This is a genomic window from Adhaeribacter pallidiroseus (assembly GCF_003340495.1).
Lineage (GTDB): Bacteria > Bacteroidota > Bacteroidia > Cytophagales > Hymenobacteraceae > Adhaeribacter > Adhaeribacter pallidiroseus.
In genome coordinates, this window is sequence record NZ_QASA01000001.1 from 3,573,585 (window position 1) to 3,631,255 (window position 57,671).

At 43.9% G+C, this 57,671-nt stretch carries 50 protein-coding genes and 1 pseudogene (2 of these 51 cut by a window edge); 18 read left to right on the forward strand and 33 right to left on the reverse strand.

Features of this window, described 5'->3' with window-relative positions; translation table 11 throughout:
• The 3 genes from AHMF7616_RS14230 to AHMF7616_RS14240 all read left to right on the forward strand — a co-directional run.
• A protein-coding gene (locus tag AHMF7616_RS14230) for a hypothetical protein (protein WP_147275687.1) crosses the window boundary here: on the forward strand, positions 1-165 show its final stretch. The gene continues 477 nt to the left of window position 1, outside the view; 165 of the gene's 642 nt are visible here — the last part of the coding sequence; the start codon falls outside the window, past its left edge; the stop codon is at positions 163-165.
• A gap of 104 nt (positions 166-269) precedes the next feature.
• Entirely contained in the window at positions 270-1,346 is a 1,077-nt protein-coding gene (locus AHMF7616_RS14235) for a winged helix DNA-binding domain-containing protein (protein WP_115373495.1), read from the forward strand.
• A gap of 211 nt (positions 1,347-1,557) precedes the next feature.
• On the forward strand, positions 1,558-1,962 hold the full coding sequence (locus AHMF7616_RS14240) for a hypothetical protein (RefSeq protein ID WP_115373496.1): 405 nt from the start codon (positions 1,558-1,560) through the stop codon (positions 1,960-1,962).
• A 591-nt stretch (positions 1,963-2,553) separates the two neighbouring features.
• On the opposite strand, the gene AHMF7616_RS14245 is transcribed toward AHMF7616_RS14240, so the two are convergent.
• The 3 genes and pseudogenes from AHMF7616_RS14245 to AHMF7616_RS14255 all read right to left on the reverse strand — a co-directional run bounded on the left by AHMF7616_RS14245 (position 2,554) and on the right by AHMF7616_RS14255 (position 6,582).
• Complete coding sequence (locus tag AHMF7616_RS14245; RefSeq protein ID WP_115373497.1) at positions 2,554-3,567, reverse strand: ScyD/ScyE family protein; 1,014 nt, start codon at positions 3,565-3,567, stop codon at positions 2,554-2,556.
• 447 nt (positions 3,568-4,014) lie between these two features.
• Positions 4,015-5,204: pseudogene (kbl, locus tag AHMF7616_RS14250) on the reverse strand (glycine C-acetyltransferase).
• Positions 5,205-5,247: 43 nt separating this feature from the next.
• The gene (locus AHMF7616_RS14255; protein WP_115373498.1) at positions 5,248-6,582 is read right to left on the reverse strand and encodes a hypothetical protein; all 1,335 of its coding nucleotides are present in this window, start codon (positions 6,580-6,582) and stop codon (positions 5,248-5,250) included.
• 206 nt (positions 6,583-6,788) lie between these two features.
• On the opposite strand from AHMF7616_RS14255, the gene AHMF7616_RS14260 reads away from it, so the two are divergent.
• Positions 6,789-7,757 carry an NAD-dependent epimerase/dehydratase family protein gene (locus AHMF7616_RS14260; protein ID WP_115373499.1) on the forward strand — a complete coding sequence of 323 codons (969 nt, stop codon included), beginning with the start codon at positions 6,789-6,791 and terminating at the stop codon, positions 7,755-7,757.
• Between the two features lie 16 nt (positions 7,758-7,773).
• Here the strand turns inward: AHMF7616_RS14260 and AHMF7616_RS26435 are convergent, their stop codons facing one another.
• From AHMF7616_RS26435 to AHMF7616_RS14275, 4 genes are all read right to left on the reverse strand, one after another.
• Positions 7,774-7,923 (reverse strand): hypothetical protein, encoded by a 150-nt coding sequence (locus tag AHMF7616_RS26435; protein ID WP_158546172.1) that lies wholly within the window; start codon positions 7,921-7,923, stop codon positions 7,774-7,776.
• 385 nt (positions 7,924-8,308) lie between these two features.
• Complete coding sequence (locus tag AHMF7616_RS14265; RefSeq protein WP_115373500.1) at positions 8,309-11,464, reverse strand: VCBS repeat-containing protein; 3,156 nt, start codon at positions 11,462-11,464, stop codon at positions 8,309-8,311.
• 298 nt (positions 11,465-11,762) lie between these two features.
• Positions 11,763-13,646, reverse strand: coding sequence for a RagB/SusD family nutrient uptake outer membrane protein (locus AHMF7616_RS14270; RefSeq protein WP_115373501.1), 1,884 nt, complete (start codon positions 13,644-13,646; stop codon positions 11,763-11,765).
• Between the two features lie 10 nt (positions 13,647-13,656).
• Positions 13,657-16,806: a SusC/RagA family TonB-linked outer membrane protein gene (locus tag AHMF7616_RS14275; RefSeq protein ID WP_233507560.1), complete on the reverse strand. Its 3,150-nt coding sequence runs from the start codon at positions 16,804-16,806 to the stop codon at positions 13,657-13,659.
• A 585-nt stretch (positions 16,807-17,391) separates the two neighbouring features.
• Between AHMF7616_RS14275 and AHMF7616_RS14280 the strand changes: the two genes are divergently transcribed.
• Positions 17,392-18,117, forward strand: a complete 726-nt coding sequence (locus tag AHMF7616_RS14280) for a DUF3891 family protein (protein WP_115373503.1) — start codon at positions 17,392-17,394, stop codon at positions 18,115-18,117.
• Positions 18,118-18,400: 283 nt separating this feature from the next.
• Positions 18,401-19,855, forward strand: a complete 1,455-nt coding sequence (locus AHMF7616_RS14285; RefSeq protein ID WP_233507563.1) for a DUF4403 family protein — start codon at positions 18,401-18,403, stop codon at positions 19,853-19,855.
• A gap of 98 nt (positions 19,856-19,953) precedes the next feature.
• On the opposite strand, the gene AHMF7616_RS14290 is transcribed toward AHMF7616_RS14285, so the two are convergent.
• The gene (locus AHMF7616_RS14290; protein WP_115373504.1) at positions 19,954-21,021 is read right to left on the reverse strand and encodes an acyltransferase family protein; all 1,068 of its coding nucleotides are present in this window, start codon (positions 21,019-21,021) and stop codon (positions 19,954-19,956) included.
• A gap of 384 nt (positions 21,022-21,405) precedes the next feature.
• On the opposite strand from AHMF7616_RS14290, the gene AHMF7616_RS14295 reads away from it, so the two are divergent.
• From AHMF7616_RS14295 to AHMF7616_RS14310, 4 genes are all read left to right on the forward strand, one after another.
• Entirely contained in the window at positions 21,406-21,642 is a 237-nt protein-coding gene (locus AHMF7616_RS14295) for a heavy-metal-associated domain-containing protein (RefSeq protein WP_115373505.1), read from the forward strand.
• Positions 21,643-21,680: 38 nt separating this feature from the next.
• Positions 21,681-23,015, forward strand: a complete 1,335-nt coding sequence (locus AHMF7616_RS14300) for an MBL fold metallo-hydrolase (protein WP_115373506.1) — start codon at positions 21,681-21,683, stop codon at positions 23,013-23,015.
• A gap of 172 nt (positions 23,016-23,187) precedes the next feature.
• Positions 23,188-24,312, forward strand: a complete 1,125-nt coding sequence (locus tag AHMF7616_RS14305) for a sensor histidine kinase (protein WP_115373507.1) — start codon at positions 23,188-23,190, stop codon at positions 24,310-24,312.
• 38 nt (positions 24,313-24,350) lie between these two features.
• Complete coding sequence (locus AHMF7616_RS14310; protein WP_115375619.1) at positions 24,351-25,064, forward strand: LytR/AlgR family response regulator transcription factor; 714 nt, start codon at positions 24,351-24,353, stop codon at positions 25,062-25,064.
• A 72-nt stretch (positions 25,065-25,136) separates the two neighbouring features.
• On the opposite strand, the gene AHMF7616_RS14315 is transcribed toward AHMF7616_RS14310, so the two are convergent.
• The 18 genes from AHMF7616_RS14315 to AHMF7616_RS14390 form a co-directional block, all read right to left on the reverse strand.
• A complete protein-coding gene (locus tag AHMF7616_RS14315; protein ID WP_115373508.1) occupies positions 25,137-25,859 on the reverse strand; it encodes a pirin family protein in 723 nt (240 codons plus the stop codon).
• Positions 25,860-25,863: 4 nt separating this feature from the next.
• Complete coding sequence (locus AHMF7616_RS14320) at positions 25,864-26,370, reverse strand: hypothetical protein (RefSeq protein WP_115375620.1); 507 nt, start codon at positions 26,368-26,370, stop codon at positions 25,864-25,866.
• Positions 26,371-26,429: 59 nt separating this feature from the next.
• Positions 26,430-27,167 (reverse strand): dioxygenase family protein, encoded by a 738-nt coding sequence (locus tag AHMF7616_RS14325; protein WP_115373509.1) that lies wholly within the window; start codon positions 27,165-27,167, stop codon positions 26,430-26,432.
• Between the two features lie 404 nt (positions 27,168-27,571).
• Positions 27,572-27,850 (reverse strand): hypothetical protein, encoded by a 279-nt coding sequence (locus tag AHMF7616_RS14330; RefSeq protein WP_115373510.1) that lies wholly within the window; start codon positions 27,848-27,850, stop codon positions 27,572-27,574.
• 424 nt (positions 27,851-28,274) lie between these two features.
• Complete coding sequence (locus AHMF7616_RS14335; RefSeq protein WP_115373511.1) at positions 28,275-28,526, reverse strand: hypothetical protein; 252 nt, start codon at positions 28,524-28,526, stop codon at positions 28,275-28,277.
• A 42-nt stretch (positions 28,527-28,568) separates the two neighbouring features.
• The gene (locus AHMF7616_RS14340; RefSeq protein ID WP_115373512.1) at positions 28,569-28,784 is read right to left on the reverse strand and encodes a hypothetical protein; all 216 of its coding nucleotides are present in this window, start codon (positions 28,782-28,784) and stop codon (positions 28,569-28,571) included.
• A gap of 304 nt (positions 28,785-29,088) precedes the next feature.
• Positions 29,089-30,249: a mannonate dehydratase gene (locus tag AHMF7616_RS14345; RefSeq protein WP_115373513.1), complete on the reverse strand. Its 1,161-nt coding sequence runs from the start codon at positions 30,247-30,249 to the stop codon at positions 29,089-29,091.
• Positions 30,250-30,437: 188 nt separating this feature from the next.
• The gene (locus tag AHMF7616_RS14350) at positions 30,438-31,625 is read right to left on the reverse strand and encodes a mannonate dehydratase (protein WP_199474240.1); all 1,188 of its coding nucleotides are present in this window, start codon (positions 31,623-31,625) and stop codon (positions 30,438-30,440) included.
• Positions 31,626-31,864: 239 nt separating this feature from the next.
• Positions 31,865-33,004, reverse strand: a complete 1,140-nt coding sequence (locus tag AHMF7616_RS14355) for a mannonate dehydratase (protein ID WP_115373514.1) — start codon at positions 33,002-33,004, stop codon at positions 31,865-31,867.
• Positions 33,005-33,686: 682 nt separating this feature from the next.
• Positions 33,687-35,291 carry a SusD/RagB family nutrient-binding outer membrane lipoprotein gene (locus AHMF7616_RS14360; protein ID WP_115373515.1) on the reverse strand — a complete coding sequence of 535 codons (1,605 nt, stop codon included), beginning with the start codon at positions 35,289-35,291 and terminating at the stop codon, positions 33,687-33,689.
• A gap of 46 nt (positions 35,292-35,337) precedes the next feature.
• A complete protein-coding gene (locus tag AHMF7616_RS27175) occupies positions 35,338-35,706 on the reverse strand; it encodes a hypothetical protein (RefSeq protein ID WP_233507565.1) in 369 nt (122 codons plus the stop codon).
• Between the two features lie 23 nt (positions 35,707-35,729).
• Positions 35,730-37,271 (reverse strand): SusC/RagA family TonB-linked outer membrane protein, encoded by a 1,542-nt coding sequence (locus tag AHMF7616_RS27180; protein WP_233507567.1) that lies wholly within the window; start codon positions 37,269-37,271, stop codon positions 35,730-35,732.
• On the reverse strand, positions 37,232-38,794 hold the full coding sequence (locus AHMF7616_RS27185) for a TonB-dependent receptor plug domain-containing protein (protein ID WP_233507568.1): 1,563 nt from the start codon (positions 38,792-38,794) through the stop codon (positions 37,232-37,234). Before AHMF7616_RS27185 ends, AHMF7616_RS27180 begins: the two co-directional genes overlap by 40 nt.
• Before the next feature lie 185 nt (positions 38,795-38,979).
• On the reverse strand, positions 38,980-40,029 hold the full coding sequence (locus tag AHMF7616_RS14370; RefSeq protein WP_115373516.1) for a FecR family protein: 1,050 nt from the start codon (positions 40,027-40,029) through the stop codon (positions 38,980-38,982).
• Between the two features lie 110 nt (positions 40,030-40,139).
• A complete protein-coding gene (locus tag AHMF7616_RS14375; RefSeq protein ID WP_115373517.1) occupies positions 40,140-40,718 on the reverse strand; it encodes an RNA polymerase sigma-70 factor in 579 nt (192 codons plus the stop codon).
• 436 nt (positions 40,719-41,154) lie between these two features.
• Positions 41,155-41,670 carry a DUF4274 domain-containing protein gene (locus AHMF7616_RS14380; RefSeq protein WP_115373518.1) on the reverse strand — a complete coding sequence of 172 codons (516 nt, stop codon included), beginning with the start codon at positions 41,668-41,670 and terminating at the stop codon, positions 41,155-41,157.
• Positions 41,671-41,707: 37 nt separating this feature from the next.
• Positions 41,708-43,909, reverse strand: a complete 2,202-nt coding sequence (locus AHMF7616_RS14385; protein WP_115373519.1) for an outer membrane protein assembly factor BamB family protein — start codon at positions 43,907-43,909, stop codon at positions 41,708-41,710.
• Between the two features lie 436 nt (positions 43,910-44,345).
• Positions 44,346-46,253 carry a tetratricopeptide repeat-containing sensor histidine kinase gene (locus tag AHMF7616_RS14390; protein WP_158546173.1) on the reverse strand — a complete coding sequence of 636 codons (1,908 nt, stop codon included), beginning with the start codon at positions 46,251-46,253 and terminating at the stop codon, positions 44,346-44,348.
• A gap of 498 nt (positions 46,254-46,751) precedes the next feature.
• Here AHMF7616_RS14390 and AHMF7616_RS14395 point away from each other — a divergent pair, with 498 nt between their 5' ends.
• Positions 46,752-47,309, forward strand: a complete 558-nt coding sequence (locus AHMF7616_RS14395) for a pyridoxamine 5'-phosphate oxidase family protein (protein ID WP_115373521.1) — start codon at positions 46,752-46,754, stop codon at positions 47,307-47,309.
• Positions 47,310-47,473: 164 nt separating this feature from the next.
• Here the strand turns inward: AHMF7616_RS14395 and AHMF7616_RS14400 are convergent, their stop codons facing one another.
• From AHMF7616_RS14400 to AHMF7616_RS14410, 3 genes are all read right to left on the reverse strand, one after another.
• Positions 47,474-48,589, reverse strand: coding sequence for a hypothetical protein (locus AHMF7616_RS14400; protein WP_115373522.1), 1,116 nt, complete (start codon positions 48,587-48,589; stop codon positions 47,474-47,476).
• Between the two features lie 209 nt (positions 48,590-48,798).
• A complete protein-coding gene (locus AHMF7616_RS14405) occupies positions 48,799-49,806 on the reverse strand; it encodes an SDR family oxidoreductase (protein ID WP_115373523.1) in 1,008 nt (335 codons plus the stop codon).
• 326 nt (positions 49,807-50,132) lie between these two features.
• Entirely contained in the window at positions 50,133-50,810 is a 678-nt protein-coding gene (locus AHMF7616_RS14410; protein ID WP_115373524.1) for an outer membrane beta-barrel protein, read from the reverse strand.
• A gap of 316 nt (positions 50,811-51,126) precedes the next feature.
• On the opposite strand from AHMF7616_RS14410, the gene trxA reads away from it, so the two are divergent.
• The 5 genes from trxA (at position 51,127) to AHMF7616_RS14435 (ending at position 54,452) form a co-directional block, all read left to right on the forward strand.
• Complete coding sequence (gene trxA, locus AHMF7616_RS14415) at positions 51,127-51,453, forward strand: thioredoxin (RefSeq protein ID WP_106925492.1); 327 nt, start codon at positions 51,127-51,129, stop codon at positions 51,451-51,453.
• 211 nt (positions 51,454-51,664) lie between these two features.
• Positions 51,665-52,072, forward strand: a complete 408-nt coding sequence (locus AHMF7616_RS14420; protein WP_115373525.1) for a 6-pyruvoyl trahydropterin synthase family protein — start codon at positions 51,665-51,667, stop codon at positions 52,070-52,072.
• The gene (gene folE, locus AHMF7616_RS14425) at positions 52,065-52,742 is read left to right on the forward strand and encodes a GTP cyclohydrolase I FolE (protein WP_115373526.1); all 678 of its coding nucleotides are present in this window, start codon (positions 52,065-52,067) and stop codon (positions 52,740-52,742) included. Before AHMF7616_RS14420 ends, folE begins: the two co-directional genes overlap by 8 nt.
• A gap of 160 nt (positions 52,743-52,902) precedes the next feature.
• A complete protein-coding gene (locus AHMF7616_RS14430) occupies positions 52,903-53,820 on the forward strand; it encodes a TIGR01777 family oxidoreductase (protein WP_115373527.1) in 918 nt (305 codons plus the stop codon).
• A gap of 170 nt (positions 53,821-53,990) precedes the next feature.
• The gene (locus tag AHMF7616_RS14435) at positions 53,991-54,452 is read left to right on the forward strand and encodes a DUF4268 domain-containing protein (RefSeq protein WP_115373528.1); all 462 of its coding nucleotides are present in this window, start codon (positions 53,991-53,993) and stop codon (positions 54,450-54,452) included.
• Positions 54,453-54,533: 81 nt separating this feature from the next.
• On the opposite strand, the gene AHMF7616_RS14440 is transcribed toward AHMF7616_RS14435, so the two are convergent.
• The 3 genes from AHMF7616_RS14440 to AHMF7616_RS14450 form a co-directional block, all read right to left on the reverse strand.
• Positions 54,534-54,914, reverse strand: a complete 381-nt coding sequence (locus AHMF7616_RS14440; RefSeq protein ID WP_115373529.1) for a DUF4406 domain-containing protein — start codon at positions 54,912-54,914, stop codon at positions 54,534-54,536.
• Positions 54,911-55,492 (reverse strand): GDP-mannose pyrophosphatase NudK, encoded by a 582-nt coding sequence (gene nudK, locus AHMF7616_RS14445; protein WP_115373530.1) that lies wholly within the window; start codon positions 55,490-55,492, stop codon positions 54,911-54,913. Before nudK ends, AHMF7616_RS14440 begins: the two co-directional genes overlap by 4 nt.
• Positions 55,493-55,719: 227 nt before the next feature.
• Positions 55,720-56,076, reverse strand: coding sequence for a CZB domain-containing protein (locus AHMF7616_RS14450; protein WP_115373531.1), 357 nt, complete (start codon positions 56,074-56,076; stop codon positions 55,720-55,722).
• Positions 56,077-56,326: 250 nt separating this feature from the next.
• On the opposite strand from AHMF7616_RS14450, the gene AHMF7616_RS14455 reads away from it, so the two are divergent.
• Both AHMF7616_RS14455 and AHMF7616_RS14460 read left to right on the forward strand, forming a co-directional pair.
• The gene (locus AHMF7616_RS14455) at positions 56,327-56,773 is read left to right on the forward strand and encodes a GNAT family N-acetyltransferase (protein ID WP_115373532.1); all 447 of its coding nucleotides are present in this window, start codon (positions 56,327-56,329) and stop codon (positions 56,771-56,773) included.
• A 109-nt stretch (positions 56,774-56,882) separates the two neighbouring features.
• Positions 56,883-57,125, forward strand: a complete 243-nt coding sequence (locus tag AHMF7616_RS14460; RefSeq protein ID WP_115373533.1) for a DUF3820 family protein — start codon at positions 56,883-56,885, stop codon at positions 57,123-57,125.
• Between the two features lie 329 nt (positions 57,126-57,454).
• Here AHMF7616_RS14460 and AHMF7616_RS14465 read toward each other — a convergent pair whose 3' ends face one another.
• Positions 57,455-57,671 carry the 3' portion of a type II toxin-antitoxin system RelE/ParE family toxin gene (locus tag AHMF7616_RS14465; RefSeq protein WP_115373534.1) on the reverse strand. Its footprint extends 74 nt past the window's final position, so 217 of the gene's 291 nt are visible here — the last part of the coding sequence; the start codon falls outside the window, past its right edge — the gene reads right to left on this strand; it ends in the stop codon at positions 57,455-57,457.

The window sequence follows — 57,671 nt, forward strand, 5'->3', positions numbered from 1 at the left end:
TATATAATCCTTGAAGATACTCCTTGCGGAGCTGCTTCTAATCTTTATTGTATTGACAGTGTAGGTATAAGGAACAAAGAACTTTATCTAAAGTGGACAACTGCAAATCTAGCTAAAGATTCAAGCAGGATATATGAAGAAAAAAGATTCCAAATAAAAATATAATTACATCGCCTAATAAGGTATATATAAAACCCTTGCTGCGCTTCGAGCTTTGCATATACTAACCGTTACAATCAGTAATCTATAGTGCTTTATAAACGTATTGCATGCACCTACCGGATATTGCCCACAATCGGCTCACTAACCAGCAAATTGCCGGCACCAATTGTACTACTCCGCCGGAAATAGTGCAGTGGTTGGGAGCGATACAGGCGCAGGATTATGGCATGGCCAAATGGGCGGTTGGGGTGCGGCTCCCCGGCAGCACCCACCAACACATAGAAGCCGCGCTGGATAATGGCCAAATAATCCGGATGCATATTTTGCGGCCTACCTGGCATTTCGTAGCGGCCCGCGATATCCGGTGGATGCTGGAACTCACGGCACCGCATTTAAAAAGAATGGCGGCTTCTATGAACCGGAAATTAGAGCTGGAAACTGGTGTATTTTTTAAAATTTTTGCTTTGTTAACCCAGGCTCTGGCGGGAGGCCAGCAACTTACCCGCCCGGAAATAATGGCTATTTTGAATCAGGCGGGTATTCGCACGGATGATTTCCGAAGTTCGCATATTATGTTTCAGGCGGAGTTAGAAGGTTTGGTATGTAACGGTGCCCGGCGCGAAAAGCAATTGACGTATGCTTTACTAGACGAAAAAGTACCAACAAGCACCCACTCTTTTACCCGACCTGAAGCTTTAGCCGAACTGGCCAGTCGCTATTTTACCAGTCACGGACCAGCCACTCTGCCGGATTTTGCCTGGTGGAGCGGTTTAAACTTAACGGATGCCCGGTTGGGTTTAGAAGCCATAAAAGCGCAACTCATGTCCGAAACTATAGCGGATCAAACGTATTGGTTTACAGATGCCGCTATTAACCAAAACCCCGCACGGGAGAGCCTTTATTTACTACCCGCATTCGACGAATTTATGGTGAGTTATAAAGACCGGAGTGCTTCCCTGGATTATACTTACGCGAAAGCAGCCATAACGGGTAACGGCATTTTTAAGCCTATTGTGGTGGTAGATGGCAAAGTAGTGGGCACCTGGAAACCCATAATTAAAAAACAGCAGGTATCTTTTGCCTTCCAGTTGTTCAATCCCAGCGATATACTAAACCCAGAACTAGTGCGGCACGCTCAGCAAAAGTTTTTAACTTTCCTGGAATGTGATTCCGTTAAAATTTAAGTATTTAATCAGGTAAAATTTAAAAAATAATCTATCAATGTGTGTTTCGAACTTCCGGGGTCTTTATGGCTCTTTTATTTTTTAACTCCAATGCATTAACAGCACCATGTTTTCCGAAGCCGGACTAACAGACGAACAATTTTAAAAACAGAAGAAATAAACTCGCGTTAGTTTACGCGAAATACCAACTTTTAACCAGCTTTAAAACCAGATGACTTTTCGGCCAACTACCTTTAGTACGTTCATGCTCACTCAGCTATGGATTGCCCTGGCTTTTTTAGGGAGTGTACTTACTTTTTCGGGAGAGGCTACGGTTTCCACTGTTATTCCGGTATCTGGTCCACTTTCCGGGTTAGTAGTTCCGGAATACATTAGCAGCAAAAAAGCCATTTCTTACCGGCAAGCCGTTTTTTTAACAAGTTATCAGGCAGTATTTTCTTACTGCTTTTGCCAATACCAACCAGCCCAAACGGTATTCCGGCATCTTCAATTAAGCTTAATTAAATTAAAATTGGTTACGCGGCTTTACCACCAACTCAAAGCCCAAAATCAGTGTATTTTTTTAAATTTTTCTCTTTCCTATCCCGAAGAGGAAGTACTCGCCCGATTGGCTTAGTACTCCTGTAGGTTAGTTCATCTGGTCGGGGATTCGTAATTCTGCCCGCGTCCGTAACCGGCATTAAGCTCACTCACCCCAAAGAGTACGGCTTGCTCCTGTCAAGTTCAGGGTTTTTATTTCTTGTAGTCCTGGTAGGGTTGCTTCTGGTGCTACTTACCCCTACGGAAGCAATTCTCTTATTTCTAAACCATGAAAAATTAAAAAAAACGATAAAATATTTGGTATTAAGTAAAAGGACCAATTGAAAGCTACATTCCAATATTGAAAATACAAGGTTAAATTACTGCTATTTAATTTATTATATTTTATTTTGTCTTGATACTGGTGTCTTACTACTTGTGTCCATTTACTTATTTGCCTGATTTTTCTAGCCTCTCTGGGTGTTGGTCTCGGAGGGGCCGCTCCTATTTTACCAAAGAATAGATTCCGGTTTATAGATACCATTGCCAAAATTGAGTTAGTGGAAGTACAAACAGCTACCCCAGAAGATCAAGGAGAATTTAAAAACTAACATGATAGCTGGTAAACTAAAAAGCCGTTCCTTAGAAGAAACGGCTTTTTAGTTTTGAATGAAATTTAGCCGGATTTTTAAAAATTAACTTTCTCAATGGTACCGTCGAAAGTTTCGGCAATGAAAAATGTTTTTAAACCACTTTTCTCAATGGAGTTCGGGAAGTTTAAATTATTAACTAAGGCTACATTTTTGTTGGGAGTAGATAAAACCATGCGGCCCGTGTTCGGGATAAATGTTTCGCCGGTCCAGGTTCCGTATTCCAACACTACGGGCTTCCCATCCACTCCTAACTCCATGTCGGTTAAAATAGATAAGCCGGTTTGGTAAACCGACGTTTTCCCGGTTAAGTCAATCTGATAAATCGTTGCTTTTTTAGCCGGGTAAGGATAGCCGGTAAACGTACAAACCAGGAATTTTTCGCCGTCGAAGGTAATGCCGGTAGGTACGGCTTCTACTTGCGCGGGTTCACCTCCCGGATTATTAATTGGGGGAATGGTGGCAAACACACTTAACTTCTTGGTTTTACTATCCCGGCGAATAATGGCGTTAGCGGCCGCATCGGCAATAAATATGTCACCTTCCGGACCAACGGTTAAATTAAAAATATCGGTTTCCTCGGTTTTTAAATGTTTCTTTACCCAAGATCCCACATCTTCATACGCCAGATCGGCGGCTTGCAAGGGTTTATCACCCGGCTGGTAATTCGTAATATCCAGTTTATACAGCCTGCCTTCCACCCCATGCAGCATATACAAAATATTATCTTTCAGGAGCAAGTGATTTAACCCAAAAATAGCGCCTTCGGGGCTCGCCAACGAAGAAAAGCCTTGTACCACGGGGTACACAACGCCCTGTGCGTTAATAAAAACAAGTTCACCGTCGTTTTTGGTGCCGGTACCCGCCTCGGTAACCCACAGTTGCTCCAAAGCGTCGCTTTCTACACCCAATGGAGCCGTTAATCCGGTAACAAAAACATTAGACTTAGGCGACCGCGGCTTAATTTCTTCCACAATGTCGTAAAACTCTTCGCAAGCCGTAGTGCCTAATAACAGAAGTAATACAAATAGGTAAGTAATTTTACTGTGCATAGCTATATTTATTTAAGTGAGAGATTAACTCGAAACAGGAAAATGCTACCGAAAAAATGTAAGTACAACTGGCCGTAAGCAAAGCTTAACTGGTCTTAGCCAAGAAAGTCAGTTTACAAGCCGACTTTTTTAAATTTTAAGATGGGTATAATAAGAATCGCTAAAATTTTCTTCTTTTCACCAGAAGTATGGCACCGCTAAATTAAGTCCGGTACTAAATGGAAGAATGTGGGAACAAATTAAACGTTTATTCCAAGATACTTTAATTTTGCAGGTTAAATTATTCTATGATTCTGAGACAAGCAGGCTCAGGATTTAAAAAACACTAATTTTATTCAAAAATAATAGCTTGGTGGTACCAGAATCCAGGTTTAGGAAGTAGGAAATAACCAAACAAAAAGCCGTTTTGGTAGAAAATCGGCTTTTTGTTTAGTTTATAGAGAAATCTTATTTCAATACGCCTAATTCTTTACCTACTTCGGTAAAAGCCAGAATAGCTTTATCTAGGTGCTCTTGGGTGTGCGCGGCCGATAATTGTACCCGGATGCGGGACTTGCCTTGTGGTACTACCGGGTAGTAAAAGCCAATGACGTAAATGCCTTTATCCAGCAAGCGGGCCGCAAACTCCTGCGCTAGTTTGGCTTCGTACAACATAATGGGTACAATGGGGTGTTCGCCGGGGCGAATATCAAAACCAGCCGCCGTCATGTTTTCGCGGAAGTATCTGGTATTCCATTCCAGTTTATCGCGCAGTTCAGTGGTTTGCGAAAGCATATCCAGCACCGCGATGGAAGCGCCTACAATAGCCGGTGTCAGCGAGTTAGAGAATAAATACGGCCGTGAGCGCTGCCGCAGCATTTGAATAATTTCTTTCCGGCCCGAAGTAAAACCGCCCATCGCACCACCCAACGCTTTGCCCAGCGTACCGGTAATAATATCAATGCGGCCTATTACGTTGCGGTATTCGTGCGTGCCCCGGCCGGTTTTGCCAATAAACCCCGACGAATGACATTCATCCACCATTACCAAAGCTTTATACTGGTCAGCGAGATCACAGATTTTATCCAGTTGGGCAATCGTACCATCCATGGAAAAAGAACCATCGGTTACAATAATGCGGTGTTTGGCCCCTTGGGCTGCCTGCAGCTTTAATTCCAGGTCGACCATATCGTTGTGGTTATAGCGGAAGCGTTGCGCTTTGCACAACCGCACCCCATCGATAATAGAAGCATGGTTTAAAGCATCCGAAATGATAGCGGAATCTTCGCCAAAAAGAGGCTCAAAAACGCCCCCGTTGGCATCAAAAGCAGCCGCGTACAGAATGGTATCTTCGGTGCCTAAAAACTCGGCCAGTTTTTGTTCCAGTTCCTTATGAATATCCTGGGTACCGCAAATAAACCGTACCGATGATAAACCGTAACCGTGCGTTTCAATGGCGCGTTTAGCCGCTTCAATCACTACCGGGTGCGACGATAAACCCAGGTAATTATTCGCGCAAAAATTTAAAACTTCTTTGCCTTCGGTGGTGGCTATGGCAGCCCCTTGCGGGGTAGTTATAATGCGTTCTTTTTATATAAACCGGCTTCTTCTATTTCGGCCAGTTGTTTTTCCAGGTCAGGTTTTAAGGTATCGTACATAGCAGACTCTTGTTCTAAATAGGTAATAAAGATTGGTAATCAACTATTCGGCAGCGGGTTTGTTTTCGGGTGATTCCGTATTTGGCTCCGGTTTTGCCGGTTTTTTAAAAATTGGTCGTGGCCGGGGCGTTTTGGGCACCAAAAGCTCCGCCTTTATTTCCGTTGAACCTGGTGTTCTCTCCGCGGCAGGTAGCGTTACATTTAACGGTTGCTCCTGATTCTTATTTTCCAAATCAACGCTTGCCGGAGCAGCATTTTCATTTGTTGGTGAATTTACAATTGGGGTTTCCAATGCTTGAGATTCGGTGTTAGCAACCGGACGTTTTATCACCGGGCGAGGCCGGGGAAACTTAGGTGTTTCGGCAGCTGGCGCGGGTTCCGGGGCATTTTCCGGTTGTATTTCTTCTGGTTTTTTCTCCGGTTCTGGCGCTGCACTGGCGGTAGCTGGGCGTTTAAAAATAGGCCTCGGTCGCGGAGGTTTAACAGCATCCACAGCACCTTCTGCTTCTTCTGGTTTTTCTGCCACAGTTGCGGGCTGGCTAATGATACCAGCTGAATTTTCCGGAGTTGCTACCGATTTTTCAGGTTCCGGAGCTGTAGTTGCGGGCCGCTTAAATACTGGTCTGGGCCGGGGTGGTTTAGGTGCTTCGGTTGCCGCCGGATCGGGATTACTATGATCTGGTAAGGCGGTAGGTTCTGCTTCGTCCGGAATACTTTTAATTTCCTCTCCTGCTGCGTTAGTTATCGGGGTGTTTGGTTTCCGGAATACCGGCCGCGGCCGGGCTGGTTTAGGCGGCTCTGCCGAAGTATTTGTGGTATCGGGAGTTACCGGGGCATTGGTCTCTTTTTCCTCTTTACTTTCCGGCGAAGCATTAGCCTCCGCTTCTGCAATTGGTCGGCGAAATACGGGTCGGGCGCGCCCTGGTTTGGAAGCTTCCGGATTAGTAGATTCATTTGCTGCGCCAAGTGCTGGTTCTTGGGTTATATCTTTTTCTGCTGGCGTTTCTGCATTAGCAGCAGGGGCTGGTCGGCGAATAACAGCTCTTCCACGCGGCGCTGAGGCTGGTTCTGGGGTACGATCTACCGAAGGCGATGGTTCATCGGGAATTGCCGAAGCAGTACTGGGTACAGGAGCCGGGGCCCGCCGAATCACTGGTTTGGCCGTAGCCGGAGCTGTTGCCACGGCCGCTTGCTTGGGTGCTTCGGATAACCAAAACCGCCGCCGCACATCGTTAATAACCATTTTCACCGCTGTGTAAAAAGCATTCGGATGCACCTGTTGGTACAAAGATCGCCAGGCGGCATATCTTTCCGGATCGTCGGCAGCAAAAGCCGTTACATCAATGCGGCGTTTAGTCAGATCTTCCTCGAACGTCATACGTGGCAGAATTACAGAATTTTAAAAAAACGGTACTATAAAGGTGGTAGTTACTTAACCGTAAGCAAATTCGCCAGCTAAAGCTAGCGCAAACTTTTTATACCAGCCGAGTTTACTTTTTGCAAAGATACAAATCGCGCCTAACTTTGAATCGTGTTTCGGCTACCAGTTTTCCGGAGTGGAGGCATGATGATCTAAAAATAGGCATGAACACTATAAACGAAAAAATACTGGTTATTGGTGCCTGCGGCCAGTTAGGTACGGAACTTACCCTGGAACTACGTAAGTTATATGGCAACGCCCAGGTAATTGCCGCGGATATTGCTATTTCGCAACATACCGCGTTAGCAGAATCGGGCCCTTTTGAAATTCTGGATGTGCTCGACCGGCATCACCTGGCTGATTTAGCGTACAAGTACGAATTTACCCAGATTTACCACTTAGCGGCGGTTTTATCGGCTACCGGCGAAAAGCGTCCGAAGTTTACCTGGAAAATAAATATGAAGGGTCTGGAGAACATTCTGGATTTAACTCTGGAAAAAGGCATTGCTAAAGTTTACTGGCCCAGTTCTATTGCGGTTTTCGGCCCGAATACGCCCCGCCACTACACGCCGCAGCATACAATTATGGACCCGAATACCGTATACGGCATTAGCAAACTAACCGGCGAACGCTTTTGCGAATACTACGCCAACCGGTATAAACTAGATATTCGCAGTTTGCGGTATCCGGGCTTAATTGGTTATAAAGCTTTGCCCGGCGGGGGCACCACCGATTATGCCGTAGATATTTTCCATAAAGCGGTAGAAGGCCAGCCTTACGAGTGCTACCTCGCCGAAAACACCTACTTACCGATGATGTACATGCCCGATGCCTTAAAAGCAACGCTGGACCTGATGCACGCGCCCGCCGAAAAGATAAAAATTCGGTCGTCGTATAATGTAACGGCCATGAGTTTTTCGCCGGCCGAAGTGGCGGCTTCTATCCGGAGCAGTATTCCAAATTTTGAAATAACTTATAAACCAGATTATCGGCAACAAATAGCGGCATCCTGGCCCGAATCTATTAACGACTCCGTAGCGCAACAAGATTGGAACTGGCAACCGGATTATGATTTACCCCGCATGACGCAGGATATGTTGGAAAACTTACAGAAACAGAAAGCGGGCCTGTAAGCCCGCTTTTTTAAATTTATTGCTGTGTTCCGACGTTGTCGGTTGGAGTTGAGTGCCACGACACTTGTTTGCTATCCGGCAAGGCTTCGGCTTTAATGTAGCGGGCCGTAAAAGCCGCCGTAATCATTAGTAATACCACAAATAGAATATTTAACAACCACCGCATGTTCTTCTCATCATTAATTTGAATACTTTTTTCTAAGACCTCTCCTCCGCGTAAATGGTTGCATCACTCATGCAAAGCAAAACCACTTACGCGTCTTTCTCCACTTTACTGACTGTAAAAGAACGAATTAGGTTACTAAAAATTTTACTTCCCGTACTAATTACCTGATAGCGCGGAAGACAAAAAAGGAAAAACCGTATTTGCTGTAACTGCTTACGGTAAATTAGCATTTGATAAGAATATAGTTTGAATAATTGGCAGTTGTAGATAATAGTCTGTTATATATTATAGTACGCCATATATTGTCTACTATTCGGTATATTAATATCATAAGAAAAGCAACTACTGCATTTCTGCTTAGTAATTAAGTTAGATAGCGCTTACTTTATCTGGCCCCATTTATTTTATACGCCAGCACCGATTGTTGATTGCGGCCAAAAAGCAACACTTGCTTTAAACTTAAAATACTTCGAACATCGCCTTTCACTTGCAATCCCGATTGGGTTTGCGGTACATACGTAAAGGTTCCTTTGCCGTTTCCTTGCAGCAAGGTACCGTAATTCGCATCGGACTTACCAAAACGCAGGCGAGCCTGGTTGTTGTTTCCGGCTAAGAGTAAATCCAGGTGGCCGTCGTGGTTATAATCCAGGGAAGTAACGGCATAGACGGGAGCAAACTGCGCTTCTATAGGCAAGGCTTTCTCTACAAATTTACCCGTGGCATTCATCTCAAAAAAAGCGGTGGCCAGGTAATTGGCCGATAAGTGTTTGGCGCCTTGCATCTCTTCCGGGGTAAAAATATCTTGTAAGGTAGCATCGGCGTAGCTTTTGTAATCCGGAAAACGGGTGCGCATCATACTTATCTGGTCGAGTAGTTCGTCGCGGCTTACATAGGGGTAGCTTTTGCCTTGCATGTAAAAACACAGAATAGGGTCTACGGAGCCGTTATCGTCAAAGTCTTTGTAAATTAAGTCGGCGGGTTGTTTGTCAGTAGCTTTGCACTGAGAGTTCAGGCCGGTATTACCAATTACTACATCCGGCTTGGTGTCGTGGTTAAAATCATCGACCCAGATTTTATTCCACCAACCCCGGTAATTTTTTGTAAAGTAAGTAGCCGTAGCTTCTTGTAATTTGCCCTTGTTAATTTTAAACACAGTTACCGGCATCCACTCGCCTACCACCAACAGCTCAGGAATTTTATCCTGATTTAAATCGTGCCAGGCAGCATCGGTAACCATGCCTATTTGCTGCAAAGCAGGTGCTACCGTGGCAGTTTGGTCGGTAAATTTGCCTGTTCCGTCGTTTAGCAACACGTAACTGCGGGGAGTTTCGGGATAGCGGCCCGGCACTACCCGACCACCTACAAATAAATCTAAAAACCCGTCCTGGTTAATATCCGTGGCCCGCACGCAACTGGTACTGGTAAGCATCTTTGGCAAAGCAGCGGTATTTTTTAAAAAATTACCTTTGCCGTCGCCCAAATAAAGCCGGTCCTGGAGCAAAGAGTCTTCGGGCATAAAATTGCCGTAACCGCCGCTGCATACGTATAAATCTGGTTTGTTGTCTTGGTTCGCATCAAAAAACAGCGCGTCTACATCTTCACTCTTTTTATCAGCGGTAAAAGCAGTATTTTCTTTTTGCATAAACCTACCGCCTGGTTGCTGCAGGTATAACTTACCCGCTTGGCCCGCACTGCCCCCGGCGTACACATCTTCCAGACCATCCTGATTTACATCGCCTTTAATTAAGCATGGCCCGGCAAACGACTGTGGATTTACGAGTAAAGGCTGCCGTTTAAAGTCGTTGTGGTTTTGTTTTTGGTGGGCGAAGGTTACCGGTGTTTTTATCTCGGCAAAAGCGGGAGCGGCTCTTTTTACCGGTTTTTTTAAATTTTCGGCATCCTGCTCCTTTAAAGTTATCATTTGATTGGCTTTTACCTGACGTAGTACCTGCTGCTTGCCACCTGGCCAGCGAATTTGCACAGAGTCAACTACCATAGCCGTACCTAAACCAAAATGTAAGACCGGTAACACACTCGATTGAAAACCCCGCGTGGGCATTTGTTCCAGGTACTGCTGTTGGCCCTGGTTGTAAAGCGTAACTTTAGCTCCCAAGCCTTGCGTGTTTTTGCCATCGCCTTGCAGTTTAACCTGTAAAAATTGGTTTTTTAACTGCTGCTTCGCTTGGTTTTGGTAAATAGAAGCCGGTTGGTTAATATTATTGACGATTAAGTCCAGATCGCCATCGTTATCTAAATCGGCGTAAGCGGCGCCATTACTGTTAGAAACATGTTTTAAGCCCCAGTTGGCACTTTCATCCCGAAAAACCGCATTGCCGGTGTTCTTAAAAGCATAATTAGTAACGTTAGACGAAGGCATCTGGTGCACTAATTTTAACACATCATCGCGCATTAAATGGCCTTCGCGTTGCTTCATATAATCGCCCATGTATTTCATAAAATCCAGGTTGGTAAAGTCGCGCACGTAGCCATTCGTCACGTACAAATCTTTCCAGCCGTCGTTATCGTAATCGGCAAACAAAGGCGCCCAGCTCCAATCGGTGTTAGAAATACCAGCCAGTTGCCCTACTTCGCTAAAAGTACCGTCGCCATTATTTAGCTGCAACATGTTGCGCATGTATTGGTAGTAAAAACCGGAGCGCAGGTTTAAATCAAATTTCTCGTAATTATCCGGGGCAAACAAAAGTTTCTGCCGACGGTTATCTTCCGGCAACATATCCAGGGTTAAAATATCCGGCAGGGCATCGTTGTTAATATCGGCTACTTCGTTCCCCATCGAAAACTGAGACGTGTGTCCTACACTAGTTGGTAATTTATTCGTAAAAGTACCGTTGTGATTATTGATGTACAGAAAATCCGGAATAGCGTAATCGTTAGAAATATACAAATCCGGCCAGCCATCCGTATTTACATCCGAAATAGCTATCCCTAAACCATAGGTTAATACCGAGCTATGCAAACCGGTCTGTTGGGTTACATCTTTAAAAAAGTTTTTATCGTTCCGGAATAGTCGTACGCCACTCTGGGTATCTTCTTTTTTTAACATGTCGGCGGTTAAGGCTTCGTCCAGCGCCGGTAATTGGGTGGGACTGTGATTGAGTAAAAACAGATCCAGGTCGCCGTCGCGGTCATAATCAAAAAAACTAGCGTTGGTGCTATAAGCTGGCTGCGTTAATCCGTATTGGGCTGCCTGATCACGGAATCGGGGTACTCCATTGCTATCGGGACCTTGATTAATAAATAGCTGGGGCAAGCGTTTCTCGGGGCGCACATTCCCGGAATAGCAAACTAGAATATCAAGAAGTTTGTCGCCGTTCACATCGGCCATGGTAACACCCGTTTTCCAGGGGCCTTCGCGGCCGGTAACGCCGGCGGCATCAGTAATATCGGTAAACTGCAGATTGCCTTTATTCAAGTAAAGGCGGTTAGTGGCCATGTTCGCGGTAAAATAAATATCCGGCAGGCCATCCTGGTTCACATCGCCAACAGCTACCCCACCCCCATTATAAAAGTACTCGTACATTAACACGTTGGTATTCAGTCCTTCATTTAAAGCATTGGCAAAAGTTACCCCGGTTTGTTCGGGGGTAATAACCGAAAGAGGGTCTCGGCTGGTGGTGCCAAGGAGGTATTTTCTACTTCAGGAGAAGCTTTCTGCTGGCAAGCGGAAAAAGTTACAGCTAATGATAGTAAGCGAATGAGGTACTTAATTCTGGTTGGTAACAAGGTGGTAATCCGATTTAGATTTTATTAAAAATAAAAAAATCTATGCCGGTAAAAAAATAACCAGCATAGATTTTTAACGGCAGATAAGCTTTATCTTATTGGTAACCGGGGTTTTGAACTAATTTGTTATTTCGATTTATTTCGTCGCGATGAATCGGCATAAAGTAAAGTTTGTCGTCCCACTTCCGATTTTCCACTCCTGGGTCAATTTCTTGCACCGTGTAGGTATAATTATAATCGTCTTTGCTGTAGCGGTAAACCGGTACAGTTTTACCCGGTTTTAAGGTTGCGGTTACTTTCATAATCCGCACTTTTTCACCTTGGTTTTGCGGTGCTGTCATCCAGCGGCGGGTATCATAGAAGCGTTGTTCTTCAAACAACATTTCGATATTACGTTCATTATGGTAACGTTCTACTAGTGCCTGATTAGATTCATTGATAGCCGGCATCCCGGAGCGAAAACGAATTTTGTTTAACCAAGCAAGAGCTTCTGCTTCCTGCCCTAAAGCCAAACTAGCCTCTATGTAATTAAATACCACTTCAGTAAATTTGATTTGCGGTGATGGAACTTCCTGACGAGTCACCTGGTCTTCAATCGCTGGGTTTGGATCAATAAATTTTCGGATTGCATAACCTGTACGGGTTCCGTTCCAGTTTTCAATGGAACTGTTGCGGGTATCTAATCCGAAATAAGTAGTAGGGCTGCTAGCATTCCCTATCTGGTATTGTCCCATTTGAATCTGGCTAAAAGGATCTGTACCAGCCGCATCAGCAGTACGAGGTTTCCAGGGAGCGCCATCGTATAAAATAGAGGCGTAGAAACGCGGATCGCGATTATCATACGGAGCAGCTTTATGTTCCGCATTATTCCAATCGAATTTAGTACCATCCATCATTTCGTAATCATCCACTAGATTCTGAGTAGGTTCGCTGGAAGTCCAGCCATGATAACCGTTAGGCCCATTATTACGCGGATACCAGGCGCCCCATTCATCTTTGGCATTGATAAACTGACGCATGAAAATGGCATCTTTTTCTCCACCGTTTCGGGATAAGTACAAGTTAACATAATTATTTTTACCTTCTTCCGGAGTTACCGGGGCCGATAAATCGAGGTTATAACCATAGAAACCTAAATCTATCACGGCTCTGGCTGCGTCTTGAGCTGCCTTCCACCGCGCTGTCCGATCGCCAGCCGGATAGCCCAGTAGTGCTACATTTTCTGGCTTAGAAAAAAATAAATCACCCGCAATATTCCGATTAGTGCTCTTTTGTAAATTATTTATATAAGTTGGCATGTGGTGTAGGTCACTGGCAGCATACAGCAGTACCCGCGATTTTAAAGCCAGAGCTGCTCCCTGAGTGGCCCGGCCTAACGTCAAGGATTTACCATTTAAAAGTAAAGCAGCCGAATCCAAATCGCTAACTATAAAATTTACGCATTCTTCGTACGTATTCCGGGCAATGGTAAAATCAGTACTGGTTAACTCATAAGGTGATTTAATGATAGGAACACCACCATAGTACCGCACCATCTGGTTATAAAAATAAGCTCGCATAAAATAAGTTTCGCCCTTTAACCGCTCCACAATACCATTAGTATTTTCAAATTCAGGTGCAGCTAATTTCTTCAAAGCAATGTTGGCCGCCCGGATTCTCCGGTACATTTCGCCCCATTCGTAGGTATGGTGTACCCAGCCCGTATTAGACGGACTTATGTTGGCTTCCATAATATCCTGCTTTCCGAAGTTGTACAAGGCATTGTCAGTAATGCAGTCCATATTTTCCTGGTTTAACATGCCTTCAAATAAACCGTTATACAGTTCCGTTACGGCAGATTCGGCCAGTGCCGCATCACTCCAAACCAGTTCTCCCGGTGCTTTATCTAAAGGCTGCGTATCTAAAAAATCTTCTTTACACGCCGAAAGCAGTATTCCAGAAATTACAAAAATTGAAATATATTTAAATGTTCTCTTCATGTTAATCCTATTAAAAAGTTACACTTACACCAGTATTAATGATTCTGGCTTGTGGATAATATTGGGCATTACCGCCAGTTGCTTCTGGATCAAAAATATCGGTTTTATCCCAGGTGATTAGATTTAACCCGTTAACATATACCCGTAAATTACTCATGCCAATGCGTTGACCTAAATTAACGGGCAGGTTGTAACCAATTTCAAAATTTTTAAGACGGAGGTAATCTGTATTTCTCAGCCAGTAAGTATTAGCATTTGAAAAATACTGGTTGCTGCGGTCTACGGTGCGGGGATGCTCTGTACTCGGATTATCAACCGTCCAGCGGTTTTCATAGCTCCAGGCCAGGAAATTACCAATAGTACCAGATTCGGTCTGCACAAAGACTTCACCACCAGTAGCGCCCTGGAATAAGATGGCTAAATCAAACCCTTTGTACTTGGCTCCGATATTAAGACCACCCTGGAAAGTAGGCTGATTCGTTTTATCTCTTCTTACCCGATCATCACCATTAAGCTTACCATCATTGTTTACATCCTTGAATTTCATATCGCCGGGCCGTAAAGTACTAGCACCTACACCACTGTAATCCAAAGAATTAGCATCGATATCAGCTTGCGTAGTAAAAATACCATCGTAAATATAGAACGTATTGGTGTTCATGGGGTGACCAGTTGATTTCTGCCAATCCGGAGCCCCCGGTGTTTCATCCCAAAACTCAATTTTGTTCTTGGCAAAACCACCGTTTACACTCACATTAAAGCTAACATCACCAAAATTGTTATTGTGACCTACCTTAAATTCCCACCCCTTGTTAATAACTATACCAATATTCTCGGGTGGTAAAATCATACCTGTGGTTTGGGGTATAGAAGCACTTCTCCGCCATAGTATATTCGAACGTTTGTTACGGAAAACATCAAATTCGAAGAAGATTTTACCTTGTAATAATTGTCCTTCTAATCCAATATCAGCATTGTTAGCCACTTCCCAAGTCATGTTCTTATTAGGAACCTCATCTGCTCTTAACGTTTGCGCTAGTTGTCCGGCTAATGGATAAGTGTCATAAGTATACAATTCAAAGTATTTGTATTCTTGCAAATCCAAAGTTCCATCATTATTCGTATCATAATAGACTTGATCGTTACCCATTTGTCCCCAAGAGCCCCGTATTTTAAGGTCATTTACAAATGGCAAGGCTTTCTTAAAGAATCCTTCTTCAGAGACACGATAGCCTACCATTACGCCCGGGAAAAAGCCCCAACGCGTATCAGTAGGAAACATGTAAGAAGCATCGTACCGGCCTAAAAATTCAGCCAGGTATTTTTCTTTATAATTATAAGCCAAACGGCCAAAATAGCTCATACGAGCGCGTTCCCAGGCGCTGCCACGGTTATCTTTTTCGCGGCTGCCGCCCGCAAACATTTGGTCTATAGCGGTAGAACTAAAATACCGGCGGTTGGCACCAAAACTACTCTGATTAGAAGTTTCTTTTGTTATCCCAACAAGGGCCGTAATAGCGTGTCCTGCAAAGGTTTGATCATACGATAAGATTCCAGAAAGCAATACATTTAGTTGATCCTCGGAACCCTGATTAAGAGTGGACTGATCAGGCCCACGTTTTACTTTCTGCAATTTAGGTGTGGTACCATCGGCTTCAAAAGAAGTATTATCCCAAGAATACACATACCAAGGGGTTTGCCAGACTTTTGTTTGCTTTAAGAACTTATCAACTGCGGCGCTACCAGTTAGCTTTAAACCTTTTATCCAAGGTTGGGTAATTTCAATCTTGCCGTTGGATTGTAAATAATAGCGGGTATCCCGGTCGTAACCGGTGTTATTAGTAGTTATAACAACTGGTTGTTCCCCATTTTCAATATCCGGGCCTGGTAAGCCGTTTGGCCAGTAAGCCGGACGGTACGGATAACCGCGCATCAGCATCCGAAAAATAGCACCTGCTGATTTTGTAGGGAAAAACCTATTCTCCTGCCGGCCAGTTACACCCAAAGAAGTAGTAACGTATTTATTAACATTAGCATCTAGGTTTAAGCGCAAGTCATATTGCTTATAACCAGTGGCCGCGTTACGATAGTAGGCATCCTGATTTTGATAACCTATTGAAGCCAAATATCTCAAATTTTCAGAACCACCGCTTAGTTGCAAATTGTGGCGTGATTGTGGGGACCACGGTTTCAAAGCTGCATCAAACCAATCCGTATTCGGGTGGCCCCAGGGGTCAGATCCATCCCGTAATTTCTGCATGTCTTCCGGTTTAAACGTGGCGTTTGTAACAGCACCGTTATCCGGACGGGTAAAGCTGCCGGTAGTTTTAAAAGCATCTGAAGCTGCTTTCCAATACTGAGCTGGTAAATTATACACATCAATTTCGTTAACCATTTCGGCATACTGGGCAGCAGTAGCCATTTTGGGCACAACAGTAGGCTGAGACCAACCTTGGTTATAAGAATAGGACAGTTCAGGTTTACCATTTTTACCCCGTTTAGTTGTAATTAAAATAACACCATTAGCGGCACGGGAACCATAAATAGCAGCTGAGGCATCTTTTAGTACGGAAATATTCTCAATATCAGCTGGGTTTAAACGTTCAAAACCACCCGCCCGTGCTGGTACACCATCAATTACAATCAGCGCGTCGTTATTTCCTAAGGTATTAGAACCCCGAATCCGGATAGTAGAACCGTCATACCCAGGCTCACCGCTACCGTTAGTAGCAATAACACCGGGCATACGACCAGCAATGGAATTAGAAAGGTTTACAGCCGGCGATTTTTGCAGTTCAGCTCCTTTAACGGTAGCAACAGAACCAGTTACTGTCTCTTTTTTCTGGGTACCATAACCCACTACTACCACTTCTTCCAGGGCTTTTGTATCCGGAGCTAGCGCTAAATCAATGGAATTTCGGTTATTAACCGATACTTCTTGGGTTTGATAGCCGATAAAAGATACAACGAGGGTACCACTTCCATTCGGTAAATTCAAGGAATAATTACCATTCGGATCAGTCGTTGCGCCGGTAGAGGTGCCTTTTAACAAAACGGTTACGCCAGGCAATCCTTCGCCGGTCTCACCTTTTATTCGACCCTTCACCGCAAATCCTTGCGCCCAAGAATCAGTAAAAGTGAAAACTAAGAGTTGAAGCATTAGAAAATACTTCCAATTTTTAAGTAATACTTGCTGCATAATTTAAGTAGTTAAAGTGACGGTAAAAACAGATAAATGGTATGCAATAAAAAATTACCAACCTGAAAGGCAGGGAATGGAAAGAATAAACCTACTCTTATTTTGCAAGACAAGCAACATAGCTTTCAAAAAATAGTATAATTTCAATATTAACTTTAGATCATTTTAATATATTTAATAAGTGTCGAAAATACTTATATCATTTTCAACAACTTTGTTACTCAGTAGGCGTACATATTAGTTGCTTTAACCTTTAAGCACGCTACAATATCCGGAATTTAGCCCGATTAGTATTAGTTTAAGTACATTTAGTATTATATATTTGGTTTTATCAAATGAATAACTTACTCAAAGTTTCTTTATAATTCTCCTTCAGATCTCATCAGTAATATCCCTTTTTCCATCATCTTTCTATAATAAAATACAAGCTCTAACTTTAGCGCGTAAATAAAATTAGTGTATTCCTAAAAATTAAACAGGTAAGCGGCTAAACCTTCCGATCTCCAGTTAAGTTAAACAATCCAGACTTATACTTACTACTGGATTATGATTGTGAACTTGGTGCAGGAAGGCTGGGAAATTATTTACCAACAAGCCCACGCTTTACTAGCGGCGCAGATTGCTTTTGCGTGGCGCGAAGCTGACCGCCCCACGCGCTGGGTAGATACCCTAGCGGCCATTGCGCAGCACGATGATGGCCAACGCTACTGGGCTGGTAAGCATGGTTTAACTACCGCAGGGGCACCCGCTAATTTTACCATGTTACCTTTTTCGCTGGATCAGGCGCACCAGGTTATGGAAGAGGCTCGTTTTCAGGGACAATGGCGTTCTTTGCTGACTTCCATGCACCTTTCTTTTTTGTACGAAGAGTTGCGCGGTAAAGACCGGAGTACCGATAATTTCCTGGATGAACAAATTCAAAGCCAGGCAAACTGGCGTAAATTTTTAAAAATTACAAAAAAAGAAGCGCAAAAAGCCTACGATTTAATGCAATGGTGCGACCGCTTATCGCTGATTTTGTGCCGTCGGGAATTGCCCGAAGCCGAGCGGGCCTTGGAGATAAGCATTGGGCCGGATGGGAGCCGCTACGATGTGTGGCAGTTAAATAGCGGTGTTATTCAAGTAGCGCCTTGGCCTTTTGAGTTCCATAATTTCTCTGTTTCCATAGAAGCTTCGTACCTCGCGCAACTGCAGTTTGCATCAGAAGAGGAATTAACAGCGGCCTTACGCCAGGCACCCATTCACACGAAGCACTGGGAACTGTCTAAATAACACTTATAATTTTTTAAAATTCCAATTTAGTTGTACTAAACTCAGAAAACAGCTAAATTTTAATACTTTGCTAAAGATCTCACCAACACGTGTAAATTTTAATAATTGTATTTTAACCGTAATTTTTAGAGCTAAATACCCGCCAGATTTAAAAAAAACGAAGCTTGATTCCTAGGTTCTAACGAGTAAAACTAAACTATCCCTATTCCCCACGCGTTACAGCCTTGATCTAGAAGTTAATTGTCCGAAAGAATTTTAACTTTGCTGCGTTTTTTTAAATTTTATGATGCTTTCTCTTTTTAATACTTATAACCGGTTAATCTTTTTTTTAAACTGCGTTTTATTCTTGTCGGCTTGCCAGGAAACGGCTACTATTAAAGCCACGGCTCCTAGCTTGCCGGTAACCGCAGCGCCTGCTTTTAAACGCAAGCTGTCTACGGTTACCGTTCCGGTTTCTTTTCAAACGGCCAGCCTCGAGAACAAACTCAACCAAGAACTAAACGGCATATTATACAAAGACGATAATCTGGAAGGTGATAATCTGGCGGTTACCGTAAGTAAAACCGGTCGGTTAGGCATAAGGGCAGAACAAAACAGAATTTATTTTACGGTACCTTTACACATTTTTGCGAAAGGCCGGTGGCAATGGGAACCCTGTAAAATATGCCCCAAAATAGATAAAAGCGAAAGCACCGAGTTTGACGTAGTGGTAAAAACCGAAAGCTTGCTCTCGTTTACCGAAGATTATAAGGTAAAAACCGTTACTACCGGCGATTTTGACTGGGGCGCCACCAAACCTACTCTAACCATTGGTCCGTTGCAAATTGGATTAGCCCGATTTGTAGAACCTGCCATGCAGAACCAGATGGCCCGTTTGTCGGGTATGCTGGACCAGGAAATTCAAAACCGCCTTAATATTAAACAGTATGTGCAAGAAGCTTGGTTAAAGTTACAACAACCTATTCAGCTGGACAAAACATATAATGCCTGGCTAACGGTTACGCCTCAGGATATTCGTATTTCGCCGTTACAAGCCGCGAATGGGCAATTAAACCTGCGCATTGGGTTTAACTCTTTTATTGAAACCGTTACTAACGGCAAACCCCAGGCAAAAGTAAATCCTAATCTTCCTAAACTAATAACCGACAATCGTTTAACGGATAACGTGCAAATAGGCTTAATTGGCGAGGTACCTTACGCTCACGCTACCCAGCTTTTAAAAGAACAAGTAACCGGTAAAACGTATCATTTCGAAAATGGAAAGCAACAAATTACGGTAAATAACGCCGAAATAAGTGGCAGTGGGGATAAACTGGTGGTAATGCTGGATGTAAACGGCCAGGCCAAAACCGGTTTGTTTACCAAGAAAATTGTAGGTAAAGTGTTTTTAAAAGCTATCCCGTACTACGATGCCGCCACCAGCAGTATCCGGGTCCGTGACGTGGATTACGATTTAAAAACCAAAGACCAATTGCTAAAAACGGCTAGCTGGCTGGCCAAAGGCCGGTTTATTCATAACCTACAAGAACAAATTAATTTTCCGGTAAAAACGCAATTAGAGCAGGCCCGCAGTATGCTGCAAAAATCCCTGGATCAATCGGCCCGCATCAACGACAATGTATTACTAAAAGGTACTATCCGCTCCTTTACGCCCGATAATATCTATCTTACGCCTACTTCTATTAAAGCGGTAGTAAACGCCCAAGGCAATTTAATGGTGCAGATTGTAAAAATTTAAAAATTAATGGCCTGAGAAGCATAACTGGGTAGTGCGGACAACTGCGGGTACAAAGGGTAGCTGGGTGACTTACGTTTTATAGGTGGTTTTCAGTTGTTTTAAATGTTACTGGCGTGGGGCATAGGCGTTCCCGCCGGCAGAATTGCTTTATCTTCGTAAGACTGCCTTAATTCTTTGATTTGTTGATGGCTATACGTTACGAGTAAGGCACCTGCCATTATGAAAAAGAACCGTCCGCTGCTGGTAGTTGCCAGGTAAGAGGGCAACGAGGCCCCAAACAACCGGATGTAATAAACAAAAATAATATGCCAGAAATAAACCCAGGCGGAGTTTCTGGAAAGAAATATAATGAGCTGGCTGTTGCCAAATTTTTTAAAAAAAGTATAATCCAGCAACCGGTAAAGCAGAAAACTCACAAACAACCCGTACGACAGGTAATACAATTGGGGCGGATACTTGAACGCCTGAACTGTTGAAAAATCATTTTGATAACTCAGGAACAGAAAAAGGCCTAAAAACCCCAGGCAAGCGCCGGTAACTTCCCGCTGACTTAGTTTGGTAAGCCGGATCCCTAACGCTACAATAAAACTATAACTTACGCCGTAGATAATAACTTCGGCATACAGGGTTCGGGCCACGCCGTCCAGGTAATGGTTTATATTATCTAAGGCCTTGTACACCACCGGCAAAGCATCGTGTACATACAATAACAGGGCGTAACCCGCATAGCTGCCCGCGATTAACAAATAATAAAGCAAATTGCTCTTTACCCGCTTACTTATTTTTAAAATAAACGGGCTTAACAAGGCCACCAAAAAAGATATTTTAATAATCCAAACGTAGCCAATACCATTGGTTAGAGCGTACGATTGCATTATTTTAGCCCCACTGAAGTAATACTTTTGGCCGGTAGCCACCGCAACGAAGTAAAAAAGAATAAAAAATAAAGTCAGGAAGGTCCAGGCCGGCACTACCAACCGCTGAAACCGCTTTTTTACGTATTGGGGGTAAGAGATATTTTTTTCAGCGCTACTTAAGTAAAAAGAATGACCTAGTAAGAGCATCATCAAAACCACGTTAAAATTACGTATTTCAAAGATTCCACTATGGGGTTTACTATGGCCTAAAATAATACATGTAATGGCGATGGCCCGTAATAGGTCTATTTTAGGGTCTCTTTTTTTATATTTGTTTTCAAATTACCTCCAGATTTGAAGTACAAATTTATAAACAATTATTTATATTATTTATAAAATATATATTAAAATTTATATATAATATTAACTTGTTCCTCCTGGTTTAAGTTTTCCGTCGTTTTGGCTTTGAATAAAGAAATGTTACCAAGCGATGTCTTAGGTATTACCAACCCAAAAGTACCCTTTGAATATTAATTAAGGAATTAAAAGCTTTCTATTTAAAAAGCCCGATGTGCATGTGCCTGTAATAAGGGTACCTGGTGGGTGATTGAAATTTTACACAATTCTGTAAAAACCTTGTAACTGGTAACAGCTAGCTACTCCTTATTTTTGCCGGATAAAAATTTAAAAATCATGAAAACTTTAAAATTTAAAACCAATATTAACTGCGCCAATTGTGTGGCAACCGCTAAACCCTACCTGGATGCTTTACCCGCTCCAACTACTTGGGAAGTAGATACCGCCAATCCCGAGAAAATATTAACCGTGCAAGGAGAAGCTGTTTCGGTGCCCGATGTTATTGAAAAAGTAAAGCAGGCCGGCTTTAAAATAGAAGAACAAAAAAGCTTATTCGGCAAATTATTTTCGTAAATCGTTAACTTGCGGCCCTTACTTTAATTAGATATGGTATGCGCATAGAGCAGTTCGAAGATAAAGGCTTGGCCCATTTCTCTTATGTAATCAGCAGCGAAGGGCAAATGGCGGTAATAGATCCGGCCCGTAATCCGCAGCCTTACTACGATTACGCCAACCTGCACGATTTGTGTTTAATAGCCGTGATTGAAACCCACCCGCACGCGGATTTTGTGAGCAGCCACCAGGAAATTGCCCATACCAAAGAAGCAACCATTTACGCCAGCAAACTTACCGGTGCGGCCTATGCGCATAAAACCTTCGACGAAGGCGACAGCCTCCAAATTGGCGAGATTACCCTGCACGCCCTAAATACCCCGGGGCACTCGCCGGATAGCATTTCGGTGCTGGTGAAAGACGAAAACAACCAGGCAGTGGCGCTTTTCTCCGGCGACACCTTGTTTATCGGCGATGTAGGCCGCCCTGACTTACGGGAAAACACTGGTAGCATTACTGCCAAACGCGAAGAACTGGCCCGGCAAATGTATTATTCTATTCGCGAAAAAATTATGGCATTGCCTGATACTGTTACCGTATACCCCGCCCACGGGGCAGGCTCTTTGTGCGGCAAAGGCATGAGTGAAGCCAAACAAAGCTCCATTGGAGCCGAAAAAAAAAGCAATCCGGCGTTGCAACCCATGTCGGAAACCGATTTTTTAAAATATTTACTCGCCGACCAGCCTTTTGTACCCAAATATTTTCCGTTTGCCGTGGACCTGAACAAACACGGCGCGCCATCTTACCGGCAAAGCCTGGCGCAGGTACCTTATTTACCGCCGCACAGTGCGTTTGATAAAAACACGCTACTCATCGATACCCGACCGCAGCAATTATTTAAGCAAGGGCATATACCCGGGGCCATTAATTTGCAGGATGGTTTAAAGTTTGAAACTTGGCTAGGGTCGGTTGTTGGGCCCCAGGAAAAATTTTACGTAATCGCGGAATCAGAAGAAGCTTTAGAAACCATAATTGCCAAAACAGCTAAAATCGGGTACGAACGCCAAATAAAAGGCGGTTTGATAAATCCGGCTAACCAAACCGAGAAATCAGCCTTAGTTGATGTGGATGTATTTAAAAACAATCCGGATGCCTATACCATTATTGACATCCGAAACCACAACGAAGTAAAAGAAGGTAAGTTTTTCCCTACTGCCCTAGTTATTCCTTTACCGGAATTGCGCGAAGCCGTAAACGCTATTCCCACCAACAAACCAATTCTGGTGCATTGCGCCGGTGGTTATCGTTCGGCCGCTGGGGCCTCTATCATCGCCCGTAAAATTAAAGATCAACCGGTGTACGATTTAAGCGAAGCTGTTAAAGATTTTTCCTAAGGTAGTTTCGGGAAAACGAAAAAAGAAAACAATTAAGGCGCAGCATTTTTAAGCAGAGCCGGTAGCAGAAGCATGGCTGGTCTGGCTTTTATTTTTTCCTCGTTCGTCGATACATTTTGCTTTTTTACCGATACTTAAAAGCGGCTTATCCTGCAATTCTGTTCTTTTACTTATGTTTCGTTCGAAGGCGTTTACGCTGTTTACCCATGCTTTATGTTGGCTGCTTTTTTTTAGCCTGCCTTTACTTTTTTTAAATCAGCGGTCCGAAACGGAGCAGTTTACCGCTATTATTCAAACACTGGCTTACTGGCTGTTTTACGGGTGTTATATTGGGCTTTTTTACCTACACGGCTACGTGCTCCTGCCCCGTTTTTTCCTGCAAAAAAAATATTTTGCCTACGCAGGCTTGCTGCTATTACTTTTTACCGCGGTGTACTTTCTCCGGCCTTTCGATAATTTAATCTCACATGTATCGCGAATCGCCCCCGCGAAGCCCGTGACCGGTCCTTTTTCGGACAAACGACCCGTTCCTCCGTTAAACCAACCACCGCCCCCACCTTTTCATAATCCGGACCGCCCTAACCCACCCCGTAACGGAGCACCGGTACGATTAGATATTGTGAGTATCTTTTTGTTTATCATGATTGTAACTTTAAGCATGGCCGTAGAAATAACCCAACAATGGCGCACTACGCAACAACGAGCCTTGCTGGCCGAAACCGATAAAGCCAAGGCCGAGCTATCGTTTTTAAAAGCGCAGATTAATCCGCATTTTTTATTTAATATTTTAAATAATATTTATTCCTTAGCCATTACCCAGAACGAAAACACCGCCGAGGCGATTCTGAAACTATCGAATTTGATGCGGTATTTAACGGATGAAGTAACCGCCGATTTTGTAGATTTAAAAGCCGAAGTAGCTTGCATGCAGGATTATATTGCTTTGCAACAGCTGCGTTTAAGCAAAAAAGTAAAGGTCAACTTTACAGTAACGGGTAATCTGGCCGAAAAAAAAATTGCGCCGCTGGTGCTTATTCCTTTTATCGAAAACGTTTTTAAATACGGGGTTAGTAACCGCGAAGAATCAAACATAGCTATTAGCTTACGAGCCGAAGAGCAAACAATTACTTTTTACTGCCAAAACCCGATTTTTCTGCACCAAACCAATCGGGAACGAACCGGCATTGGCCTGGCAAACACCCGCGAACGCCTGCAGCACTTATACCCGGATAATTACCAGTTAACCATTACCAGCGAAAACCAGCTTTTTACCGTAAGCCTTATTTTACCGGTTTAGCTTACCCACTCTTGCTTAAAAAAAATTTAAAAATAGCCTTGAAAAGTGCACCCGTAAGATGTGTCGCGGTAGACGATGAACCATTAGCCTTAGATATTATAACGGCTTACGTGGCCCGCTTGCCCGCGATTACCTTAATTCAAACGTTTGATGATGCCCTGGCGGCTTCGGAATTTTTACGAACGACAGAGATTGATTTGTTATTTGTGGATATTAACATGCCGGATATATCCGGGATTGATCTGGTGCGATCCCTGGCAATTAAACCATTAATTATTTTTACCACCGCTTATAAAAACTTTGCCTACGAAGGTTTTCAATTGGAAGCAGTAGATTATTTATTAAAGCCAATTGCCTTTGAACCATTCGTGAAAGCCGTAAACAAAGCCATTGATTTTCTGGAATTAAAAAATAAACCCAAGTCGGAGCCCGAAGAAAGCTTGTACGTGCATTCGGAATACCGGCTGCTAAAAATAAATTTGCGCGACATAGAATACATCGAAAGCCTGGAAGATTACATAAAAATTCATGTAACCGGCGCCCGTCCTATTCTGACTTTGCTTTCCATGAAAAAGGTTCTGGAAAAGCTACCCGACGCAAAATTTAAAAGAATTCACCGCAGTTTTATTGTGCCTATGGCCCAGGTTACCGCTATTCAAAACCGAAAAGCTATTTTGCTATCGGGTAAAGAATTGCCCATCAGCGATTCCTACACCGGCTTTATCCAGGATTGGCACCAAACAATTTTATAAGATGCAGTTATTTTTAAAATTACCAGAGCTTATTGTTATCCATAAGATTAGGCTTAACCTTATTTTTTAAATTTAATTTTCGGCACGTGGCCACTCCAGTATTAAAATAATGGCGTTATTACTTAAAGCTTCCAGTTCTACTTGGGGGGTATCCCACAGGGATAACCCGTCTTTTTCGTGCAATAACCGGCCTTCGGCTTCAAAAGCGCCAGCCAGTACAAAAGCAAAGAAAAACTGCTGATTATCCTCTAAAGGGTAAGTAATTTCTTGTCGCCCGGCAAACCGCCCCAAGCTTAACCTGAATTTATAATCAGGAACATTAGGTACGGAGTTGCCGGGTATTATTTCGGTAAGGGGGTTGCCGGGATCGTCGAGCGTGAAAGGTATCAGGTTCGTAAAAACTTCTGCAATCCCATTTTTCGCGCGTAGCCGAACTTGTAAGAAACAGATATTATCCTGGGCATACGGATTTACCAGCTGAAAGGAATAAGGCGCCGGTGCGGTTAGGATTAGTACCTGACCAACTTCTACGGGCATCAGGGCATTGGCGGGAGTACTTAGATTTACAGCCCCGGTTACCGGAATAATCAGGATGTGCGAGGCCTGGTCCAGGTGATAGGTTAAATTTTGGGATCCAGCCAAGGTTTCTTCGTTTACCAGGTACAAATCTCCGTAAGGTTGTTTATGTTCCTGATAAAAATCTTGGTAGTTAAATGTGCTAAACCGTTGCAGGTGGGGCGTTTGCCAGTGGCCACGTTGGTCAGCGAGGTAAATTTTACCGGGTATTTGCTTCATAATTTTAGGCTGTTTCGGTTTGAAGCGAGTAAATGGTTAAATAAGGTTGCAGCGCCAATAAATGCGTCAGGGTTATTTGCCCGATTGCCCGCTTATCCGAAACCAACAAATACTGGTGAACGGTATCGTGCCAAACCAAAGGTTCGGAATAAAAGTTAATGGCTACCTGGTGCTTGCTTTTATCCTGAATATCCGAGTTAATGATCTCAAATTGAAAATGATCAAATTGCAGGAAATGCTTGCCGAGGGTATTCAGGATATCCGGAACTATCTGGTTTAGCTGCTGCACGTACCCGATAATGGCCGCGCTCACTAAAAAATGCAGTTGTTCGGCACCTGGGGCATGTTGCATTAATTCGGCAAAAGAGCGGTATTTCTTTTCTGGGTTATACAGCTGAGCCTGCATTTTAAATTCGGCGTAACTATCTTCAAAAACCAGCTTTTCCCAAGGCTTTACTGCGGTCGACTGGATGATTTTCCGGTAACACAGCGTAATAATTCTATTGGCCATAACCATAAAAAAGAAAGCGTTAAAGCCGATCTTTTAACGCTTTTTTAAAATTTTTAAATTTAAGCAGCCACGTTTAGTTTAATGGCCAGTTTAAAGCCATTGGTGGTATCGCCGGTAACGGTGGCTATTTCCACGCCCGCACTATCGTCGCTAAACACATTATCTTTAGCATTGTAGGTATAGCCATTGAGCCCTTTTTTATAACCATTTACCGCCGCAACGGCACTGTTACTACCTTCCGGAAAAGCAATTTGCGTTACTTTTAAGGAGGTACCGCTGGCATTGTAGATATGCACGTGCATGTGAGTGGCCCGGCCGTTGTACCATCCCGGAAAAATAGTGGTAAAAGTAACCAGCCCGTTGGCGTCGGTAACCTGCCGGCCGCGTAAAAAATGGACCGCTTGCAGATTAGTAGATTGCATTCCTGAACCACCGTATTCCGAATAATTGCCGTCGGCATCGCAGTGCCAAATGTCCACGATGGCGTTCGCCAACCCCGCGCAGCTATTATTTATATTGCCAATCGTAATTTTCGCCGTTAGTTTATAACCAGTGCGGCCATCGGTAATATCGCTGCGCACGTAAGAAGCCGGACTTTTGGTCGGGAAAGGGCCTTCTGTTTCGGAGGGAGCTACCGTGCAAGTGCCGGAATCAGTACCGGTAGTAGTGTCGGCTCCGGTTCCGGAAGTGTTGGTAGTGGGAGTAACGGTATCGGCCTCTTTATCGCAGGCCGATAAAACTACCGGAGTAGCAATGGTGCCGAGGAGCAAACTCTTTAAAAAGCTTTTTCTTTCCATGATACAATTTTGTTATTGCGTTTGTTAATTAGTTAAGCAAATTTGCATCACCGGAGCGCTGGTAACAATAAAGTATCGGCCAACAGCACTTTTGTATCGACGAAAGCTTTTGTTTTGCTATCCGGAATAAACGATAAGTACAAAACGCTACAAATTTATTGTACCCTCATTTTAAATCACTAGAACATAACTTATTTAAAAATCAAGGTCTTAGCATCGCCACTCTATCTGCTCCCCCTTATGGTTAATTTCTAATCCAGCTTAATCATAAGTAAATTTGTATCGGAGTATTAGCCTTAACAAAGATGGCCTGGCACCGGAAAAGACGGGAGTTTAAACAAACAAAAAGGCGGAGGAGCAATATAACAATTGCTCCCCCGCCTTTTATTATTTTATAATTAAAACTAAGCGTTAATCGTCTCTGGTTTAAAAATTACGTAATGTTTGTTTTCATGGTAAGCCCGGTAGGTAATGCCATTCTGGTTGCAGAAATAGCTTAATTTATCTTCGGTGCTGCGTTTCAAGGGTTGGTGCCCGATTAACCCGAAAGCCAATAACCGGCTGGTGTCCGTGGAAGGATCGGGGGGAAATAAATCTTGTAAATAATCGCCGCTCACATATACCGGTGATTGATGAGCAGATTTTGCTAGTTCTCTGGTTTGTTGAAAAGTAAATGAAAACATTTTTTTACCCCTTTCTATTTTTAGTAATCTGGTTGGTTTAATTGATTAATGCAATTTTAGTTAAAGTTTCAAATAAGGCGATACACTATTTTACAAAAGGATAGTTCCCCCATTTATGAATAAACAATATTCAATCTTTATCTAAAATAAACAATACTTTTTACCCATTTTAAAGGTATATATTCTTGATTATTTTCAAATTTACCAACCATTTTATATATTTGAATTTTTAGATATTTACTAAAAAAGTTTCTGCCTAAGCGGATTGCCAAACCAAGCGAACTGTGCAGTTTATATACAAAATATCCTATATTAAAATATTTACCGATACCCCAGTACAGGCTGGGTTTAGCAGATAAAAATTTAAAAATTATCTTACTCCGACAAAGCTACACGACGCTTACGAACTACTTTAACCTGGTATTTATTTGATGGTAGATTCTATGACCTGGGCAATGGCTTGCAGCAAACCAATATCTATTTTTGAACTATTGTTTAATTGCGATTCGTCCAGAATGGCGCGGTAATTTTGATCTTCGTCGGGTTCAAAGGAAATCAGGTGGCCATCTACTTCTACCTCCAGTTTGTGGGTATATCCGCTCATTAAAAGCCGGGAAGTAAAGTCACGCTCCTCGCCTTGGTAGGTAACGGGTATGGCAAAATATTCATCGTCCATGCGGATTTGAGTTGATAAGGTTGGTATGAGGTTTAAATAAAGTTATTCAATTTCGCGGGCGTGCTCGTAGTCCTGAAAATCATCCAGGTTCCGGTAATTAGGCAAGTTTCTATCTTTCGGCATAATCGCCCAACCTTCCGCCTGATCCGGCGCTGATTGAATGGTATTACTTTCCAGCCATTGCGCCTGCTGATCAGCCGGAACATCCCGCAGGGCATAGGCCATATACTCTTCGTAAGTTAATTTATTATCCGGCATAAAGAAGGCTTTTAAATAATCCTTACGTGTAAATTTTAGATTTGATTTACCTTCACACAAGCTTTAACAAAACAACTTCTCTGGCAAACCTGGCAAATAAAATTTTTGCGGTTCAACAAGCTAGATGAGTTAGGCTCATGCAGCTGCATTTAACATTTTTAGTTAACCGCAGAGATAGAAATTAAAAAAACAGCCCCTGTAGCTTCACAGCTAAAAGCCGTTTGTACCACTAAGGCTGTTTTTTTAATTTTTACTGTTTTTATCCGGGTACCTTCGCATAAAGTTACAAAACCCAGACTCGCTTTTAAGATTTCCGGGCACCTTTGGCTACCGACTCCATTAAACCACGCATGTAGCCAATCGCGAATAAATTACCCAAAGTCATATAGCCCGGGCGGGTGTTCTCTTCGCCGGCCATGGTGGGCACGTGGTCCGGGCGAATAGCGCCTTTAAAGCCGATTTCGTAGTAAGCTTTCATAGATTCGTACATATCAATCTGGCCTTCGTCGTGGAAAGTTTCGGTGAACTTGGTGCTGGGCAGTTTGCCGCTTAAATCCTGTACGTTCCGGAAATGCACAAAATGAATTTTACCGGCTTTGCCCCAGCGCCGCACCAGCGACGGAATATCGGTACCCATTAAAGCAAAATTGCCCTGGCACAAGGTTACGCCGTTAAAATCGCTCGGCATAATTTTCAACATCCGGTCGAAGCTTTCGACGGTGTTCATAATCCGGGAAATACCTTGGATGCTATGCACCTGCGGATCATCGGGGTGCAAAGCCAGCTTCATTTCAATCTTTTCGGCTTCGGGTACTACGGCTTTCAGGAAGTACTCCAGGTTCTTCCACATGGTTTCTTTGGTTACTTCGCCGTATTTGGTGAGTGGTTTATTCTTGATGTCGTCGTAATCAAAAGCGGTTACCAGCGCGCCACCCCGGGCGGGCCGGTCCATTTGCGTACGGGCCCAGCTAATTACCGGCATCCAGTTGTAGCAAATTACGTTGACACCCGCTTTTTTTAAATTTTTCATGAACGTAATGAAGTTGGCAATTTCTTCATCGCGCCCATCTAAACCCAACTTGGTTTTTTCGCCCAAGGACGGTGGACCTTCTACTACCGTGTAATTTAAACCTACTTTTTTCCAGGCTTCTTTTACGCCGGCAATAGCTTGATATTCCCAAGGTTTTACGTTCGTTAAGCCGGTTAAACGGGTATCTATGCCGGCTACCGCCCCTAAAGCATCCATTTGCTTCGCCAGTTCTATTAATTGCTTGTTGGCCTCAATACCCGCAAAATAAGCGGTACTCATTTCCATGCCGGCGTCTTTAGCCATGGATTGTAAAGCCCCATTCGCTTTGGCATTTTCCGTTACCGAATGAGCTACAGCAGTGCTAATGCCGCCTACCGAAAGTGCGGCAGCCAGCGAAGCACTTTTTTTAATAAAATCCCTACGATTTTCTTTCATGATGTTTATTCAACTAGTATTTACTTGCTTTTGAGATGGTTATTCTTGGTAGAAAATTTAAAAATGCCATTTGCTTTGCAGAGGAATCAGATTTCAACAGTTTACTTTAAAAAAGACACCTCGCATCCTTTAAAGCATGCATTTTACGAAATTATCCGTATTTAAGCAATTATAAATTAATCTAATAATCAAGCACTTACTGCGGCATCTTTTAACGAAACCACCGCTTGCATCATGGCTTTGGTATAGGCTACGTTATAGGCTTGCGCCGCATAACCGCCGCCACCCGGATATTGGTTTTTAATCCCCCCGGCGTGTTCTTTGTCATAACTAATTTCGCGGGGATGTTCGGGATAAATGCCGAACTTATAATTTAAACCAAAAATTTCCTGCATAACGGCGAACATGTTTACCTGGCCTTCGTCGAAGAAAACTTCGGAGTATTTTACATAAGGTTTTTCCACGGTTACATTGCGGTAGTGGATATGGTTGATGCGGTCACGGGAACCCAGGTAACGGAGCACTTCCAAAGGATCTTCGCCGGTTTCGCGGGTTACCCCGCAGTCGTAGGTCATACCATTGGCGGGGCTGTCCACAATCTGAATTAAGCGTTGCCAATCTTTAAAGGTAGCCATAATCTGGGCATGGCCGTGGCTCACCGGAATCGGCGGATCGTTGGGGTGCAACGCCATCCGGACGCCGGCTTTTTCGGCTACCGGAATAACAGCTTTTAAGAAATACGTTAAATTTGCCCAGAGCATTTCGGCGGTTTGCGGGGTACCCAATTTGGGATCGGTAGGCAGATTCCTGCCTTTTTCGTAATCAAAACTGGTGTTGCCAGCCCCACCCCGCGTATCTTCGCGGTAGTAGCCTTCCATGAGCCGGTGCGCGTAAAAATTATACTCTACTACTGGTAAACCAACCGTGCCGGCAGCTCGCAAAGAGTCCTGAATCTGTTTAATTTCTTCGTCGCGTCCTTTCCGCCCGTAAATAGTATGCGGGTGGCCGCCAATCATCATGTTAATCACGGTTAAGCCTTCGGCCTTAAACCGGTTTATAATTTTCCGAAGGCTTTCCTCCGTCCAGGGAATAGGTGGGCCACCCATTAAAACATAATCTACCCCTATTTGCTTCAGTTGCCGCATTTCGGCTACCGAGGCATCATTACTTACGCCTACCGTTAACCGGGGCATATTTTCGCCTATCTTTATGGGCCACTCCGCTATTTTCGTCTTACTATTGACGCCGGCGGTTCTAACGGCAGTGCTGTTTTCTGTTTCCTGATTGCCCGTTTTGGAACAGGCATTTAAGCCTACAACCGAAAGAGCAGCCAAAGTGGTACTTTTTTTTAAAAATTCGCGGCGGTTATCATTCATGTTTTTCAAATTTAAGGTGGGTAGATGAAAGAATGCATTCATGGAAAAAGAAAGTAGCCGTTGAAAGCCGGACGAACCAGGATGGAAAGTTTATTACCCCAGAAGAGTAGTTAAGCCCTGGTGCCATAAGAAGCATAAAATTAAATGCTCCTTATGGCACCAGAACTTAACTACTGCTTTTTATTCAGAGCATTAGTAAATATTTAAAATTTCGGATACGGCACATTACTTATAAACGACTAAGCTTTGGCGCTGGCTTTTGCCACCGACTCGGCCAGGCCGCGCATGTAGCCGATAGCATACAAGGTACCCAGTGTCATGTAGCCCGGGCGGGTGTTTTCTTCGCCGTGCATGGTAGGCACGTGGTCGGGCCGGATGGTGCCTTTAAAGCCAATGTCGTAGTACGCCTGCATGGCCGCGTGCATATCAATCTGGCCTTCGTCGTGGAAGGTTTCGGTAAACTTGGTGCTGGGCAGTTTGCCGCTTAAATCCTGTACGTTCCGGAAATGCACGAAATTTATTTTACCGGCCTTGCCCCAGCGCCGGATTAGAGCCGGAATGTCGGCGCCCATCAACGAGAAATTACCCTGGCACATGGTTAAGCCGCTGTACTTACTGGGTACCAGTTTTAGCATGCGGTCGAAATTCTCCACGGTATTCATAATCCGGGAAATACCCTGGATGCTGTGTACCTGCGGATCATCGGGATGCAACGATAAGTTCATACCTATTTTTTCGGCTTCGGGCACTACGGCTTTTAAAAAATATTCTAAGTTCTTCCACATGGCTTCTTTCGAAACCTCGCCGTACTGCGTTAGCGGTTTGTTTTTAATATCGTCGTAATCAAAAGAAGTAACCAGAGCCCCTCCCCTCCCCGGCCGGTCCATGGTAGTGCGGGCCCAGCTAATTACCGGCATCCAGTTGTAACAGATCACATCCACGCCGCCGTATTGTTTCAGGTTTTTCATGAACGTGATAAAATTGGCGATTTCTTCGTCGCGGCCAGCTAAAGCCAGTTTGGTTTGTTCGCCCAAGGAAGGCGGCCCTTCTACCACGGTCCATTTCATGCCTTCTTTTTCCCAGGCGGCTTTGGTGGCTTTTATCGCTTCCGGATCCCAGGGTTTTAAGTTTGGATTTTTCACGATTCCCGAAACGGCATGCATGACATCTATTTGCTTAGCAAAAGGAACGCGCGGTGAATCGGGCCCCATGGCTAAGGCGAACTTCATGCCGCCATCCTTTTCAAATGCCTTTGGTGCTTTAGGTTTTTCTTTGGAAACTAGCGGCGGAGTAGCCATTCCGGTACTTACTCCGCCTATCGATAAGGCAGCAGCCATAGAAGCACTTTTTTTAATAAAATTGCGGCGATTGTCTTTCATGATTCCTGTTTTTTTAATTTTCTTTAAAATATTTTGGTGAATGCGTAATGGTTATATCCGGCAAATAGTTAATCCCTTTTAAACACTTTTCCAGCGTTGTTCTGTGGAGCCGGGAACCGGCTCCAGGTGTTGGTGCTATCTAATTTGATCAGTAACCAGTTTGCCTCCTGGCCGGCGGGGCCCGTTTGGCTCTTCCGGGCTGGTCTAAGCTTGTTTTGTTCGTGCCTCCCAATGCTTCGTTCCTCAGCACCACAACCAAAGGTTCGCAGAACCCAGAAGGCCCTCCTGAGCCAAACTGATGTCGTTTATGCTTAGCGGCCGCTTTTTTAGCTTTTTAAATAAAGCTTAACTAGTAGGTTGACCAATTTTGAAAGCGATATCGTTTCAATAACTTATCATTTAGGAGGAGCCTTTTTTGATACGTAGCTAACTAGTTTCCTCCTGAATGGCAGCTTCTTATATTTTTTTAAATTTTGATTGCTATGCAATAAATAGCTTGGGCCAGGTGCAAGATTTGACGCTAAACTGTTCTGTTGTTCCGCGCGTTTTTAGCGTCTTGATTTTCGATGGTTCTTTTTGTATCAAGACAAAAAGAACAAATACCTCAGCAATAAACCAACTTCACTCCGAAACCAAAGCAACTCCGCCAGCTATGCGAACGAGAATCTACTTAGCTACCAGTCTACTCTTTATCCCACCACACCCGGGTAGTATATAAATCCGGACCCTGGTTTTTAATGGCGTTTTCCACACTAGCCGCATTCAACGATTTTTCCTCGAAGGAATACATTAAGCGCCTTACCGGAGCGCCCCCGGTAGCGTTTAACGGGTAATTGATGGGCTGCAAGGCCGGCACTCCGGTCCGCCGCCAGTTCGACCAGGCTTCGAAAAAATCCAGGTACATGTAGTGGGCCAGGTAAAACTGGGTATGGATTTGTTGCATTTGCTCTTGCTGGCTGCCGGTTAAGGTGTGCGCGGCCAGGTAAGTATCTATTTCTTCGGGCGTAATGGCCACGTTAGCCACGCTGCTGTTCGGGTACAACGTAGCGGATTCCATATTGGCCCGGATGGCTTTCTGGTAGTGTTCCTGGGCATCACCGGTTTCCCAGCCCCGCAGGGCAGCTTCGGCCCGCAAAAATTCTACTTCGGAGTAACTCAAAATAATGGTAGGCGCCGAAAAGTTGGCGATGGTGGCGGTATTAGGTTCAGAGTAATCGCGTAGTAATTCGTTCTTCCAGCCCGGGATAGCGGTAGCAATGGTGTTGGGATCGTAGCCATTGGGTAAGGCTTTTTGCTTATCGGCGGCGGTAGTGGTGGAGATTATCTGGCCTTGCTTGGCATCAATATTTCCTTCCCACAAGGTCATGTAAAAGGGTATGCGCGGGTCCTGGTTGGCTTGCAGTAAATCCAGAAAAGTTTTACCCATTTTCACCAAACCTAAACCTTGGTTTCCTTCCGGTAAGCTTTCTCTTTTTAACTCCCGAGCATCCCAGTTCCAAGTATTTTCGTTGGCCGAAATATGCGCCAGTTTCGCAATATCGGCGTTACTTTGCATTACGCCGCCCGCAATGGCTTTTTGTACCCAGGTTTGGGCCAAAGTAGGATCCACCTTGGTAAGGCGCATGCCTAAGCGCAGCATTAAAGAATAACCAAACGCTTTCCACTTCGGTACGCTGCCGGCGTAAATTACATCGGCGGCGCCAAAAGAAGCTTTAGCGGCATCCATCTGGTTTAAAGCCGTTTCTAAATCCTGCAGCATCATGGGATAAATTTCCGATTGTTTGTCGTAAGCGGGTTTGTAAATGCCTTCGGGGGCGCCGCTTGCTTCGCGGTAAGGTACATCGCCGTAAGCATCGGTAACCCGGTGCAGCGCATACACTTTCCAGATTTTAGCAATGGCATTCTGGTTGATTAAATCCGGATTGCCTTCGGTTTCCTTAATCACAATCATTAACTCCCGCAAATGCGAGGTATACACCGTTTCGAAAAAGTTACCGGTTTGGGAGTTTACAATGCCTTTTTCGCCGTACCAGAAGTTTTGCAGCGTGGCGTGGTACTGCATAATGCCCGACGCGTATTTAATATTAGTCCGGTTGCGGTCGGTGGTGCCGGTACCCACGGTGCGAATGATGCTGTTAGTGAACAAAGGCTCAATGGCCGGCTCCGTGAACGAGTTTGGGTTCACGTTCATTTCCTCAAAATCCTTATCGCAGGCCGTTAAGAAGCAGGCTGCAGCCAGGCAGGTTTTTACGGCAAAAGCAGAAAATTTATATCTTATAGAAGTCATGATTTTTCAAAAATTTAAAAAATGGAAGAAAATTACCGATCCGGTGTTACAACCGCACACTTAAGTTAATGCCGTAGGTGCGGGTAGCAGGCAAACCAAAGTTTTCCAGGCCTTGGGCATTGCCGCTGCTGTAATTCGATTCCGGATCAATGTTTTTGGTAGTGCGGTACAAGATCAGCAGGTTCCGGCCCACGAAGGAGATATTCGCCGATTGGAAAGGGGTTTTCGCCAGCAACGTGGAAGGCAGCGTGTAGCCAATGTTAATGGAACGCAGTTTAATAAAATCGGCTTTCTCCACAAATTCGCTGGTAATGGTGTTCCAGAGGCCTTTGTAGTAGGTTTCGGCGGGTACTACTTTCGTAAACGCTTCTCCTTTTTCGTTCACGCCGTTTACCGTTACGCCGGTTTCGCGCACGTTATTTTCGACGGTGCGTTTATCTAAACCAAACTGGGTACCGTATGCGCTGGTAGCGGAGTAAATACTACCCCCCAGCGGCTATCGAGCAAGAAACCGGCGGTAAAATTTTTAAAAGTAAAATCGTTGTTTAAGCCTACGGCCAAGGGCGGCACGCCTTTCCCTAAAGGAACCACGGGGCCGGCAATGGGTAAACCGTTCGAGCTGTTGTAAATAATCTGGCCGCTGGCATTCCGGGAATACGTGCTGCCGGCAATCTGGCCGAAAGGCTGGCCCTGGTAATGCGTGATCCAGCCGTTTTCGGTGCGGGTAGTAGCGCCGGGCAAACGCAAGCTGGTTAAACCTAACTCGGGAGCAATGCTGATTACTTCGTTTTTATTGTAAGCCGTATTTAAGGTTACGTTCCACGACAACCCGTTTTCGGAAGTTACCGGCGAGCCGGTTAACATTAATTCTATGCCCCGGTTTTTCATTTTACCCACGTTTAATGCCACCGCCGTGTACCCACTGGATTGCGGTAAAGTCGCGTTTACAATGTCGTTGGTGGTGGTGCGATCGTACAGCGTAATATCTACCCCCAGCCGATTATTGAAAATTTTAGTTTCTAAACCTAGTTCCGTAGTGGTGGAAGTATAAGGGGTAAGCAGTGTGGGTAAAGTAGGGCTGGTTACGTTCATTAAGGTTTGGCCTAAATGCTGCTGCGACTGCGCCGAAAACGTTTGGGTAATGGCGTAAGCCGTAGGAGCGCCGCCCCCTACCTGGGCCCACGAAGTTCTTACTTTGGCGTAATCGAGCCAGGCGGGTTTAGAAGCCCAAGCATCGGAAGCCACAAAACTTAACCCAACCGATGGGTAAAACAAGCTGTTGTTCTTAGGATCTAAAGTGGAGAACCAATCGTTGCGGCCGGTTAAAGTCAGGTACAAATAATTATTAAAATCAATATCCGCGGAAGCAAACAAAGAGTTGATGCCTACCTGGCTGTAATTAATGCCAAAATTCTGGCTGCGGCCGTTGGCGATAAAATATTGGAAAGGCCGGTTAAACTGTCCGCTGGACAGGTTAATGCCGTCGAACGTATTGCGCATTTGGTTGCCCCCGGCAAACACGTTTACCGAAAAGGCCCCAACGTCTTTCCGGAATCCGATGGTTCCTTCCAGGTTGGTTTCGGATTGCAGGCTTTGGTCGGTGGTCATGGAGCCGGGCTGGTTAAACGCTAAACCGGTGGGCTGAATGGCAAAACCGTCGAAGTTCACTTGGTCGATGCCGAAGCGGGCGCGGGCGTAAAACGCGTCGGTAATGTTATAAGTAGTACTGAACGAACCAATAAACCGTTTTTTGGTATCGCCGTTCCGGACTTTGTTGATGGCAAAATACGGATTGGTTGCATACTCATAATCGCTCCATTTAAACTCGTTGCCGTTCGGTAAATAACCCGGCGATAAGGTTTCGATGGGAATGTTGGAAGCCAGCAGTTGCGCTCCGGTGTTCGGGTTTAATTGAAAATCCGCGAGGTACGTACGGTTTTTTACGTCTTCGATGTTATACTGGGCATTGCCTTCGAACACAATTTTTTTGCCAGCGTCGCACTGGCACTCAGGTTAAACGTTTTAATGTTCATATCGTTGTGCGGTACAATGGCCTTGTTATCGAGGTTAGAGGCCGAAAAGCGGAACCGGGCAATTTCGTTGCCGCCGCTAAGGGCCAGCGTATTCACGAAGTTGGTACCGGTTTGGTAGAAATTTTTAAAATTATTCTTCTGCGCCGAATAAGGCCGGGTCTGACCATCGGGCTGAATAATGGGCGAACCATCTAACCGGGCTCCCCAGGACATGCGACCGTTCGAAATGGCCTGGGCCTGGGTTGTGGGCGCTGCACCTAGTGAACCGGAGCCGTATTGGTATTGCCAATCGGTTAAGTTAATGGCTTGCTGAAAGGTAAAGTTAGTGTTATACTCTACACCTAATCCTTTTTGCGCTTTTCCGGATTTTGTGGTGATTAAAATAACGCCGTTGGCGGCCCGGGCCCCGTACAAAGCCGCCGCCGTACCGCCTTTTAAAACCGAAATACTTTCAATATCGTCGGGATTAATACTGGCTAAACCATCGCCCCGGTCGATGCCGCCAAAGGTACCCGCGGCGCCTTGGTTATTGTTGGTAATCGGCATGCCGTTAACCACGTACAACGGCTGGTTTTCGCCGTTTAAAGAACCGTTCCCCCGGATAACAATACGGCTGGAGCCACCTGGTCCACCTGATGTACCAGATGCCGTAACGCCCGCAACCCGGCCGGCCAAAGCATTTCCCACGTTTATTTCGCGGGCCTGGGTCAGTTTTTCGCCGCCTACTTCCGATACCGCATAGGTTAAGGCTTTCTTCTCTCTTTTAATACCTAAGGCCGTTACCACTACTTCGTCCAGGGTTTGGGTATTGTCGAGTAACGTCACATCAATGGTGGCGCTGCCGCTAAAAGCTACTTCTTTGGTAGTATAGCCAATAAAGGAAAAAACGAGAGTACCATTATCCGCAGGAGCATTGATGGTGTAAGAGCCATCTGCCCCGGAAGCAGTACCGGTAGTAGTGCCTTTTACCAAAACGGTAACCCCGGGAAGGCCTTCGCCGGTAGCAGCAGTTACTTTACCCGTAATAGTGGCGGCAGCTGCGGGCTTCTTGGCAATGACCAACCTGGAACCAATCTGCTCGGGAGCAGGAGCAAAACTACTGGCTTTTAATTTTTTAAGTACCACTTCCCCGCCAACCGGTTCAAAATCAATGCGAAGCGGTGTGAGTAAATCAGTGAGTACGTGCGCTAATTTTTTGTTCGAAGCTATTACCGTTACTTTGCGGCCCGCATCAATAATTTGAGTACTGTAAATAAAATGAATCCCACTACGATCTTCGATTTCCCTTAAGATTACGTTTAACTCCGTATTTTCCATTTGAATAGAAATCTCCCGGTTAAGCATTTCTTTCGCTTTATTTTCTTCGGCGAAGGTTATTTGCGGTTGTAGTAAAAAAAAGGCTACTACAACAATTAAAGCTGTTCGGCAACACAACAGCCATAGTCTTGGTTTGGTAAGTAGAATTTCCATAGTGGACACGTTTGGTTAAGATTATATTGGTTTAAGGTGAGGCAAACTAACAGCAGATTCGGCAGGATAAAATGCATCGGGGACCAAGAAAAATTTAAAAAAACAAACGCCTTAGCCGTAGCTTTTGGCCTATTTACGAGTAAGTTTTAACGCATAAGCATCTTCTTTCTCATTTATAATTTGCTTTACTCTTTACATCCTTCTCCCAAGATCAGGTATTTATCTTCTTCAGCGTGGTAAGTGGCCCCGATGGACTTACAAATCATATCGAGCTTCACGGGCAAGGGCTGGCCATGAAAGTAAGCCGTTAAGCTGCAATTTTTTAATCGGGAATTTTCTAATTTTATAGATACCCGGTGCTGATCTTCCAGGGTCCGGATAACTTCGGCTAAGGAGTTGTCCGTAAAAATCAGGGGCGCTTCCGGCAATTGTTTTTCCCAGTACTCCTTGTTTATTTTTTGCTTGAGGGCGGTGTGATGCGCCGCATTAAAACTAACTTTTTCGTTTAATTGTAACCGGACGGTTTTTTTAGCAGATTTTATAAAAGGCAAATAGTCCGTTACACTTTTATCGGTAGAAGTAACCGCTACTTTTCCGGTACGCACTAAAACTTCGGCTACTTGCTCCGTTTTTTTAAAATTAACGCCAAAACTGGTTCCTAATACTTTTACTTCCACGGCACCCCCATACACCCGGAAAGGGTGTTGTTTATCGCGCGCAACCGAGAAAAAAGCTTTACCGTTTAAGAATACATCCCGACTGGCCCCGGTAAACTTTGCCGGGTATTGAATTCGGGAACCAGGTTCTAACCAAACAATGGAGCCATCGCTAAACGAAATTCTTTCAACTTTTTTTAAATTATTCTGTTTTTCCAGCAGCGCTACGGGTGCTTCCCGCCACAACCGGCCAGGGTATAACGCAATGCCAATCAGCAACAAAATAGAAGCGGCTACTCCGAGCCAGCGCGTTTGGTGCCGGCCTATGGTAAACCTCTTTAAATTTATTTCCAGTTCTGTTAATTGCGGCTGGCTTACCTGCTGCAATTTAGTGTTTATGGCTTCCCAGTTTTCACGTTTTTGGCTTTCCAGCGCTGGTAAAGGAGCTTGGCTGGCAGGCAATTGGTCGGGTAAGTTATCGTACCATTCCGCCACATAGGCTTCTTCTTCCGGAGATAACTCGCCCGTTAAGTATTTTTTTAAAAGCCGTTGCAGCTTTTCCTGTTCGTTGTTGTTCATGTAACCGCCTAACCTTAATGCCTTAGCTGGTCGTTATTATGTACAAAGCCAAGTAAGCCAGTCGGAACCCTAAAAAATAAATAAAATATTTAAAAAACGAGGGGAGCCGCCTAATAACCGGGGATGATGAGCAGCAGCGGAACAACAAAATCTTTGAGAAAGATTTTTAAATGCTTTAACGTTTTGGTGATATGAAATTCCACGGCCTTATCGGTAAGTTGCAGATCGTGGGCTATTTCTTTATTCGAGAGATTTTGAAACCGGCTTTTTTCAAATACCTGCCGGGTTTTGGCCGATAATAAAGCCAGCGCGTTTTTTAAAGTAAGGTTTAACTCACTAGTTAAAACACTTTCTTCGGTGTAGTTAGCGGCAACCACGGAACGGTCGGCGCGGGACTGATATTTGTTCCGGACTAATTGCGCGTGGTAATAATTGATGATGGCGTATTTAACAGCCGTAAAAAGATAGGCTTCCAGGCTGCTGGTAATGGTAAGGGTTGTACGCTTCAGCCATAAATTTAAAAATATTTCCTGTACCAATTCTTCGGCTACTTCTTTTTCGCCGGTTTTACGATATGCAACCTGGTATAATTTAGCCCAATACTTCTCGTAAATTACCTGAAATGCATCGGCCGATTCATTCCGTAAACCATCTAAAAGTCTGTTATCTCTTAAACTGTTCTGGTTCAATGGTTCTGATTTTGGTACTAGTCAAATATAATTTATAATCATATCAAAAAAAAGAGAATTACTTTTGAACAATTTTAAATTTTTAAATTTATTAATGTACTACACTATTTAAAATAAAAATATGACAAGACAAAGCTATTTGTTAATCAGAATTGTTTAAGCAGGTTAAAAAAATAGAAATTTTAATTTTATCTTCTTCAACTTTAATCTTTTTGTACCGGATAGCTGGATTATCTTTGGAGTCGCTCTTTTTTAAATTTATTTTGGTACTTATGAGTTAGCGAAGCACTCTAAGTACTTTTGTGCAGCCAATCTCTGATTGATGATTAACAAAGTACTTCATTACGCCAATCAGAGATTGGCTGTCCGAAAATGGGTAGAGACCGCTGGCACGAACTCTACCCACAACTGCACCCTATATTTAATCACTGATTAATCACTCTTCAAATTCTTCTCCTTCAGAAGCAATTTTCAATATGCTCGGAATTTTAGAATCTTCTCTGCTTTCCCAGGAAGCTATGGAAGAAGGGATGAACTTAATTTTAGAAGTTTTAAAATCATTACTTAAGAGTCGTTGTTCCAAACTGTTTAATAGGTTGTAATCCTCTCTTACATAATTTGGAGCTTCTTCAATGGAGTTATACTTCGTGTAAAAACTAGGATCTAATTGCCAGTATACCATTAAAGCTGTTCCTTTGTCACAGAGCGGGTGTTCCACAACTTGCTGCGGGATATGGTTTCCTTCATCCCAATTCCAATGTAGCATAAAATAATGAAGTTCTTCTGGTGTTTCTAATCTTTGAAAGTTCTTCCGGTATAGTTCCGCCATTATTACTTCTTCTTGTTCTTCATTTTCCTCAATGAGTTGCCATTGTTTTTCTGAAAGAGATTCATAAATATCAATAACCTTGTCATTTATAAACTTTTTCCTTTTGGCAGAAAGTGTAATCATTCTTTTCAGTTAGTTAGTACTACATAATACAGCAAAACTAAGGCAGCGCAAAAGCCACGTAATTACCGCCTCCTTTTAAGCCGCGGGCGCCGCCCGCCGCAATTACCACGTATTGTTTACCGTCTACCATATAGGTAATGGGTGTAGCAAAACCACCAGCTGGTAATTGGTATTCCCAAACCACCTGACCAGTTTTACGATCAAAGGCCCGGATTTTTTCGTCGCGGGTGCCGGCAATAAACACCAGGCCACCGCCAGTTACTACCGGACCGCCGTAGCTTTCGGTGCCCGTGGTAGGTACGCCTTTTTTCGCTAATTCCGGGTATTCGCCCAAGGGTACGCGCCACAAATATTCGCCGGTATTTAAATCAATGGCGTTTAAGGTACCCCATGGTGGTTTAATGGCCGGATAGCCGTTCTGGTCCGTAAATTTTCTCCAGACTTTATTTACGTATTGGGGAACGTACGGGAAACTTTCTTTTTTGGCAGTTTCGGTAGGTCCGGTTTCGCTGTGTTCATCTATAATTTTGTCGGCGACGGTTTCTTTATTTAATAAAAAGCGCACAATGGCGGCCCGGTTTTCTTTAGGTATGTGGCTAAAAGAAGGCATCCGGCCGCGGCCGGTTTCTAAAATTGCCTGAACGCCTGCTTCATTATACTTATTTCCCACTTCTACCAAACTCGGAAAATCAGAACCGCTTCCTTTACGGTCGCGGCCGTGGCACACCGCGCAATTAGCCAGGTAAAAGCCGTTGCCTTTGGTGAGCGAAGCCATTTCTTTTCGGCGGTCTTCCTGCGAAACCATTTGCAAAATCCAAGGATCGTCGTTGGCATTCTGGTAGAATATACCATTAGGATCGATGGAATTACCACCCCACTCGGCACCGCCGCTGTAACCAAACAAAATAGTGCCTTTCTCCGTGGGTGGCATAAATTTATGATCGGTGCGCATGTCGGCGAAGCGCTCTTTCACGTAAGCGTGGGCTTCCGGCGAAATATCGGTAATATCGGCTTCGGTAAAAACCTGGTGCGCAAAGGGCGCCGGCTTTAACGGAAATTTTTGCGTTGGGAAAGGATGTTCGCCGGGCAAAGCGGGCGAAGTGGGTACGGGCCGTTCTTCTACCGGAAACAAAGAAGTACCCGTATCGCGGTCCAGCACATACACCAGGCCGTCTTTGGTAGCCTGCACCACCACGTCTACTTTTTTGCCGTTATGTTTTACCGTAGCTAAATTAGGCGGCGACGGATGGTCGCGGTCCCATAAATCGTGGTGAATGGTTTGGTAATGCCATTTTCTTTTGCCGGTTTCCGCATCCAGGGCCATAATGCAGGTAGCAAATAAATTTTCGCCTTCGCGGTCGCCGCCGTAAAAATCCGAAGCCGGGGAGCCGGTGCCAAAGTAAACGGTACCGCGCTTTTCGTCCACTACCAGGCCGCTCCAGTTATTGGTAGCGCCAATGTATTTATAAGCAGTGGGCGGCCAGGTATTGTACCCGTATTCGCCGGGCTGCGGTATGGTGTGAAAAACCCATTTTAACTGGCCCGTTACCACATCAAAAGCCCGGATATGCCCTGGTGCAGCATCACCCGCTTCGGACACACTAGAGCCGATAATAAAGGTATTTTTAAAAACAACCCCCGGCGTAGACGCTGTAACGGATAATTTACTCACATCATGGTCCAGGTTGGTTTGGAGGCCTTCGTGTAAATCTATGGTGCCGTTTTGGCCAAAGCTGGTAATATTGGTGCCGGTTAACGCGTTAATGGCGTACAACTTAGAACCAACGGAATACAAAATGCGCTTATCCGCGCCACTTTCCCAGTAAACTACGCCCCGGCTGGTATTAAACTTTTGTTCGTCTTTTTGCGGCTCAAAAATCCATAACTTTTCGCCGGTGCCAGCTTTTAAGGCAAACAACTTTAACTCGGCAGTAGTACCATACAAAATGCCGTTTACCACAATCGGTTGACATTGAATAGCCTTGGGTCTCTGGGGTTTAGTGCTAGAGGGATCAGGCTTTTCGGAAGTATCGTACATCCAGGCTACTTGTAAATTTTTTACATTATCCAGGTTAATCTGGTTTAAAGGGGAATACCGGTTACCCGCTTTATTACCGCCGTAAACCGGGTAATCTAAATTTTTAATATTGGAAACCGCCTGGCTTTTCTCGCGATTCGGATTTAGACAACTACCTAAAACTAACAAGCCTAGCGCTAAAGGCTTAAAAAAGTACTTCATGTACGGGTTTTAATAAGTAAGAAATTAAAAATGAAGTTTAAAAATAACCTTTATTCCTTTCTGCTAAGGCCCTGTCGATAAAAAAGTGTTGTAAATAGATAAAAAAGTATTAGCTCCAACGACAGCGTTATTTTTACCCTTATTTAAATTTTTTAGTTCTCCCGGTCATTTTTTTTCTTGTAGGATTGTACTTTGGAGTCGGTTCCCTTTTTAAGCCATCGTGCTAGCTAACCTAACTCCGTCAAGTCTGTTTTACGGCAAGACATACCGGGATTCTTCCTAACATGATAATGGCTGTGCCAACCAAAACTCCCTTGACTGCTGCTTTTTCCAAAGCTATGGATTTGCAGTAGGTACTGCTTTTTGTGCTATAGAAACATTTTTTTTGTTAGCGATAGATGCAGCCGGAATGCTTGTGTGTTGCCGATTAATTATTTTAAATAATTGTTTTTGCCGCGAGATGAATCTGTTTTTCCTTTACCTCTTCTGCTTTTGGTTGCAGTGCGTAGGGCTTTGTTTCAAATTCGAGGTAGGTGCTCACCCCTTGGCCTGGTTCCGAATCAATGTCAATTTTGCCTTGCAGCGCGTGTACCCGCGACTTAATACTGCTCATGCCCGTGCCCTTCTGCGAAAGTTTGGCCGGGTCGAAGCCTACGCCGTTATCTTCAATGGTAATGGACAGCATGTGGTCTTGTAAAGTTAATTGCACCATGGCTTCGCTGGCCTGGGCGTGTTTAATAATATTGTTCAGGAGTTCCTGCACAATCCGGTAAACCGATAATTCAAAGTTAGGCGCAAACCGCTCAAAATCGCCCCAGGAATAATACGCTACCACCAATAATTTATCGTTACTGATATTGGAACAAAACCGCCGTAACGCCTCGTCCAGGCCATGTTGCATGAGCACTTCCGGCATTAGATTATGAGCTGTTTTGCGCACCGAAATGGTAGCTTCGTCGAGTAAATCTACTACTTGGTGGTAGCCTTTGTGCTGGATAATTTCTTTGGCCTGTAAAACTAAGGCGTTCATGTGCATTTTGGCGGCGGCCAGCATACCGGCTACCTCGTCGTGTAAATCGCGGGCAATGCGGGTGCGCTCTTTTTCTTCGCCTTGCATTAATGCCTGGAGCACCATAATTTCTTTTTCCTGTTCTACTTCTTTCAGCTGCCGCAAATACGCTTTGTTTTTATGCCGGAAATGCAAATACAATAATAAAGCTACCAGTAAGGCAATGACGGCCGCTCCCACGCTATACACAATAAACTGTTGGTTTTTTTGGAGCTGCAGTTGCTTTTGCACCAGTTCTTTGTCTTTCTGGGCCGTTTGGTATTTTACTTCCAGCTCGTTCAAAAATTTTAATTGTTTTTCGCCCAACATGCTATCCTGGTACTGTTGGGCCAGTTTCTGATATTTATAAGCCTTCTGATAATCTTTCCGGATGGCATACAGTTCCTGCAAGGCCGCGTACGCGGCCGCCGAAATCTCGGGAGCTTTAATTTTCTCGGAAACACTAATGGCTTGCAGGTAAAAGGTTTGGGCTTTCTCCGGATTGTTGTTGGCCAGGTATAAATCGCCAATAATTCTTTTGATATCGGCTACATCGTAAGGGGTGTCTAGTTTTAAGGCCCAGGTTAAGCTTTTCTGGCCGTAGTCGATGGCTTTGGTGTATTGTTTTTTTTGCTTGTAGTAATCGGCCAGGTTGATATTGGCCAGGTACAGCGCGTAATAATCATCAATTTTGGCGGCAATTTTTAAGGCTTTATTATACGTGTCCACCGCCTCTTTCATTTTATTTAATTTTATTAAAACGGTTCCCTGGTTTATTAATGCCCGGCTCACCAGCGAAGAATCCCCGGCTTGTTCGGCGTACAAAAGACCCGGCGTAAAATATAGCTTGGCTTTTTCGGGTTGCTGCATTTGCATGAATATGCCGCCCGCATTACCATAGGCCAACGCCAGCGCATCCCATTGCCGGTATTTTTTAAAAAAATCAATCGAAAACTGGTAATGAATTAAGGCGCTGTCGAATTTGCTTTGGTAGCGGTACAGATTACCCATGTTGGTATAACAAGCGCCAATGCCGCGTTTGTAATTAAGTTTGCGGTAAATTTGCAAGGCTTTGCGGTACCGGATTAAGGCGGCCGGGTAATTGCTGCGGTCGGAATACACGATACCACTGTAATGCAAAGCTTTGGCCTGACCCAGCGGATAATTTATTTGTTTACTGATTTGATTGATTTGGTTGTACAGTTTAATGGCGGCCTGGGGATTAGAAGTTTCTATAACCGCTCCTGAATCTAACATTTGCTTTACCCAGTTACTATCGGGTTTAGGTTTGGGCAAGTCCAGGCTAAAACTAAGAAGGGGAACATGGACAAATAGCAGTACAACTAATATTTTTAAATTTTTGTGGACGTTAGTACAGGATAACCCAAGCAGCCTCATCGTTCATTCTATTAGGTATTGATTAACCTAAAGATATTATATTTTTAAGAATTCTAATAATTAATTGATTCTAACCAGTATTCTTTTGGAAAGACAGACCACTAAGTAGTTGGTCGTTATTAGTTGTTCGTTGTTCGACTTATAAACTATTGATAACTAAAACATTAACTTAAAATATCCTTACGTTTATTTTTGTCCCGATACTTAATTTTTAAATTTTTATAGTTATTTGTAGCTCAAATTAACATAGCGACTACTTTTCCGCGTGCTTAAGAGCGCAACATTTAGGTGTACATCTACTTCTCTTTCATTCTTTAGATTTAATTTTAAGACTTGTAACCCGGTTTTCTTATCACTACTTTGCGCAAGCGGAGCTAACATTAACTAACCAAAACTATGGGCAAATTCCACGACTTTATTCAACCGGCGCACCAGGAATTTATACAAAAGCAGCACCTGTTTTTTGTAAGTACCGCGCCCTTAAGCCCCAACGGCCACATTAATCTTTCCCCGAAAGGACTGGATTGTTTCCGGGTGTTTTCAAAGAACCAGGTGGGTTACATGGATTTAATTAGTAGTGGCAACGAAACTTCGGCGCATACTTTAGAAAATGGTCGCATTACTTTTATGTTTTGTTCTTTTGCCGGAGCGCCGTTGATACTAAGATTGTACGGCAAAGGGCACACGGTATTGCCCGACACTCCGGAATGGGAAACGTACGCGCCGCATTTTAAAATTTACCCGAGTACCCGCCAGCTTATAATAGCCGATATTACCTTAGTCCAAACTTCCTGCGGTTTTGGCGTGCCGCTATTTAACTACGAGGGCGAACGGGATATTCACTTTGAGTGGGCCGCAAAAAAAGGTTTGGCGGGTTTAGCAGCCTATAAACAAGAAAAAAATCTAGTGAGCCTCGATGGTTTACCCACCAACCTGGCCGTACAATCCGAGTAAAATTTTATTTAATTATTTAAGCATTAAATTTATATTGTACGCCAACTTCCCCCGTGTTTATTGATTGAGTTATTACTACAGCAGCTCTTTACATGTTGTAAAAAAATTGCCCGCTATCGCCTTAATAAGAACAACAGTAAGCCTTTTTTTAAATTTTTAATGCGCTACCGCACTTTTTGAAGTACCATTTGTACGGAATCCGGCCCCAGTAAACCCGCCATGGCATATGCGTTATTTTGGGGCAAATGCTTTAAAGTAGCTTGTAGGGTGTCGGCTTTTTCCCGGGGTCGGTAGTCGCCGGGGCCAACGCTTTTTAGTTCAAAAATACTTTTGAACGCGTGTTGCTTCGCATTGTATTCGTAACGGCCAAAGAGCCGGCGCAGGTGGTTATTATACTGCAAAATACACACATTACCATCGTCGAAATAAACCCGGTTAAGTATTGAATCTTGAAGCGTACCGGCCAGGTTTATTGGCTTTTGGTTTACCCGCAAACTGGTTACATTATACACCCCGTGCAACTCAGATTCGGAGTAACCTTTACTCCGCTGGTAAAACAAAAAGATATAGCCAAAAGCCAGCCCCATTACCAAGAAGCGTACGGTATTTTTAATTTTATTACCACCCAGGGTAATGGCCGGCAACGCTTCGCGGGTGCGCAGGAAAATTGCGGAGAGGTAGCCATAATCCGCGAAAAGCAAATAAATTAAGCCGGCTGATAATACAATAGATTGATACAATGGCCCAATGCCCAGGTGGTAAAAATAATTAATGCCTAAAATATTGAGCATTACCGGCAACAACATAAAAACGCCTAGTAAACGCGTAGTCCGGAAGAGCAGCAGAAAAGAACCCATAATCTGCAAAGCGGCTACCATCATCCCGAAGGTGTGCGAGTAGCCGAAAAAATGCCACATGAGCCAATCACCCGGTTGGTCGGCCATGGGCATATCCGCAATCGATAAAGGCACCGGCCGGAACTGCAAGCCAAACACTTTTTTCCAGCCAAAACTCACAATATCAAACGCCAGACAATAACTAATAAGCCCCTGCCAAAAAGCTAAAATTCGCGGCGACTCCGTAGGTTGTTGTTTTTCGCGCCGTTGCCAAAAAAACACATAAGCTAGAGGCAAAACCAAAGGCACCAAGGTAACCAGGTACATCACTAACTCGCCGGGCCGGAGCAGATTGAGTACCACCATCATTAGAACTGCCGAAATGGCCGCTCCGGCCACAAGCAAGGTAATTAATTTGAAAGGTAAGGCGTAAATAGATTTCATAGCAGCAAGGTTTTAGAAGTTTATTTCTAAAGGATGTGCTTAGCTGGTAAAATCCATAAAATCAATTTGTTTTGGGAATCAGAATTTAAAATCTAAAACTACTTGCCTGGAACAGCCCTAGATAATAAGAATTTTACATAAAAAAATGAGGCAGATAAATCTGCCTCGTTTTTTATAAATTTTTAAATTTTACTCTGGTTCAGGCACTATTAAGGTTGTCCGCCGCCGCCCATGGCGCCATAAATCTGGCCGGTGGCATAACTAGCGTCACTGGCAGCTAGTTGTACATAAATAGATCCTAATTCCACGGGTTGGCCGGGTCGGCCCATGGGCGTATCGCCCCCAAAACTTTTTAATTTTTCCTGGGTAGCGCCGCCGCTTACCTGTAAAGGTGTCCAGATGGGGCCGGGCGCTACACCGTTTACCCGAATACCTTTGGGCGCGAGTTGTTTGGCCAAGGACCGCACGTAGTTGGTAGTAGCGGCTTTAGTTTGCGCATAATCGTACAGCTCCGCCGAAGGATCGGTGGCCTGCTCCGAAGTAGTACCAATTATAACCGAGCCGGGTTGTAAATGCGGGAGCGCTGCTTTTATAATCCAAAAAGGTGCGTAAATATTCGTCTTCATGGTAGCGTCGAAATCCTCGGAGGTTATGTCCAGGATAGAAGGCTTGGTTTGTTGGCGCGCCGCGTTACTTACCAAAATATCTAATCCGCCTAAACCTTTTACGGCATCGGCTACCATTTTCTGGCAAAAAGCTTCGTCGCGGATATCGCCCGGAATGGCTATGGCTTTGCGGCCTTCGGCTTTAATAATGGCCACTACTTCCTGAGCATCCGGTTCTTCGGCCGGCAAATAGTTAATCGCTACATCGGCTCCTTCGCGGGCATACGCAATGGCTGCCGCGCGCCCCATGCCTGAGTCGCCCCCCGTAATTAAGGCTTTCCGTCCTTTTAAACGACCGGAGCCTTTGTAACTTTTCTCGCCGTGATCGGGCTTTGGGTCCATTTTACTGGCTAGCCCTGGCCAGGGCTGCGATTGGCCTTTAAAAGGCGGCTTCGGGTATTTACTATTGGGGTTTTCTAATTTGGCTGGTTCGGCTTCGGTAAAGGGGGTAGCGCCTTCGGCCGCTAAACCGGTTCCTACCGCCGCCGAAGCTAAGCCGGCACCCAGTTTACCTATAACCGAGCGTCTGCTCATTTTTTGTTCTTCTTTCATGGTAAAGCAATACTTTTTTAAATTTTTAATTAAATCCGGAACGAGGCTGTAGAAAGAACCCTAAATAGTTAAGTCTGCTTTTACCTGGTTTCCGTTTATCAAACCAATACTTTTAGCTGTATCGGGCTCCACTACGGAATACTATACTTTTATTCTCCCAAAACAGTTACTAACTACTTGAATTTAAATTAGTATTACTCACAATCGTTCGAAAGCAACAGAACATAAATTCCACATTGATTTCCCGAAACCCGCACCAATAAAGATTACAATGTAATTATGGAGGATACAAACCAAACTGGCTATTATCAGCGTGGAAGTCTTTATTAGAACGTATAGTTCAGTCCCATGTTAAGCAGGTTAATATCTAAGCCGCGCCTGTTTGGGACCCAACCACCTGTTATATTACGATTTACGACGGAATACTCCCCAAATACACGAAAGCGGTTGTTTAAACGGTAGTTTACACCTAAACCAAGGCCCATAGATAAGCTTACTCCAGACGCCTTTGTTTGGTAACTATCCAGCACAACGCCATCGCGGGTAGCTGTACTTTTTAAAGCAGAATGGGCGTAAACGGTGGTTAAGGTAGCAAAACCATAGGCTCGAAATCGCTTGGATACATCTAAAAAATCGTAGCGAAAAGACACCGGAACAATCAGGCCTTTGGTATTTACAGCATCGTAATTACCCTCCAGCACGCCATTGTTATCGCGTGTACTCGCCTGTTGGTAGTAGCGGTTAGTAGCATAAGCAGCTCCAATTTGTATCCGCGCTCTTTTACTTACCTGATAACCTACATGTATGCCCGGATACGGGGTAAAGTTAGTACCATGCAGGATTGGGGGAGATTGATGAGCGTTGTAATTCAGGTAATAAGGAGTAACATTAAAATCGACACCTACATAAAATTTTTTAACTGGGTCGCCTGCTGGGTTTAATTGCTGCGCCCAAACCAGTACCGATGTAAAAAGCAGAAAGATAAGAGCAAAGGTAGTTTTCATGAGATGTTCGTTGAGTAATGTTGGAAACACTTGTCACTACCAGATGTTAAAATCTCTCGACGGGTTGCTCTACTTCCCAACTAATAAAAATAAAAAAAAGCTGCCATGGTAGCCGGACACCTTGGCAGATAGAACAAAATTTGCTTTTATCGTGTTTTTACGATAAGTTTACAAAACTTTCTTAAATTTTAAAACTTAATAACTTGTTTGGAGTTATAGGAAAGTAAGCCGATATGGCAGTAACTGGTATTGGAACCATATTTGAAGCAAATACCCTATTATATATAATTAATTTTAATGCTTAATTTTAAAAGTTATGGCACACAAAGCAATTGAAATAACCGATGCAAACTTCGATGAAGTGATCAATTCCGATAAACCCGTACTGGTAGACTTCTGGGCCGAGTGGTGCGGACCTTGCCGCATGGTAGGCCCCGTAGTGGAGCAATTAGCCGGCGAGTACGAAGGCAAAGTAGTCGTGGGAAAAGTAGACGTGGATGCTAATCCGCAAACTTCTGCTAAGTTTGGTATTCGCAGTATACCTACCCTGCTGGTATTCAAAAACGGCCAGGTAGTAGATAAGCAAGTAGGTGCCGTACCGAAAGCGGCCTTAGCTCAGAAATTAGACGCCCAAATTGCCTAATAATTTTAAATTTTTATTTAAAAGCCCTTTTGCTAACTAGCAAAGGGGCTTTTACTTTTTATAGCTGAATCGAGTAGCCCAATTTTATACCTATCTGCTAACTTGCAGGGCAGCAACTGACCTTTTTTTGTAACGCAATAACTAGATCTGGGTAAGTCGAAAGAAAATAGCGTCAGAACATTTTAGGAGAATAGCTTGTTAAAGTATACTGATGAAAATAACTGTTTGCCGAAAAGAACACTTTAACGCCGCGCATCGGCTGAATAACCCCGCTTGGAGTCCCGAAATGAACCAAAGGGTATTTGGCAAATGCAATAATCCGAACTACCACGGCCATAATTACTCCCTCACGGTTAAATTAACGGGCGAGGTAAACCCCGAAACAGGCTACGTGTACGACATGAAATTACTCAGTGACCTGATCCAAGACGAAATTCTAGCCAGATTCGACCATCAAAATTTAAATTTGGATACGGAGGAGTTTAAAAATCTCAATCCCACAGCTGAAAACATTGCCATCGTTATCTGGAACCGGCTTCGGGAAAAAATTTCGGCGGCTTACGCGCTATCCGTTACCTTATTCGAAACCGACCGCAATTTTGTTGAATACCATGGATAAACTTACTCCTAATATACCCTTAGATTTGGAACCGGAAGAAACCGACCCTATTTCCTCAAACACTTCTATTGAAACGCCGCTGCGGCCCGATGCTTTTGCCCTGAGCGATGCCGAAAAAATAGAACGCATTACCTTTTACTTTCGCGAGATTATGCACACGTTGGGCTTAGACCTTACCGACGATAGCTTGCAAGGCACGCCACACCGTGTGGCAAAAATGTACGTAAACGAAGTATTCCGGGGACTTAATCCCGAAAATAAACCCCAAGCGAAACTGTTTGAGAACCGGTATGCCTATAACCAGATGCTGGTAGAGCGCGATATTACCATTTACTCGTACTGCGAACACCACTTTGTACCGATCATTGGTAAAGCTCATGTGGCGTATATTCCGGAAAACAACGTGGTGGGCCTTTCTAAATTAAACCGCATTGTGCAGTATTTTGCCAAACGCCCCCAGGTACAGGAACGCTTAACCATGCAAATAGCCGATGAGTTAAAAAACGTGTTGCATACCCAAAACGTAGCGGTATACATTGAAGCCGATCACTTATGCGTCATGAGCCGGGGGGTAAACGATGTAGGGAGTAGCACCATTACTACTGAGTTTACTGGTCTTTTTCAGGAAGATAAATACCGGCAAGAGTTTTTGCAGTACATCCGAAAGTAATCTCGAATTATTTTGAATAATTTACTTATAATATATAGTAATTATAATTTATTTTATAACTTTAAGGCTATTACCTCCGATCGCACGTATGGCCTACTTATTGAGTTGTTTCGTTTTAGTAACTCACTTGTTGTTAACTAACGCAACGGAAACAAATTAAATGGCTGGTAAAATATTAATAACCGGCGGCACGGGCCTGATTGGTACCCGACTGTCGGAAATGCTCATAGATTTAGGCTACGAAGTAGCCCATTTAAGCCGGAATAATGGCAAACAATCCCATTATCAAACTTTTAAATGGGATATTGAAAATAATTACATCGAAGAAAAAGCCCTTACCTACACCGATTACATTATTAACCTGGCGGGTGCCGGGGTAGCCGATGGCAAATGGACGGATAAGCGAAAACACGAAATTAGGGACAGCCGCGTTCATGGCACCAACCTGCTCATCGAGCAATTAAAAAAAACGTCCCACCACGTAAAAGGCTTTATATCAGCTTCAGCGGTTGGCATTTACGGTAACAGCGGGGAGCGCCTGGTAGCCGAAGAAAGCAGTTCGGCCGAAAACGACTTTCTGGCGGATGTTTGCCGCGACTGGGAAACGGCTGCCAATCAGGCCCGTAACTTAAATATTCGCACGGTTATTTTCCGGATTGGCATTGTGCTGAGTAAAGAAGGCGGCGCCTTGCCCCAATTAGCTAAACCTATTAAGCTAATGGTAGGCGCCCCGCTGGGTTCGGGCCGGCAATATATATCCTGGATTCACCTGGACGATATGTGCCGTTTACTCATCGCGGCTCTCGAGGATCACCAGTTTCAGGGAGTATACAATGCCGTAGCGCCTCACCCGGTTACCAACGAAGAATTTACCCACCAATTAGCCGAAGTATTACATAAGCCGCTTACAGGTTTAAAAGTACCGGCATTTGGTTTGAAATTGATGTTGGGCGAAATGAGCGAAACCGTGCTGGGCGGCTCGCGGGTAAGCGCCAATAAAGTGTTACAAACGGGTTTTACCTACGAATATAATTACCTCGAAGAAGCCTTGGAATCGTTTTACGTAAAAGAAGCATAACAATAGGCGTTAAAGCAATTTAGGCTCAACACTGACTTACCGTATTTTAAAAAATTTAAAATTTGGCGTTAAATCTACTTGTTCCTGCCACTAGCTTATTTGTTTTTAAAATTTAAACTCGAATTTACGTACAGGAAACGTTTTTCCGTTATGGTATTGTTATTTCGATTATGTACACCCGCGAACAAGCCTCTCAGCTAAGGCAAGCTTTCTGGACCGTCTTTGGACAATACATGCTGCCCGTGCTTTCTGCAGAAGGATTAAAAGCCAACTGGCTCAACTACAATACCGGGTTTAAGCATTTGTATTTCCGGATGAAAGCCGATAAACAAATGGCCTCCATCGGGATAGAGATTACGCATCCTGATATAGAAATTCAAGAGTTTTTTATGGAGCAGTTTTTAGCTTTAAAAAACTTATTACACGAAACCGTAGCGGAAGAATGGATTTGGCAACCGCATGTTCCGGACGAGAACAGCAAAATTATTTCGCGCATTTACCAGGAAATAACTCCGGTTAATGTTTTTAACCGCGAAGATTGGCCCACGTTGATTTCCTTTTTTAAACCCCGCATCATCGCCCTAGATGCTTTTTGGAGCGATGCCCAATATGCCTTCGAGGATTTGCGGTAACTACTTCGCACTTGCTAGAGCAATTTACTTTCAAACATCGGCCGTGTTTCAGAAGCTTCACAAGCGGTTTTTTAAATTGAGCTAGAACTCCTCCACTTCGGGTATATCTTTCTGGTTGTAAAATATACGTTTACCCTTGGCCTGCCCCATGCTTACCATTTCGTCGGCCCCCTGAGAGGCACTGCCAATCCGGAGAACGGCATCGCATTTATCGATTAACCGGATGGCTACCGGGTGAAAAATAGCATTAAATACCGCATCGCCGGTTTGTTTAGAACCAGCGGCTTCCACTAAAGGCAAAGCAAACCACTCCCCCAACACCGGTAAATGGCCGCGTTGATAGAGTTCCAGGGCTACAGTAGTCATGTGGTGCACGTTAGCCGCAATTTTGGCAGGATCGTCTTGGGTGCCGGAGCGGTACGGCCCTGCCACTAAAATTAGCAAAGGTTCATCGGTTTTCATGCCAGCAGGTTCTCGAGTTTAGCGTATTGCAGCAACATAATGGTTTTCGCATCTTTTATTTCGCCGGTTTTAATCATGTGCAAAGCCTCATCCAATGGCAACTCCAGCACTTCAATATTTTCCTGCTCGTGGGCTACTCCGCCCCCTTCGTTTACTTTCATGTCTTTGGCGTATTCTGCTACAAAAAAATATAAAATCTCGGTAACGGAGCCCGGCGACATGTAGGCTTCAAAAATCTTTCGTACATCCGATACTTGGTAACCGGTTTCTTCTTCGGTTTCGCGCTTAATGCAGTCTTCGGCATTGTCTTTATCTAACAAACCGGCACAAGCTTCGATGAGCATGCCCGTGGGGTTGCCGTTTACAAAGGTGGGTAAGCGAAATTGCCGGGTAAGAATTACCGTTTTTTGCTCTTGGTTGTACAATAAAATAGTGGCACCATTGCCCCGGTCGTAAGCTTCGCGGCTTTGGGTTTGCCAGGTTCCTTCTTTGGTTAAATAATCGTAAGTTACTTTGCGCAGGGTGTACCAATTATCCGACAAAACCTCGGTCTGCCGGATTTTTACGTTGCTGTTCATTTTGGATTTTGTTTAAATTGTAGGCTTGAAAAATAACATTTTGCTTGTGCGGCAGCAAATTACATATTTCCTGTTATTCAACGGGGCTAAAACAAAGGTAAAAATTTAAAAAAACAGGCTTCTAACTACTCCGGAATGCAGGAATACAGTCACTTTTTAAAAGTAAGAATAGTAGCCGATAATGGCAGACTGTTCAGCTGTTACGCCAAAAATCAACCAGCAATTAGTTAAGCTGTTAATTTAGCCTGAATGACTTGGAGTAGACGAATGATATGATCGGCCCTTTCTTCTAAACCCACTAGGCCGGTAATGGCCTCTTCGTCTTTATTGGCTTTTTTTAAATTAACCAGGTAAGTAGCGTAATCATGAATTTCTTCGTGCACTTTGCCCAGTTCCTGCATAGCCGGAATGTGCCCATACAGAGGAAAGCCAAAATCTTTGATCCAAATTCCAAAGTTGCATTGTCGGTGATCCAGAATAGGTTCCAGGGGAGTATCCACGCCGTAAACAAAAGACTTTACCTTTGATTTAAACAAAAAATGTTTCGTAACGGCAAGTTTAAGCTGGTGATTCAGAAACTCCATACTTCTTTTTTCTGACCTTTCTTATAAGAAAAAACACAAAGTAAATGATTTAGCGATTAACCAACAGTTGTTAATATTTAGGCAGATTGCTTTACTACGCTATGATATGAACTATTTTACGTGAAGTACAATTAAAATGGCCACCTATCACTTTATTTATCTGTTATAAACTTTGCTGCATCTGACCGAGCTGCCAATTATTTATCTTTGTTGCTGATAAAATAGGAATTGCTAAAGAAATAAAAATTACATGTTGTTTCATCAAGTTTGTAAACTCTTTGCCGCTCTTACTCCTTACGAATTATACGATGTGTTGCGCTTGCGCAGCGAAGTTTTTGTGGTAGAGCAGGATTGCGTTTTTCTGGATATGGATAATAAAGACCAGGAATGTTACCATTTGTTGCTTTATCAGAACAACCAGTTAGCGGCTTGCGCCCGTCTGCTCGCGCCCGGTTTATACTACGACCACATGTCCATCGGGAGGATTGTAACGAGCCCTGCCGCCAGAGGCTCTGGCTTAGGTAAAGAGTTAGTGGCCGCCGCCATTGCAGCTTGTTACGATTTATATGGCCCCGGCCCAATAAAAATTGGTGCCCAGCTCTACGCCAAAGCTTTTTACGAAAAGTTTAATTTTGTACAAACCGGAGAGGTGTACGATGAAGATGGCATTGATCATATTCATATGATTAAAGCCTGAAATTAGAATACTCCAACATCAGCCAGTTCTAAAATTAAAAATTTTTCTGGCCGGCCAATATTACTTACTCGATCAAAAATTTAAAATTACCTGTATCTCATAATCCAAAATGCTGGAACCTACCCAACCCAATTCCGAGATATTACTGGATTTAGTGCGTCTGAAAATGCCCTTTGGCAAGTACAAAGGCACTACCCTTTGCGATTTACCCATATCTTACCTGGAGTGGTTATATAAAGAAGGTTTTCCAACGGGCAAACTAGGCATTCAATTAAATACTTTGTATGAGATAAAACTAAACGGATTAACCTATTTGCTGGAACCTATTAAAAAGCAGCTGAAGCAAGGCTAAACACCCGATAAAATTTAAAAAAATTAAGGGTTAAACTTACAATCCTAAGTTCTTAATGAACTATGAGGCATTGCCAAGTTTTTGGCTTCTTTTCCGTACAATCCTGCATAATCCGCCTGTAGCTTAGTATAGTTTGTAGCGATATCTAGCTATAATCAATAGCCATCAAACCTGTCAGCGCGGAGTAATTGCGGGCACCACTGTATAAATAATTCCTCGGCTTTTTCCACTAAACCGGCTTTTACTAGATTTCTACCGCCAGTTTAGCGCAGCGTAACTGGTGGTAGCGAATTATTACTTTTTAAATAAACTAATCTAATTCAATTAGTTTATTTAAACTTCTTGGTTGGATCTTGCCTAACATCAAAAAAAGTCAGAATTATAATATGATCTCCTTTTATTCTATAAAGTACCTGGGTTTGTTTGGTAACCTGAAAACCGTATATTTTCTTATCTGCTACAGCTATAGACCCCATTTCAGGAAAGCTTTTTAGTAACGCTAAAAAGTCAACTATCTTCTGTTCAAAAGCTTCCGCTACTTTGTCA

What these genes read in the sequence shown, in the direction of transcription:
- AHMF7616_RS14385 (WP_115373519.1), bottom strand. Translation starts at nt 43,909, where the DNA reads ATGAAGTACTTTTTTAAGCCTTTAGCGCTAGGCTTGTTAGTTTTAGGT.
- AHMF7616_RS14315 (WP_115373508.1), bottom strand. Translation starts at nt 25,859, where the DNA reads ATGAAGCAAATACCCGGTAAAATTTACCTCGCTGACCAACGTGGCCAC.
- AHMF7616_RS14255 (WP_115373498.1), bottom strand. Translation starts at nt 6,582, where the DNA reads ATGACGTTCGAGGAAGATCTGACTAAACGCCGCATTGATGTAACGGCT.
- AHMF7616_RS14395 (WP_115373521.1), top strand. Translation starts at nt 46,752, where the DNA reads ATGGGCAAATTCCACGACTTTATTCAACCGGCGCACCAGGAATTTATA.
- AHMF7616_RS14420 (WP_115373525.1), top strand. Translation starts at nt 51,665, where the DNA reads ATGAAAATAACTGTTTGCCGAAAAGAACACTTTAACGCCGCGCATCGG.
- AHMF7616_RS14455 (WP_115373532.1), top strand. Translation starts at nt 56,327, where the DNA reads ATGTTGTTTCATCAAGTTTGTAAACTCTTTGCCGCTCTTACTCCTTAC.
- AHMF7616_RS14300 (WP_115373506.1), top strand. Translation starts at nt 21,681, where the DNA reads ATGCGCATAGAGCAGTTCGAAGATAAAGGCTTGGCCCATTTCTCTTAT.
- AHMF7616_RS14305 (WP_115373507.1), top strand. Translation starts at nt 23,188, where the DNA reads ATGTTTCGTTCGAAGGCGTTTACGCTGTTTACCCATGCTTTATGTTGG.
- AHMF7616_RS14440 (WP_115373529.1), bottom strand. Translation starts at nt 54,914, where the DNA reads ATGAAAACCGATGAACCTTTGCTAATTTTAGTGGCAGGGCCGTACCGC.
- AHMF7616_RS14285 (WP_233507563.1), top strand. Translation starts at nt 18,401, where the DNA reads ATGATGCTTTCTCTTTTTAATACTTATAACCGGTTAATCTTTTTTTTA.
- AHMF7616_RS27185 (WP_233507568.1), bottom strand. Translation starts at nt 38,794, where the DNA reads ATGGAAATTCTACTTACCAAACCAAGACTATGGCTGTTGTGTTGCCGA.
- AHMF7616_RS14460 (WP_115373533.1), top strand. Translation starts at nt 56,883, where the DNA reads ATGCTGGAACCTACCCAACCCAATTCCGAGATATTACTGGATTTAGTG.
- AHMF7616_RS14435 (WP_115373528.1), top strand. Translation starts at nt 53,991, where the DNA reads ATGTACACCCGCGAACAAGCCTCTCAGCTAAGGCAAGCTTTCTGGACC.
- AHMF7616_RS14355 (WP_115373514.1), bottom strand. Translation starts at nt 33,004, where the DNA reads ATGAAAGACAATCGCCGCAATTTTATTAAAAAAAGTGCTTCTATGGCT.
- trxA (WP_106925492.1), top strand. Translation starts at nt 51,127, where the DNA reads ATGGCACACAAAGCAATTGAAATAACCGATGCAAACTTCGATGAAGTG.
- AHMF7616_RS14380 (WP_115373518.1), bottom strand. Translation starts at nt 41,670, where the DNA reads ATGATTACACTTTCTGCCAAAAGGAAAAAGTTTATAAATGACAAGGTT.
- AHMF7616_RS14235 (WP_115373495.1), top strand. Translation starts at nt 270, where the DNA reads ATGCACCTACCGGATATTGCCCACAATCGGCTCACTAACCAGCAAATT.
- folE (WP_115373526.1), top strand. Translation starts at nt 52,065, where the DNA reads ATGGATAAACTTACTCCTAATATACCCTTAGATTTGGAACCGGAAGAA.
- AHMF7616_RS14320 (WP_115375620.1), bottom strand. Translation starts at nt 26,370, where the DNA reads ATGGCCAATAGAATTATTACGCTGTGTTACCGGAAAATCATCCAGTCG.
- AHMF7616_RS14265 (WP_115373500.1), bottom strand. Translation starts at nt 11,464, where the DNA reads ATGTACGAGTACTTTTATAATGGGGGTGGGGTAGCTGTTGGCGATGTG.
- AHMF7616_RS14330 (WP_115373510.1), bottom strand. Translation starts at nt 27,850, where the DNA reads ATGTTTTCATTTACTTTTCAACAAACCAGAGAACTAGCAAAATCTGCT.
- AHMF7616_RS14325 (WP_115373509.1), bottom strand. Translation starts at nt 27,167, where the DNA reads ATGGAAAGAAAAAGCTTTTTAAAGAGTTTGCTCCTCGGCACCATTGCT.
- AHMF7616_RS14260 (WP_115373499.1), top strand. Translation starts at nt 6,789, where the DNA reads ATGAACACTATAAACGAAAAAATACTGGTTATTGGTGCCTGCGGCCAG.
- AHMF7616_RS14245 (WP_115373497.1), bottom strand. Translation starts at nt 3,567, where the DNA reads ATGCACAGTAAAATTACTTACCTATTTGTATTACTTCTGTTATTAGGC.
- nudK (WP_115373530.1), bottom strand. Translation starts at nt 55,492, where the DNA reads ATGAACAGCAACGTAAAAATCCGGCAGACCGAGGTTTTGTCGGATAAT.
- AHMF7616_RS14405 (WP_115373523.1), bottom strand. Translation starts at nt 49,806, where the DNA reads ATGAAAGAAGAACAAAAAATGAGCAGACGCTCGGTTATAGGTAAACTG.
- AHMF7616_RS26435 (WP_158546172.1), bottom strand. Translation starts at nt 7,923, where the DNA reads ATGCGGTGGTTGTTAAATATTCTATTTGTGGTATTACTAATGATTACG.
- AHMF7616_RS14450 (WP_115373531.1), bottom strand. Translation starts at nt 56,076, where the DNA reads ATGGAGTTTCTGAATCACCAGCTTAAACTTGCCGTTACGAAACATTTT.
- AHMF7616_RS14280 (WP_115373503.1), top strand. Translation starts at nt 17,392, where the DNA reads ATGATTGTGAACTTGGTGCAGGAAGGCTGGGAAATTATTTACCAACAA.
- AHMF7616_RS14240 (WP_115373496.1), top strand. Translation starts at nt 1,558, where the DNA reads ATGACTTTTCGGCCAACTACCTTTAGTACGTTCATGCTCACTCAGCTA.
- AHMF7616_RS14350 (WP_199474240.1), bottom strand. Translation starts at nt 31,625, where the DNA reads ATGAATGATAACCGCCGCGAATTTTTAAAAAAAAGTACCACTTTGGCT.
- AHMF7616_RS14410 (WP_115373524.1), bottom strand. Translation starts at nt 50,810, where the DNA reads ATGAAAACTACCTTTGCTCTTATCTTTCTGCTTTTTACATCGGTACTG.
- AHMF7616_RS14295 (WP_115373505.1), top strand. Translation starts at nt 21,406, where the DNA reads ATGAAAACTTTAAAATTTAAAACCAATATTAACTGCGCCAATTGTGTG.
- AHMF7616_RS14430 (WP_115373527.1), top strand. Translation starts at nt 52,903, where the DNA reads ATGGCTGGTAAAATATTAATAACCGGCGGCACGGGCCTGATTGGTACC.
- AHMF7616_RS14335 (WP_115373511.1), bottom strand. Translation starts at nt 28,526, where the DNA reads ATGGACGATGAATATTTTGCCATACCCGTTACCTACCAAGGCGAGGAG.
- AHMF7616_RS14270 (WP_115373501.1), bottom strand. Translation starts at nt 13,646, where the DNA reads ATGAAGAGAACATTTAAATATATTTCAATTTTTGTAATTTCTGGAATA.
- AHMF7616_RS14345 (WP_115373513.1), bottom strand. Translation starts at nt 30,249, where the DNA reads ATGAAAGAAAATCGTAGGGATTTTATTAAAAAAAGTGCTTCGCTGGCT.
- AHMF7616_RS14360 (WP_115373515.1), bottom strand. Translation starts at nt 35,291, where the DNA reads ATGACTTCTATAAGATATAAATTTTCTGCTTTTGCCGTAAAAACCTGC.
- AHMF7616_RS14370 (WP_115373516.1), bottom strand. Translation starts at nt 40,029, where the DNA reads ATGAACAACAACGAACAGGAAAAGCTGCAACGGCTTTTAAAAAAATAC.
- AHMF7616_RS14275 (WP_233507560.1), bottom strand. Translation starts at nt 16,806, where the DNA reads ATGCTTCAACTCTTAGTTTTCACTTTTACTGATTCTTGGGCGCAAGGA.
- AHMF7616_RS14400 (WP_115373522.1), bottom strand. Translation starts at nt 48,589, where the DNA reads ATGAAATCTATTTACGCCTTACCTTTCAAATTAATTACCTTGCTTGTG.
- AHMF7616_RS14340 (WP_115373512.1), bottom strand. Translation starts at nt 28,784, where the DNA reads ATGCCGGATAATAAATTAACTTACGAAGAGTATATGGCCTATGCCCTG.